Below are 57,671 nucleotides of genomic sequence, written 5' to 3' on the forward strand. Positions count from 1 at the left end.
TCGGCGAGCGCTTCGAGCAGCTGGCCGAGCAGTTGCTGGGCCCGGCGCTGCAGGCCCTGGCTGGCGGCGAGGAGGAGGGCGAATGAACGACCTCAACCTGCACGATTCGCCGTTCACTGGCCGCTCGCTGATCGAGGCCAGCGCCGGTACCGGCAAGACCTGGACCCTGACTGCGCTGTACGCCCGCCTGCTGCTGGAGCGCGAGCTGTCGGTCGGGCAGATCCTGGTGGTCACCTACACCACCGCGGCTACCGCCGAGCTGCGCGAGCGTATCCGCGCCCGTCTGGCCGAGCTGCTGGCGCTCTACGAGGGTGGCCAGAGTGGCGATGACTTCCTCAATGAGCTGCACCGCCGCCATCCCGGCGAGGCGGCACGGCGGCGCCTGCTGCTGGCCGTACATGGGTTCGACGAGGCGGCGATCTTCACCATCCACGGCTTCTGCCAGCGCGCCCTGCAGGACTCGGCCTTCGAGGCCGGCGGCGACTTCGACGCCGAGCTGACCCAGGACGACCGCGAAGTGCTCGATGCCCTGCTCGGCGACGCCTGGCGCCATGTGCTGGCCGGCGCCGACCCGGCCTGGGCGCGCTACCTGGCCAAGCAGAAAGTCACCCCCGCGACCCTGCGCCAGGCCCTGCGCAGCCACCTGGGCAAGCCGTACCTGCGCGTCGAGCCACGCGAGCGCGTGGGCGAGGCCGAGCTGCAGGCCGCCAGCGCCGCCTGGCAGGCCGCCGCCGAGCTGTGGCGCGCCGAGGGCTACGCCTGGGTCGAGGTGCTGCGCGAGCACGGCGGCCTCAGCCAGAGCACGCACAGGGCGGCCAAGCTGCCGCTGTGGTCGGCCGAGCTGGACGCCTATTTCGCCGACCCGGCGGCGCTGTTCGAGGCGCCGGACGGCCTGGCCAAGCTGGGCGCCGCCGCCCTGCTCAAGGCCACCAAGAAGGGCCATGACGCGCCACACAGCGCCGTCGCCGAGGCCCTGGATGTCCTTGGCGCGGCGCTGGAAAGCGCCCTGCCGGCCGGCAAGCAGAAGCTGATCGCCCTGCAGGTCGAGCTGCTCGACCGCCTCAACGTCGAGCTGCCGCAGCGCAAGGCGGCGCAGCGCCTGCTGGCCTTCGATGACCTGCTCAACAACCTCGACCAGGCCCTGCACAGCACGGCCGGCGAAGACCTGGCCGCGCGCCTGCGCGAGCAGTACCCGCTGGCGCTGATCGACGAGTTCCAGGACACCGACCCGATCCAGTACGCCATCTTCGACCGGGTCTACCGCGACGGTGGTGATCTTTGCTTTGTGGGTGACCCCAAGCAGGCGATCTATGCCTTCCGCGGTGCCGACCTGGCCACCTACCTGCAGGCTCGCGACGCTGCCGAGCGGCAGTACGACCTGCCCTTCAACTACCGCTCCACTCCCGCGCTGATCAAGGCGCTGAACCAGCTGTTCGCCCGCCCGCAGCCCTTTGCCGAGGAAGGACTGAGCTACCCGCCGGTCAGCGCCGGCAAGAAGTCGCGCGCCACGCTGGTGCTGCCCGAGCAGGATGGCGCCGCGCCGCTGGGCCTGGTCTGGCTGGGCTTTGATGCGCTGAACAAGGCCCGTGCCGGCGAGCTGGCGGCGCTGGACACGGCGCGGCGGATCGCCGCCCTGCTCGCCGCCAGTGCGCAAGGTGTCGCCTATTTCGAGGAAGATGGCGGCAGAAAGCCGCTGAAAGGTGGCGATATCGCCGTGCTGGTCAGCAACCACCGCGAGGCCGCCAGTGTCGCCGCCGAGCTGGCCGCGCGCGGCGTGCCCAGTGTGCGCCGTGGCCGTGACAGCGTGTGGCACAGCGAGGAGGCCGCGGAGCTGGCGGCGGTGCTGGCCGCCTATGCCGAGCCGGGCCGCGAGGGTGTGCTGCGCTATGCCCTGGCTACCCGCCTGCTGGGCCGCGACGCGGCGCAGATTGCCCGCTGCCAGGAAGTCGAGCAGGAATGGGACCGCGAGCGCGCCGCTGCCGAGCAGTACCATCAGCTGTGGCAGCAGCAGGGCTTTATGCGCGTGTTCCGCGCCTGGCTGGACCAGGAGCGGGTGGCCGAGCGCCTGCTGGCCGGCATCGATGGCGAGCGACGGCTGACCAACCTGCTGCACCTCGGCGAGCTGCTGCAGGCCGAGAGCCTGCAGCGCCCGGGGCTGGAGCCGCTGCTGGCCTGGTTCGCCGCCCAGCGCGGCAGCGAGGGCACCGGCGAGGATGCGCTGCTGCGCCTGGAAAGCGATGCCGAGCGGGTGCAGATCGTCACCATCCACACCTCCAAGGGCCTGGAATACCCGCTGGTGTTCTGCCCCTTCCTGTGGGACGGCCGCCTGCTCGGCCAGCATACGGATAGCGCCCGTTGCCACGACGAGGATGGCCAGCCGCTGCTCGACCTGGGTAGCGAGCGCCTGGACCAGCGCCTGCAGGCGGCGCGGCGCGAAAGCTTCGCCGAGAAGCTGCGCCTGACCTACGTGGCCCTGACCCGCGCCCGCGATCGCCTGTGGCTGCACTGGGGCCCGGCCGCCCTGCCCAAGCCGAAGAAGGACGGTTCGCTGCCCGACGAGGGCCTGCACAGCAGCGCCCTGGCCTGGCTGCTGCACGGCCGCGAGCTGCCCGGTGACGATGCCCTGGGCGAGCTGGCCACTCATCTGGCGGGCCAGGAAGGCCCGGCCCTGGCTGACGAACTGGATGAGCTGGCCGGCAGCAGCGCCGGCCTGATCGCCCGCCTCGCCCCGCTCACCGAGGAAGCCCGGGCCGCCGGCACGGGCCGCGCCGAGCCGCCACAGGCTCAGCAGCTGTTCGAGCGCAGCCTGCACAGCGCCTGGCGCATCGGCAGCTTCTCGGGGCTGGCCGCCGGCCTGCACATGGAGGCGCCGGACCGCGACGCCCTGGCCCTGGTCGATGCCAGCGAGCCGGGCGCCGGCTTCTTCGCCTTCCCGCGCGGCGCCCGCGCCGGCACCTGCCTGCACGCCATCCTGGAAGACTGGATGCGCGGCAAGGGCAGTCTGGAGCAGCTGGTGCCACTCGCCCTGCAGGAGCACGGTATCGATGCCGAGCTGTGGGGCGCGATCGCCATCGCCCAGCTGCAGGCGGTGCTGGACACCGACCTGGATGGCCAGGGCCTGCGTCTGTCGGCGCTGCAGGCCAATCGGCGGCTGCCCGAGCTGGGCTTCACCTTCCCGGTCGAACGGCTCGAGGTGGAGCGCCTGCGTGCGCTGCTGGCCGATCCGGCCTTTGGCCTGCCCGAACCCATGCGCCAGGCCGCCGAGCGCCTGCAGTTCGACGAGCTGAAGGGCTATCTGAAAGGCTTTATCGACCTGACCTTCGAGCACGCCGGGCGCTGGTACATCCTCGACTACAAGTCCAACTGGCTCGGCCCGACCGCCGCGCACTACGGCGCCGAGCGCCTGGAGCAGGCCATCGCCGCCGAGCACTACCACCTGCAGTACCTGATCTACCTGGTGGCGCTGCGCCGTTTCCTGCGCACGCGCCTGGCCGGCTTCGGCGACGCGCAGCTGGGCGGTGCCTGGTACCTGTTCCTGCGTGGCATGCCGCAGGCCGGCGTGTACTTCGCCCGGCCGAGCGATGCGCTGCTGGATGCGCTGGATCGGTTGTTTGCGGAGGAGGCCCGATGAGCAAGGAGAGTAGGGTGGATATCTTGCGCAGCGAATATCCACCAGGCATCCAGGTGGACAAGGCTGCGCCGTTGTCCACCCTACCTTTCGGCCCGCTGGAACGCGCCCTGCTGGCCAGCCTGCAGCGCCTGGAGCCGCAAGCGCCGGACGCCGTGCTGGCCTGCGCCGCCCTGTGCAGCGAGGCCCTGGCCGCCGGCGACGTGTGCCTGCCGCTGGCGCGGGTGGCCGGTCGCCGGCCTTGGGCGGAACACGACTTCGTCCTGCCGTCGCTGGCCGAGCTGCGCACCCTGCTGGAATCCTCTGCGCTGGTCGGTGCGCCCGGCAGCTTTGCCCCGCTGATCCTCGACGGCGAGCGCCTGTACCTGGCGCGCTACCAGGCCTACGAGCAGCGCCTGGCCGCGCGCCTGCTGGCCATGTCTGCCGAGCGCCCCGTGGTGGACGAGACGCTGCTGAGCGAGAGCCTGGCGCGCCTGTTCGCCTTCAACCAACAGCAGCCGGACTGGCAGCGCCTGGCTGCCGCTCAGGCGGTACGTCGGCGCCTGGCAGTGATCTCCGGCGGCCCCGGCACCGGCAAGACCACCACCGTGGTGCGTCTGCTCGCCGCACTCTTGGAGCAACCTGGCGGCGACAGGCTGGCCATTGGTCTGGCCGCGCCGACCGGCAAGGCTGCGGCGCGCATGGCCGAGGCGATCCGCAATGCCAAGGCCGATCTACCGCTGGCCGATGATCTCAAGGCGCTGCTGCCCGAGGAGGCGCGTACCCTGCATCGCCTGCTCGGCAGCCGCGGCGACAGCCCGGCCGTGCGCCACGACGCGGCGCGGCCGCTGGCGCTGGACGTGCTGGTGGTGGACGAGGCGTCGATGGTCGACCTGGCGCTGATGGCCAAGCTGGTCGACGCCCTACCGCAGCAGGCGCGGCTGATCCTGCTCGGCGACAAGGACCAGCTGACTGCCGTGGAAGCTGGCGCGGTATTCGCCGAGCTGTGCGAAGGGCGCGGCTTCGACGCCGCGGCCGCCGCCGAGCTGCAGCGCATCACCGGGCAGACGGTACCGGTCGAGACGCCGCGCTCTGCCCTGGGCGACGCCGTGGTGCTGCTGACTCACAGCCACCGTTTCGCCGGCGACAGCGGCATCGGCGAGCTGGCGCGCAGGATCAACGGTGGCGATGCCGCCGGCACCCTCAATCTGCTGCGTGAAGGTCGCGCCGACCTGGCCTGGCAGGCCGAGCCCAGCCAGGCCGCGCTGCTGGAGCGTCTGGAGCAGGGCTATGCGCCCTACCTCAAGGCCGCACGCCGGGGCAATACGGCTGAGGCCTTCGCCGCCTTCAACGCCTTCCGCGCGCTGACCGCGCAGCGCGAAGGCCCCTGGGGCGTCGGCGGCCTCAACGAAGCGCTGGAGGCACGGATCAAGCGCCGCTACTCGCTGGCCGAGCGTGAACGCTGGTACCCCGGCCGCGCGGTGATGGTGCGGCAGAACGACTACGCGCTGGGTCTGTTCAACGGCGATATCGGCCTGTGCCTGGCCGGCGAGCATGGCTTGCGCGTCTATTTCGAGGGTGATGATGGCTTCCGCGCCTTTGCCCCGGCGCGCCTGCCCAGTCACGACAGCGCCTTCGCCATGACCGTGCACAAGAGCCAGGGCTCGGAGTTCAGTGAGGTGCTGCTGGCCCTGCCGGAAAGTCCCAGCCCGCTGCTGACCCGCGCGCTGTTCTACACCGGCATCACCCGCGCCAAGCACAAGGTGGAGATCTGGGGCCTGCCGGCGCGCCTGGCCGAGGCGGTGAATACCAAGGCCGAGCGCGCGGCGGGGCTGGCACAGAGGCTGGCCATCGCCACTGCCGACAGGTCGGTCTCTGATCAGGAGCGGGGGCAGCTCGATCTTTTCAATTAGGAGTCGTTGATGAGCAAGGGAATGTTGTTGCGTCCTTTACTGGTGATTCTGCTCGGCTTGATCCCACCGCTGCTGGTCGCAGCTGATAAGCCGCAGCTGTACAGCGGGACGTTGGGCAAGATGGCGATAGTGGTGGAGTTGGATCTGAGTGATCCCGCACAGGTCAGCGGTCGTTACTTCTACCGGAAATATCGCCACGATCTGGCCCTGAATGGCAGCCTCGATGGCGTTCAGCTGAGCCTGGGTGAAGGTCGTGAGCGCTATGACGATACTCCTCGGCCCGAATTGCACCTGCAACCTACACCCCAGGGATGGCAGGGCGAATGGCGCGGGGAGCAAGGTAAGCGATTGCCTATCAGGCTGCGCAAAGCGCTTATCGAAGAGCCACCAGCAGGAGCCGAGCCGTTCTGGTATCGGCTCTATGAGCAGTCACCCTATGAATTTCTGCGGCTCAAGGGGATGCCGCTAAAGCCCGGCAAGCGCCAACATTTTATGGGGCATGAACTGCAGTGGTGGAGCGAGCCGGCCTCTGGTGTGGCGTTCTTCGAAGTTCTGGATGGCTACCCACAGGTGCAGCTGGATCGCATCAACCAGGCCCTGCGCGAGCGACTTTGGCAGGAAGTGATCAGTTACCACGCGTGCAAGCTGAATGCCGGCACGGACTGGTCTGAGTTCCAGCAGACAGTGACCCCGAGGTTGTTGTCAGCCGCCATTGTCAGCCTGAGCATTCTCACCAGTTACGACTGCGGTGGGGCGCATCCGGATTTCGGCGACGCTCCATTGACGCTCAATGCCCAAACAGGCGAGCCACTTGGTCTGGAAGATCTGCTTTGGGTCGGTGAAGGACCGGCTTTCCTCTACCGGGAGGCGCGCGGCCAGGAGGTAGATGGAGAGTCTGTGAGCTTCGAGGTCTTCTCGCGCTACCGTAACCAGCACCTAGCCCCCTGGCTGGTTGAGCAGTGGCGGCGAATTGCCCCGGGTGATATCCCCGCGTCTGGAGGAGAGGATGTCGAATGCAATTACGGTGACCCCTACCTGTGGGATTACCCTAGCTGGTATCTCAGCGACAAGGGCATGGTCTTCGATCCAATCTTCCCGCGCGTTGCCCGCGCCTGCGAGGGGACGGAGTGGTCGATACTGCCCTATGCATTGGTCAAGCAGCATCCTGGCCGCTTGAATCTGTCGCTGCCCGAGTAACCGGGGATTGCACGGCGCGCGTCATCGGCCTAGGATGCGCGCCTTCTTCCCTCAACCGACAGCAAAGGAGGCACATCATGCAACAGCTGATCACCCTTTGCAGGTCGCGTCTGGTCTGACTCTCCCCGCCGCCTTCGCTGCGGCGCGCTTCACCCGGCCCGGTCCTGCCACTTCCCAACCTTTTCGTTTCAACCCATAGGGATTGGACCATGGGCAATTGCATCCGCAATCTGTCCGACGGCGTCGTATTGATCGCCGCGGACGACACCTGGATCGAAGGCAAAGCGATCCAGCAACTCGAAACCACCGCGCGCCTGCCGGGCATGCACCGGGTAGCCGGCATGCCGGACCTGCACCCGGGGCGCGGCTATCCGGTCGGCGCGGCGTTCTTTGCCATCGGCCGCCTGTACCCGGCTCTGGTCGGTAACGACATCGGCTGTGGCATGGCGCTGTGGCGCACCGATCTGCCGACGGCCAAGCTGCACCTGGACAAGCTGGAGAAGCGCCTGGGCAACCTCGACCTGCCGCTCGACCAGGACTGGGCCGAGGCCATCGCCGCCTTCGGCCTGCCGCCCAGCGGCCACGAGCGCTCGCTAGGCACCATAGGCGGCGGCAACCACTTCGCCGAGCTGCAGCAACTCGACTTGAGCTATGACGATGCCGCGTTGGAGCGTCTCGGCATCGCCCGCAACCGCCTGCTCCTGCTGGTGCACAGCGGCTCGCGTGGGCTGGGCGAGGCGATCCTGCGCGAGCAGGTCGAGCTGTTCGGCCATGTCGGGCTTGAGGCGGGCGGCGCGGCCTGCGCGCACTACCTCGCCCGCCACGACGGCGCCCTGCGCTTCGCCGAGGCTAACCGCCAGCTGATCGCGCGGCGCATGCTGGAACGCCTGCGCTGCGATGGCGAGGCGCTGCTGGACGTCAACCACAACTTGGTATCGCCGGCGTGCATCGACGGTCGCGATGGCTGGCTGCACCGCAAGGGCGCCACGCCATCGGACCAGGGGGTGATGGTGATTCCTGGTTCGCGCGGTGACTTCAGCTACCTGGTCGAGCCGCTGGCCGACGAGCGTAGCCTGCTGTCCCTGGCCCACGGCGCCGGGCGCAAATGGATGCGCAGCGAGTGCAAGGAGCGTCTGGCATCGCGCTACAGCGTCGAGCAGCTGGCCCGCACGGCACTGGGCAGCCGGGTGATCTGCGCCGACCGCGCGCTGATCTACGAGGAGGCGCCGGAGGCCTACAAGGCCATCGACTCGGTGGTCGGCGCCCTGCGCGACGCCGGGCTGGTGCGGGTGCTGGCGCGGCTGAAACCGGTGCTGACCTACAAGACGCGTGGAGGTTGCTGCTGATGATCCTCCTGCAATTGTCGGCGGGGCAGGGCCCCGAGGAATGCGCGTTGGCGGTGGCCAAGGCGTTGCGTAGGCTGCTGACGGAAGCCGAGGCGGCACGGGTCGAGGTGCGTGTGCTGGACGAGGAGGCTGGCACGCAGCGCGGCACCCTGCGCTCCGTGCTGCTCGCCCTGCAGGGCGAGCGGGCCGAGACGTTGGCCGTTGCCTGGAGCGGCTCGCTGCAATGGGTCTGCTCCAGTCCCTACCGGCCAAGTCATGGGCGCAAGAACTGGTTCTTCGGCGGCGCGCTGTTTGCACCGCCGCCGGCCAGCCTGGAAGGCGAGATCCGCTTCGAGACGCTGCGCTCGTCCGGTCCCGGTGGCCAGCATGTCAACACCACCGACTCGGCGGTGCGCGCCACTCACCTGGCCAGCGGCATCAGTGTCAAGGTACAGAGCGAGCGCAGCCAGCACGCCAACAGGCGCCTGGCGCTGCTGCTGATCGCCCGGCGTCTCGCGGAGCGAGCCGAAGAGGCCGACGAGCGGTTGCGCGCTGAGCGTCGGTTGCGTCACCAACAACTGGAGCGGGGCAATCCGCGGCGCACGTTCCGCGGCGAGCGTTTCGTCGAGTAGGCAATAAAAAACGGGGCCATTCGGCCCCGTTCTTTTGTCCACGCGTTCCGGCTTACTGCCCCGGAATGTCCTTGCGCAGCTTGACCGGGTCTTCCTTGCGTCCGCGCAGTACGCGCATGCGGATGTTCAGGGCTTCCACGCCCAGCGAGAAGGCCATGGCGAAGTAGACGTAGCCTTTTGGCACGTGGACTTCGAAGGCTTCTGCGATCAGCACGGTACCGACCACCACCAGGAAGGCCAGGGCCAGCATCTTCAGCGACGGGTGCTTGTCGATGAAGTCGCTGATGGTGCCGGCGGCCAGCATCATCACCAGCACGGCGACGATGATCGCGGCGACCATCACCGGCACGTGGGAGACCATGCCGACGGCGGTGATCACCGAGTCCAGGCTGAACACGATGTCGATGATGGCGATCTGGATGATGGTGCCGATGAAGTTGCGCGCGGCGGTGTTGCCCGGCGTCTGCTCGGCTTCATCCTCGCCTTCCAGGCTGTGGAACATCTCGGTGCTGCTCTTCCACAGCAGGAACAGGCCGCCGAAGAACAGGATCAGGTCACGCCCGGAAATGCCCTGGCCAAACAGGTGGAACAGGTCATTGGTGAGCTTCATGATCCAGGTGATCGACAGCAGCAGGGCGATGCGCGTGACCATGGCCAGGGCCAGGCCGAAGAAGCGGGTGCGCGCCTGCATGTGCGGCGGCATGCGCCCGACCAGGATGGCGATCATGATGATGTTGTCGATGCCGAGGACGATTTCCAGGGCGGTCAGGGTCAAGAAGGCAACCCAGATTTCCGGGCTAGTCAGCCATTCCATTATTGGTTCCTTGCGTGTCGAAGAGTCGGTCGGCGGGCGCCGCGATGGCGCGCGATTCTAGCTGGCTTTGCGGGAAAATGCCGTCTCCCGTCGGGACTATCCGCCGAACAGCGGGAACACGCCGAGCAGCAATGCCGCCAGCAGTATGGCCAGGCAGATCAGTACCGCCCACTTGAGGGTGAAGCGCTGGTGGTCGCCGAACTCGACCTTGGCCAAACCCACCAGCAGGTAGGTGGAGGGCACCAGCGGGCTGAGCAGGTGCACCGGCTGGCCGACGATCGAGGCGCGGGCCATTTCCACCGGGCTGATGCCGTAATGGCTGGCGGCCTCGGCCAGCACCGGCAGCACGCCGAAGTAGAAGGCATCGTTGGACATGAAGAAGGTGAACGGCATGCTCACCAGCGCGGTGATCACCGCCAGGTATGGGCCCAGCGCCTCAGGAATCACCGCCAGCAGGCTTTTCGACATGGCTTCGACCATGCCGGTGCCGGACAGGATGCCGGTGAAGATGCCGGCGGCGAAGATCAGCCCGACCACCGCCAGGACGTTGCCGGCATGCGCGGCTACGCGCTCCTTCTGCTGCTGCAGGCAGGGGTAGTTGATGATCATGGCGATGCTGAAGGCGATCATGAACAGCACCGGCAGCGGCAGTAGGCCGGCGATCAGCGCCACCATCAGGGCGGCGGTGAGTGCGCCATTGACCCACAGCAATCTCGGCCGGCGCGCCTCCGGGTACTGCGAGACGCTGATCTCGGCGTGATTGTCCTGATCGTCCGGCAGGTGCAGCACGCCGAGGCGGGCGCGCTCGCGCTGGCCATAGACCCAGGCGATGCCGAACAGGGCGATGCAGCCGACCAGCATGGCCGGGATCATCGGCACGAAGATGTCCGACGGGTCGACGTGCAGGGCGCTGGCGGCGCGGGCGGTGGGGCCGCCCCAGGGGGTCATGTTCATGATGCCGCCGGCGAGGATGATCAGCCCGGCCATGATCAGCGGGCTCATGCCGAGGCGGCTGTACAGCGGCAGCATGGCGGCGACGCAGATCATGTAGGTGGTGGCGCCGTCGCCGTCGAGCGAGACGATCAGCGCCAGGGCAGCGGTGCCCATGGAGACTTTCAGCGGGTCGCCCTTGACCATGCGCAGGATGGCGCGCACGGCCGGGTCGAACAGGCCGGAGTCGATCATCAGGGCGAAGTAGAGGATGGCGAACATCAGCATCACGCCGGTCGGGGCGAGTTTGCCGATGCCTTCGAGCATCATCGGGCCGATGCCGGCGGCGAAGCCACCGATCAGGGCGAAGGTGATGGGCACGATGATCAGGGCGATCAGGGCGGACAGGCGCTTGGTCATGATCAGGTACATGAAGGTCATGACCATGGCGAAGCCGAGGAAGGTCAGCATCAGGCAGTCTCCGGACGGGCATGACCGACGCGGTGGCTGCGAGAATGCAGTGCGTGGGGAGCCCATCTTGTTGTTGTGGAAACGCCGGTCCGGGGCCGGCGGTCGACGGATGCTAGGGGCTCAAGCTTTCAGCGCGCTTTCGACGCAGTACCGTTCATGCCGCGAGGAGGATCAGCACCAGCGGCAGGCTGAGGGCGGCGAGCAGGGTCTGCAGGGTGATGATGCCGGCCATCAGGTGGCCGTCGCCGCCGAGCTGGCGGGTCAGCACATAGGCGGTGGGGGCGGTGGGCAAGGCGAAGAACAGCACCAGCACGTTGCTTTCCAGCGCCGGCAGGTGCAACGCCTTGGCTACGGCATAGGCCAGCAGTGGCATGGCCAGCAGGCGCAGGGTGCAGTTCCAGGCCAGGGCCGGCTTCTCGCCGCGCAGCTCCTGCGGCCGTAGCGCCGCCCCCACGCAGAGCAGGCCCAGCGGCAGGCTGGCGGCTGCCAGCAGGCTGAGCAGGCGGTCGCTGCCACCGGGCAGGCCGATGCCGAGCAGGTTGAACAGCATGCCGGCCAGGCAGGCGAGAATCAGCGGATTCTTCAGGATCGGCAGCAGCAGGCCGCTGAGGCTCACCGCGCGATCGGCACTCAGCGACCACACCGAGAGCACGTTCACCGCCGGCACCATCAGCGCCAGCAGCAAGGCGGCCAGCACCAGGCCGGGCTGGCCGTGCAGGCTGCCGATGGCGGCCAGGCCGAGGTAGGTGTTGAAGCGCAGGATGCCCTGGGTGAAGGCGCCGAAGCGCGCCGCTGGCCAGCCGCGCAGGCGGCGCACCAGCAACAGGGCCAGCCAGCCGCCACCGAGGCCGAGCAACACTGCCAGGGCCAGGCGCGGCAGGGCGGGGTTGTCCAGCGGTGCGCTGGCCAGGCTGCTGAACAGCAGGGCCGGGAACAGGATGAAGTAGTTGAGCCGCTCGGCGGCCGGCCAGAAGGCCTCGCCGGGGAAGTCGTGACGGCGCAGCAGGTAGCCGCCGACGATCAGGGCGAACAGCGGCCACAGCGAGTACAGGAGAACGGTCACGACGACATCCGTGCGGAAAGCATCGGGTCATCATGGGCAAGTGCGTCGGCGCGCGCTAGGGTGATGAGCAAGAGCGCGAGGAGTTCGCCATGACCGAGACCCACACCGGCGGCTGCCACTGCGGCCGCCTGCGCTACGCCTTAGCGGCGCCGCTGCAGGATATCGCCCACTGCCATTGCGCGATCTGCCGGCGCACCACCGGCGGCATCGTCACCACCTGGCTGACCCTGCCGCTGGCGAGCTTCCGCTGGACCCAGGGCAGTGCCGCCGCCTACGCCTCCTCGACCAGCTGTCTGCGCTATTTCTGCGCGCACTGCGGCTGTCACCTGGCGCTGTTCACTGCCCTCAGCCCGGATAGCCTGGACATCACCGTGGCCAGCCTCGATCACCCCGAGCAGGCGCCGGCCGACCGGCATATCTGGGTAGGCAGCCGCCTGCCCTGGCTGCAGCTGGACCCGGGGCTTCCCGAGGAGCATGAAGAGCAGCTGTAGACCTAAGGCAGAACCAGGCCGCCGCTAGCCTTGTGCAGCTCGCGCAGGTGCTGGCCGAGCTGCTTCAGGTTGCTCTCGCCGGCTTCGATCTCGGCCAGCAGCCTGGGCTCCAGCAGGTTGCGCACCTCTTTGTCGAGGTCGTCGCTGAGCTGGCGCAGCCTGAGCTGACGTTCGCTGCTGGCCGCTTCCAGTTGCTGCCACTCGGCGGGCTGCGGCAGGCCGTAGCCGGCGCTCAGCAGCTCGGCCGGGCGGCTGAGGAAGCCGCTGTTGGCGAGGATCTCGCGCAGGGTGGCGTCGGCTTCGACGAAGCGCCGGTCCTGCGGGTCGTCGCGGGCACCCAGGTAGCGCTGCTTGAGCTGTTCCTGGGCGAGCAGCAGCTGGCGGCGCAGGGCGGCCTGTTCGAGCAGCAACAGCGCGGCGCTGGCGCGCAGGTCGGCGCGCGGGAACCAGCGCGCGCGCTCGCGCGCCGGCAGGGTCAGCCAGTCTTCCACCGCCTGCTGCGGTAGGGTCAGGCGGCTACGCAGGATCTCGAACATGGCCTGGTAGCGGTCGCGGAAGGAGTCGAAGCGATAGCCCAGGCGCAGCGCCTCGCGCGGGTTGTCCAGCACACTGCGGTCGGCCAGGGCGCGGCCTTCGAGCAGGTCGAGCAGACCGTTGGGCATGATGCTGTCGAGGTCCTGCAGCTCACTGCGGCCGGTGCCGCTGCGCAGCAGCTTGAGGGTCTCCACCGCGCAGTTGTTGGAGAGGAACCAGTAGTCGCCGTCGTAGCTCCAGTGCAGTTCGGCGGAGCGCTGCACCAGGCCTTCGATCTCCTCGCGCGACAGGCGCAGCGGCACCGAGGACAGGCCGCGCAGCTCGACCTTGGTGTATTCCTCGATCACCTGTGCCAGCGGCAGGATGAACAGGCGCGACGGGTAGGCGCCGGTCAGGCCGTCCCAGCTGGACAGCTGCACGTCGCCGACGAAGGCGCGGTAGGACAGCACCAGGTGCTGGTCCAGATCCAGGCGGCAGGCCGGGCCGCGCGGCCGTCCCGGTGCGCAGACCACTAGGCGCAGCATGCTGTGGCCCCAGCGGCTGGCCCATTGCTGGTTGGGCTCGGCGAGCAGGTAGTCGACCTCGTAGACCCGCTCGGGATCAAGCCGGCCTAGCGGCTGGCGGGCGAAGTCGCGACCGGCGTTGAGGTAGGCGTAGTCGCTGCTGCACGCGGCCTGCTGCGCCGGTTGCCAGGCGAAGTGCTGGCGCAGATAGCGCTGCAGGGTGGGGCGGCGGCAGGCGTAGGTCGGGTCGAGGAGGAAGTACTCCATGTTCACCGCGACGAACTCGCGCGGGTTGCTCAGCTCGTAGCTGTCCGGCGAACGCGCCACCTGGCCGTTGTCCTGCTCGCGGGCGCCGCGCCGGCCGACCTGCTGCTGCCAGCCGGCCAGGTCGAGCAGCTGCGGGTCGTCGCTGAGGCTGAAGCGGCGGGCCTCCTGGCCGCGGCACTGGCCACGCTGGCCGACCGGGCCGTTGACCTCGCGTGCCTGGCGGCAGCGCCACTGCAGGCGGCGCTGGTCCTCCGGCCAGAGACCGGCGCGGTCGTACAGGTGGGTCAGCTCATGGATCACGGTGGCCAGCAGCTCGCGCTGCAGGGTGCCGTGGGTTCGGCCACTCGGCGCGGCGGCCTGTTGTGGATCGACCAGGCGCGGCAGCAACCCGGCATTCAGCACCAGAGCATCGCGGCGAGTGGTGCGGCCAAAGGCGGCTCGGGGCAGATCGCCTGACCAGCTCACCGTCACCTGGCGGTCGAGACGCTGGATGAAGCTTGGCGGCAGCGCCGCGCTGGCCTGGTCGAGCAGCGCCTGGCTGGCCTGGCGTTCGGCGCTGGACAGCCCGCTGGCATCCAGCTGCAGGCGTAGCCCGGCCTGGGCGCTGGCGCCGCTCAGCAGCAGGAGCGCGGCCAGCCAGCGCGCGGCACGCAGGCTCACAGGGCGAGGATAGCTTCGGCCAGCTGCTGGTCGGAGGCGTGGCGGGCTTCCGGCAGTTGTTCGCGCAGGGTGGCGAAGGCGGCTTCCAGGCGCGCGCCGCGGATATCGCCCTGGCTGGCGACGAAGCTGGCGGCATCGTCACGCGCGGCCAGCACCACCTTCATGTCACGCACCGAAGTGGTGGTGTCGGAGGTGAAGTCCAGGCTGCGGTCGAGGGCACGGACAAGGATGTTGCTGGTGGCCACCAGGGTCTGGGCCTGGGCGCCAGTGGCGAGGCAGAGGGTGGTGGCGAGGAGGAAAGGGAGTAGGCGGCTCATGGCGGTTCTAGAAAGGTTGTTTTAAGGGATACATTGGACCCGAATAGCTTCAGTTTACTCAACTCTGGCGTGGATGTTGCTGAAGCACGAGAGCAGTAACAGAGGAATTGCTTGTAGTTGAGAAATTGACCGATTGGTCATGCATGTCGATACGTACTCGCTATTGCAAGCTGAAGCGATAACTGATGCTATGCATGACCTCGCGACGAGTAGCTTTCATCCAGAAAGCTGCAATTTGTGGCGAATAACAATAATTCGAGTGCAATATCGTCGCGCGATGTCAACAACAAGCGATGCAGATGATTATTCTTGTTTGCTCCAAAATCAGCCAAGCCAGCATCCAGGCCTCTCTGGGCAAGCCGGAGTACAGCTATTACTTTCTGCTGAAAGAATTTTTGCCCGCACTCGAGCGATTCGCTCAAGTGGTGGTGCTGGATTCAGTGGCGGACGTCGATAGGCTTTACCATCACTACTCCGAAGCGGGTGAGACGGTGGTGTTCCTGAGTGTCAGCCCTCCCCATCAGACGCCGGTCGGACTGGACTGCCCTACGGTTTGCCTATTTGCTTGGGAGTTCGACTCTTTACCCGACCAGCCCTGGGACGGTGAGCCGCGTAATGACTGGCGCCATGTATTCCGCCATGTCGCTGGGGCAATTTGCACCAGCCGTGAGACGCAGCAACTGGTGGAGCGGTCGGCTCCGAGCTTTCCGGTTGCCGCTATCCCGGCGCCAGTTTGGGACCACTATGCCCATTTGATGGAAGCCGAAGGTCATTTGCCGCTGCTCGATGCGCGCTACTTTTCCTTCACCGGGTATTTAGTTGACAGCGCCATCCTGGGTCTTTCGGCCGACGGTCTGGTTCCGGAAACCAAGCATCTGGCGCCGGAAAACAATCCGTCGCACGAGGTCGTGCGTGAGGATTGCACGCCACCCCAGAAGGCACCGAATTTCTGGAACCTTTGCAAGCGCCTCTATCAGGACTGGCGCAACGAGCTGGCCTTGCCACGTGCGCCGCGTAGTTGCACCAATCCGCTGTCGCAGGACGCCGCTGATGTCGCCGATATGGCCGTCCCTGGGCAGCCAGCGGTACCGGCTGGCGTTCTGTTCACGCAAACACCGCTCAATCTGCAGGTAACTGGGGTTGTCTACACCACACTGTTGAACCCGGCGGATAGCCGCAAGAACTGGACAGAAATCCTTACGGCCTTCTGCTGGGCCTTCAAAGACGAGGCCGAGGCAACCTTGGTGGTTAAGATGACTCACTACGATTTGGAGTATTACCGGATCGTTTTGATCACCCTACTGTCGCGTCTGTCTCCATTCAAATGCAGAGTGCTGGTTGTGCATGGTTTTCTGGATGAAAGGCAGTATCAGGAGCTGATCAGGGCTACCAGCTACTACGTGAATGCTTCTTCCGGAGAGGGGCTGTGCCTGCCGCTGATGGAGTTCCTATCTGCGGGGTGCCCTGCTCTAGCACCAACTCATACTGCTATGGCCGACTATATCCGCGGCTCCCTGGCTTTTACGGTCGACTGCTCGCGAGAGCCCTTCTGCTGGCCACACGATCCTTCGGGAATCTACGTGACGCATCGCCACCGGCTGAACTGGGCCTCGCTGGTAGCGGCATTCAGGGAGAGCTTTCGGGTTGCGCGAGAGGAGCCGGAGCGCTATCGGGCGATGTCGCAGAGCGCTTATACGCAGTTACAGGGCTTTGCTTCGCAGCATCAGGTTGCTCAGCAACTGTCCGGCTTTATCCTGGCTTTGGACTCCGCTCGTGTTTCGGATAAGCGGCAAGGCACAACATGAAAATTCTCGCCTATTCGACTGTAAATGCCGAAACCATTGGCTCTAGCCTCGGCTTACCTGACTACAGCTATTACTTCGTTCTAAGAGACTTTCTGCCGGTGTTGCAGGAGTTGGCCGAAGTGGTAGTGGTGCGCGATCTGGCCGAAGTACCGAGCCTGCACGACGCGTGTGCTGCGGCCGGCGATGAGTGCGTACTGCTGTCGTTTACCCCGCCGCACAAGGCCCCCGCTGATTTGCCGTGCCAGGTCATTCCCGTGTTCGCTTGGGAGTTTTACAGCATACCCAATGAACGCTGGCAAGGTGACGACCGGCATAATTGGAGTGCCATGTTGGCTCGGCTAGGGATGGCCATTACGCACTCTGAGCTGATCGTACGCTGTGTGCGAGCCGAGCTGGGCGAGGATTACCCGATTTTTTCTATGCCATCGCCGGTATGGGACAAGTTTGCGGCTTTCCGGAGTGACAGGCGCGAGATCCCCGAGAAAGTCGTGATCAAGGTTGCTCAAGGGGTGATTGCGGATAGCTGGGACAAGGCCCTCAGCCCATATATCTCTGGGCAGGAGGCAATTGCCTGCGTGGTGCAGGCTATTCGGGAGCATGAAAGTGCTCTGCATCGGCAGCAGAAGCCCCAGGTTGCAGTTCCGGTATATCGGACCGATTCAGCAGCGGCAGTAAGCTGGCGGCACCTGCGTAAGGGACTGAAACAGGTCGTTCGGGCTGCGTGGCGCGCATTGGGGCGACGCCGCTCGGTTGCCATCGAGGGGCTGGAGCTTCGCGCCTCGGAAAGAGTAAAGCTGGAGCCCGGCAACCCTGTCGAGCCCCCACATCCCGGAGCCCAAGGTCTGGCGCCAAAAATGCCGACCTGGACCCCTGGTGAGTGCATCCTGGAACTGTCTGGCGTGGTATTTACCGCGTTGTTTAATCCCTACGATGGTCGCAAGAACTGGGCAGATATGTTGACCGCGTTCTGCTCGGCGTTCCGTTATACCGAAGACGCCACCCTGGTATTCAAGCTGGGGCATCGCGAGTACGAGTCGGCCATGCACGACATGCTGATTTGGCTGGCGCGGATGCCAAAGTTCAAATGCCGGGTCGTCTTGCTCCAGGGTTACCTTGAAGGCGAGGAGTTCGACAGCTTGATCCAGGCCAGCGCCTTCGCCGTGAACGCCTCGCATGGTGAGGGGCAATGTCTGCCCCTGATGGAGTTCCTTTCGTGTGGCAAGCCGGCCGTGGCGCCGCGTCACTCGGCGATGCTCGACTATATGGATGAGGATGTCGGTTTTGTCGTGTCGAGCTGGGAAGACGGTACGGCTTGGTCGCATGATCCGCGTTTGGCGTACCGTACATTACGCCATCAGATTAATTGGGATTCTTTACGTAGTGCTTATGTCGCGGCATATGACTGCTACCGGAAAAGTCCTGATGAATATCGGCGCCTCTCAGAAAATGCAATTCAGCGAATGCGCAGCCATTGCTCTATAGAAGTGACCAGAGAGCGGTTGGAAGCAATGTTTGATTCACTAAAGAAGAAGGGTGCGGTTTAAGATTTATATGCCCTCTCATATGTTAATTGTTACGCGCCCTTGCAGCGGTGATCGCGAATATTGGCCGGAGTCGCGTGGCTATTCAGGCCGTCCCTAATTTGCAGGAGTCGATGTGGTTAAGCGCGGAATCGGATACGGTAGCTATTTCCCCGCACTGGACGGTTTGCGTGGAGTGATGGCCATAGGGGTGGTTGTTGCGCATGTGAACTTAGCATGGTTTCCCGGTGCACCAATTATGATGGATGTGTTTTTTGTAATCTCTGGGTTTTTGATTACATTAATCCTTTTGCGAGGCATAGAAAAAACGGGTTCAGTAGCGCTCCTGGATTTTTGGAAGCGACGCTTACTGCGTCTTTACCCAGCGCTTTTGGTTGTGGTGCTGTCGAGCTTATTTGTCGCATCATTGTGCGTTGATGATCTGCTTTCAGTGGCTAAAGATGCACTTGCAACAGTTCTCTATTACTCGAACTGGACAAAGCTATATGGTTACACATATCCCGGAATGTTCGGTCATACGTGGTCGCTTTCGATTGAGGAGCAATTTTATTTGCTCTGGCCAATGCTGTTTGCATTAACATTGCGGGGAGGCCTTCGTGCTAGATGTGTATTGGTCATACTGGTTGCGCTCGCCGCTGGAGCAACGATCTGGCGATATTATTTAGTTAGTCAAGGTGCTCCGTGGTCACGTTTATATTATGCGCTTGAAACCCGAGTAGATGCTTTTGTGGTGGGCGGTGTGTTAGCGCTATTCTTTGCTAATTTACGCGAGCGAATAGAGCATTGGCTTTGGCATTATTTCCTCTGTTTTTGTTCGCTGGCGCTCTTGCTCTTGTTGGTCTTTGGGCGGCCGCGTGAGATTTACTATTTTTTCTGGCAGCAGTCATTAGTGCTGCTGCTCTCGGCGGCAGTTATTTTGCTGTTAACCTCATCTCGTGCCAGTATTCTTAAACGATTGTTCTGCGCGCGAATTTGCGTGTTTCTGGGGGAGCGTTGTTATAGTTTGTATTTATGGCACTGGCCGCTTATCTGGCTGCTTCTGGTGGAAACAACGGTAACGAAGGTCACTATACTGTTGATTGTTGTTCCGCTGACTATATTGTTGGCATCAATTACCTATACCTATATTGAGTCTCCATTTCTTTCGAAGGCTTACAATATGCGCAGGGATAAACGGGCAGTAGAGTGTTGATGGGGCCGGAAGAAGATTTCTAAGTTAAGCGAAAGCAAAGTTTATAATTTTGTCGGGGTCTAGTACTTAGGCTACTGCAGGTATATATAAGAATTTGCTTTTGGAAGGCTTGGGTGGCACCCGAATGTGGTTGGTTGTTCTGAGTTATAAAAATTCTGCAAGTGTGAAAAGAATTTTCCGGGGCGGCCGTTTAAGGAGCACTGAGAATTGTTAGACGCAGAGCTTTTTAGCCACAGAGATTCAGCTATGAAAGAAGGTTTATACGGCACTTCTATTCGGGCCGTTACCTCGCATAAAAATTACGCACGAGTCAGCTGTGTTGCTGGATCTAGGAAACTTTTTGCAATAAGGGAACGGCTGTATGCAAAACCGACGTAAATGGTGGCAACGGCTCTTCACTAATTCAGCCGATACAGCGCCGTATCAGGCTGCTGATAGATGCCAATGCTTACCTCCAGTCGATTCTCGCGACTGTGGTTTAGTCGATGCGATAATGGGAGGCTGGTTTCAGAACGCATCGGACGAGCTGTTTCGTGGCTTCCCAATATCGGCTGACGATGTGGTGTTGGATTTGGGCTGCGGTTATGGTGGCGCAACCCTTTTCAGTGCCCGCCGTGGAGCACATGTCATTTTCACCGATAGCGAAGCCGCCAAGGTTGAGGCTTTGAGAGATAGTGTTCGCGATACCCCAGCGCGAGAGGCTCAAGGAATTGTTTCGAATAGCCTGCCGCTCCCCTTAGAAGACAAAATTGCAAGCAAGATCATTGCCTTGGAGGTGTTGGAGCATGTGGACCAGCCTCTGGCGATCCTTCAGGAGTTAGTCCGCGTCGGCCGACCTGGGGCGCAGTACTTTATTTCGGTGCCCGATCAGCGCAGCGAAGAGCTACAGCGAGCCGTGGCTCCAGCGCTGCACTTCGAACCGCCTAATCATATAAACGTTTTTTCCCGCGAGGCTTTTGCTGAGCTGGTCGAATGTGCTGGTCTGATCATCGAGACGCGCGAGTACTACGGCTTCTACTGGACACTGTGGATGATGCTGTTCTGGGGCACTAAACAGGCCGAAGGGGTCGAATTTAGCGGCGCTACTCATGATCATTTGGATGGTCCTTTCCACCCGTTGTTAAACAGTTGGGCCTCTCTTTGGCACGCGACCATTAGCCTGCCAGGTGGAGACAAGCTTCGCGAAGCACTCGACCAATGCCTACCAAAAACTCAGATCATTCTGGCGCGGAAGCCGTTGGCTGATGGATAAGAGGGGCTAGTGCGTCAAGATCCAACATGGCCTATCAACATTGCTGAGTGATTTCAGGGAGCGATCTGAGATGGACTGTGCTTAGTGCTCCAGTCATACAATCAATCAGGGATTATTAATGTTCACTACTATTAAGAAGTTCTTCGGTATGCCTCTATCCGCAGTGCAAGTAGTGCCTGAAGAATCTGAGAAGGATAACGCCGAGCCTGTTCCGGCCGACTTCACGCTGCTTGATGCAAGTCTAAGCGGCTGGTTTCGTGAGGAAACTGGTGAGTTACTGGAAGGCTTCCCTGTCAGACCAGGCGATCATGTGGTGGATGTCGGCTGCGGTGAAGGTGTATTTATTGCGTTCTGTGCTCGGCTCGGTGCGGAGGTAACTTATGCAGATATTGATGAGGCCAGGGTTGACGCTGTCACCGCCAAACTACAAGGCTCGAATGCGCGTGCTATCCATCCGCTAGTCAGCGATGCAAGTCCGCTTCCGTTACCGGACAATTATGCTGACAAGGTCATTGCCATGGAGGTCATGGAGCATGTGGATAACCCGTCAGCTTTTCTTAAGGAGTTGGTCCGGGTCGGAAAACCCGGTGCACTTTTTCTTCTGAGTGTGCCCGATGCGGGTAGCGAACGAGTGCAGCAGCATCTGGCTCCCCCAGGGCATTTCGAAAAGCCCAATCATATCAACGTATTTGATCGGGAAACCTTTGAGCGACTGGTGACTGAAGCTGGTCTTGTGGTAGAGCGCAAGGCCTATTACGGCTTTTATTGGTCGATATTCTGGGCACTGTTTTGGACCTGCGACCAAGATCTATCGCCTCCATGGCACCCGTTGCTGGAAAGCTGGGCTAGGACTTGGGATATGGTGCTGAAGATGCGTGACGGACCGCGAATTAAGAGGGCGCTGGATGAGGCGCTGCCCAAGAGCCAGGCAATTATAGCAAGAAAGCCTAGTTGATGATAAGGCTAAAAGTTACTATCGAATTGGATAAATTTTTAAAAAGGAAAGCTCAAAATGACACAAAGTACATATTCAGATACTGATGATGCGCTTGTATCATCTATTGGTAACGCATTTGAGGCGTGGGTTGAATTTGAGTCATATATATTTCGTAGGATCGATCAGGATAAATCAATAGTAAGATCGAGCTTGTTGAATGTGGGGGCGGGAAGATTAGTTACAGGGGCCGAGCTTCCTTTTTTCAAGAGCTTCAGGGATTGTTACTTGGCCGAGCCCGATGACGCCAGGCGACAACAGCTTTCTACAAATCTTTTTGGGTTACCTGCCAAGATATTATCCGAAAGAATTGAGGAGTTATCCCCAAATACTCATGAGTGCGTTGACTTCGTTCTTTGCAAGTACGTGCTTCAGCACATAGAGACCGGCAAATTGGATGAGTGCTTTTTAAATTTGAAGTCAATGGTTAAGCCTGGGGGGCGTATCGGTTTATTTACTTCATTTTCATCCGAAGCTGATGATTTTTATCAGCTAATAATTGCGGATGATGATATAAATGAAGTTCCTGCGCAGCTGAGAGAGACTCTAGCAGGAGGTCATAAAATAGCTGAAGATGTTTTCAATGACCTGCTATCCAGAGCTCAAAAATTCTCATTTATTGCTACGCATCATTTCAGTATCAACTCGTTGAGAAAGTATTTCCAAGGCTGGCGTGTTTCTATAGTTTTCGGCCCATATGACGTAGCATATTTAGAAGCTGCCGCACCATGAGAGGCTTGCCCAACTATGGTCAGCGAGTTTCCCTAATGCGCAGACTCGGGAGTGTTGGGCAGGAATATATTCGTATATTTACGCTCGGAAGCTGCCGGGGCCGGAAAATGATGGGGTGCTGTATTACTGGACGCCTTGCTTTTCTGCTTGTGATTGGTTTGGTGACCTATTTTTGGTGGCCGGCTATATGGGATGGGCAGGTTGCTCTCCATACAGACTCGGGGACTCTGTTCACGCCGATGCTGTCACTTTTGTCGGCAGCATTGAATGGCGGAGATTCGTTTCTGTGGGCCAGTAAAATCTATGGTGGGCACCCGCTTTTTGCAGAGGGGCAGGCCGGAGCTGCCAGTCCGGTCAATATTCTAGTGGCTTACTTGTTCGACCCTGATTACGGAGCGGGGTTGCTGCACTATATATACATGCTTGTTGGCGGGGCGGGAGTCTATGCGTTATGCCGTGTACTGGGCATTACGCGCTGGTCTTCTGTCTTTGCTTGCCTGATTGTTATTTTTTCGGGCACCTGGTTGCACAGTGCTCACAACCTGGCTATCACCAGCTCGCTGGCCTGGGCGCCTTGGCTAATGGTCGCGGTTGAGTCCTGGCTGAAGTCGCCAAGTGTCGCCAGGGGGGGCTTTCTTGCCATTCCGGCGACACTGATGGTGTTTTCCGGCTATCCACAAATTGCCCATGGGGCGGCAATCTATATAGCCGTTTCTCTGGTTACCATTTTTCTCTCTCGTGGTGATCGGAGCGACATGGGCGCGAAGTGGAAGAAGTATCTGGTAACCGGTCTTCTGGGCGTGGTCATCGCATTCGGCTTATCGGCTATCCAACTGTTGCCGTTGGTCGAGCTGGTTGGTCAGTCGCATCGTGTTAATGGTATTACGATGCCTTTCGGCGGGTTGACACCTCTATCGGAATATCTCAAGGGAGTTTTTTATCTTCACCCGGTAGACGGTGTCCATCGGATGACGGCAAGCCTGTGTAGTTTAATAGGTGCAGCCTTGGCTGTGCTTGTAGTGTTTTTCAAGTTCCACTCGCGGGTTTGGGCGCACGTGCTCGCGGGGTTTATATTGTTTAACTTGAGTATTGAATATGCCTCGCCGATTTTTAGGCTGGTGTATGACTATCATCTTATTCCCGGGCTGCATAATTATAGGATTTTCCATCCGCTTATGGGCATCGCTGTGCTTGGCTTTGCCGTTGCCGGGGGGTATTCGCTGGACTGTTTGAAAGCAGGCACGACGGCGTCTCTGAATCGGCTGTTCATGACGAACAGAGTGCTGTTTCTGCTGGCGGGCGGTGTCTATGTTGCTGCTATGGCGCTGCTTGCAACCGTAGGCTTTGATAACAAGTTGTCGGTTTTTGCTTCAGTATGTTTCTTTCTTTTGCTTGGCATTGTCGCCGTGCTGGGCCTCTTCAAACGATGGCGACTGATACCTGCTGCGGCGGTGCTGGTTTTGACTGTTGAGGTATTGGTTGTGCGTTCGCATCCGTTTAACTTCTTTCCGCCAGAGATTACCCGCCCTCCAGAGGTAGTTGAAAGGATACGTAAAACTCCCGATTATCTTGAATACCGCACCAGGATGTCTGCCTCGGGTGGTTTAATGACTCTGATGGCCGGCAATAATCCAAGTGTGGGGGCAGCTTATACCCGGTTTGCGAAAATTCTCCCTCACTTTGTTGGCCTGGCGTGGGGAGTGCCTTCTGATGACGGTTGGCTGGCTTTGCCGATGAAGCGACGGTTACTGGTCGATGGGGTTTTATCGAAAGAGCTTGCTGGTGAAGTGGTGGAGGGGACTCGGCTATTGGATACGCTAGGTGTTCGATACATATCGTTTGACTCGGAAGTTAATGTTCCTGGCTTGAGGCTGTTTGATAAAGATACTGTAGATAATATCTTTTATTATGAGAACACGCAGGCTAAGCCAAAATTTCAAGTGTATGGCCAAGCGCTCAGCGTGGCAGACGCAGCGTCTGCGGCTGATAAGATTCATTCGACCCCTGAGGGCTGTCTGATTCTTGAGTATGGCCTGACATCAGTTGGTGGTCATGGGGGGCTTGCATGTGATGTCATTAATACGGTTGTTGCAAAGATCGATATCCACAAGGCCAGTTCAACGCACTACTCCTTGCGGGTAAACTCCGATAGAGATGCTTGGCTTTTCATCGCCGATGCGAATTACCCAGGATGGGTGGCTATCGTCAATGACGAGTCTCGGGAGGTATTTAATGCGCAAGTTCTTGGGAAGGCCGTCAGGATAAATGCGGGCCAGAATATTGTTGAAGTCAGCTATGTTCCTCGGTCGTTCTACATCGGAGCCGCTATTTCTGCGGTAACGAGTCTCTTGCTTGCTCTGTTTGCGCTCTATGGCTTTTGTCGGCGAATTAATCTGAGGCGGATCGTTTCCGCAAAAACTTATTAAGCCCTGTCGGGGCAGACTAGTAAATAGCATCAATTGCCGGATGTTTTAGGCGGTTAGCTCAGGTTGTCTGCGGCTTAGGCTCTGGTTTTCCATGTGGTAGTGGGGGAATTTATTCATGCGTATCTCAAACCGTAAACGTGTTCTGGTCACCGGTGGGGCTGGTTTTTTAGGCTCGCATCTGTGCCAGCGATTGTTGGCTGATGGCTGTGACGTTATCTGTGCCGACAATTTCTACAGCGGCACAAAGGACAATATTGCGCACCTATTGGGTAACCCGCACTTCGAGCTGCTACGCCACGATGTCACCTTCCCGCTCTATGTTGAGGTCGATGAGATCTACAATCTGGCCTGTCCGGCTTCACCCGTACATTACCAGCGTGATCCGGTGCAGACCACCAAGACCAGTGTGCATGGCGCGATCAATATGCTTGGCCTAGCCAGGCGTACGGGTGCGAAGATCCTGCAAGCGTCCACCAGTGAGGTGTATGGCGATCCGCAGGTCCACCCGCAAACCGAAGATTACTGGGGGCATGTCAATACAACAGGCATTCGCTCCTGCTACGACGAAGGCAAGCGCTGCGCCGAGACGCTGTTCTTCGATTATCAACGCCAACACGCCCTGAACATTAAGGTGGTGCGCATCTTCAACACCTATGGGCCGCGGATGCACCCCAACGATGGTCGGGTGGTGAGTAACTTCATCGTCCAGGCGCTGCGTGGCGAGGACATTACCATTTATGGGGACGGCGCCCAGACGCGCAGCTTTTGCTATGTCGACGATCTGATCGAGGGTTTCTTGCGCATGATGGCGAGCCCGACTGAAGTCACCGGGCCGATCAACATGGGCAATCCTGCCGAGTTCACCATCCGTGAGCTGGCAGAAATGGTTCTGCGCATGGTGGGCGGCAACTCGCGTCTGGTGCAGCAGCCCTTGCCGCAGGATGATCCACGCCAGCGGCAGCCGGACATCACACTGGCGCGCCATCATTTGGGCTGGGCGCCGCAGGTCAGACTGGAGCAGGGCCTAGAGAAAACAGTAGCCTATTTCCGGGAGTTTCTGAGCCTATGAACTTCGCCGATCACAACCTGATCATCGTCACCCCTGTATATGAAGACGTCGAAGCGAGTAGCCGCCTGTTCATGGAGCTGGCGGCCCAATTCAAGCGGGATGTTTTTGTGGTGGCCGTCGATGACGGTTCGGTGAAGCAGCCGCTGGAAATCTCTAGTCTTGAGAGGGCCGGCGTCGATGGGGCGATTCTGAAGCTGCGCCGCAATGTCGGCCACCAGCGGGCCATATCCATTGGGCTTGGCTTTGTGTCCGAGCATGTGCAGTCTCACCAGGCGGTGGTGGTGATGGACTCCGATGGTGAGGATCTGCCCTCCACTATCCCTACGCTCCTGGCCTCGCTTGCCTCGGATGAGGTCGACGTCGTGGTGGCGCAACGTAAGCGCCGGGTCGAGACGCTGCGCTTCAAGCTGTTCTATGCCGTTTACAAGCGCTTCTTCAAGCTGATGACCGGGCGTGCCATCAGTTTCGGAAATTTCATGGCGATCAAGACCAAGGCGGTCAAACGTCTGGTGGTTATGCAAGAACTGCCTATTCATGTGGCGGGTGCGGTGTTGGCGTCGAAACTACGTACCGGGGCGTGCTCAATTGATCGGGGGCCGCGTTATGCGGGGCAGTCGAAAATGAATTTTGTTGGTTTGGTGTTGCACGGCTTTAAGGGGCTGATGGTGTTCGCCGAGGATGTACTGGTACGGGTGGGTATTGCCTGTGCGCTGATCGCCGGTATGTCCGTTGCCGGGATTCTCGCTGCCGTCTTCCTCAAGCTAATCGGCTTCTCCACGCCTGGCTGGTTCTCGGTTGCACTGGGCATCCTCTTGCTGATGCTGCTGCAGACGGGCGCCCTGGCCTTGATGACCCTGATGCTGACGGGGGTTGTGCGAGGAGGAACTGTGACAACGCCGGTGGCCTATCACGACTTCGTCGAGCAGATCACCAAGACAACAAGGCAGCCGGTCGCAGCATGAAGCGGCATGCCTTTGAACTGCTGCGTTATGGCATCAATGGTGTGGCGGCCACCGCTGTGCATTTTGCGGTGCTGTCGTTCAACCTGAATGTACTGGGTTTCCAGTCAGCGGGAGTGGCCAACATGCTGGCCGCAGTATTTGGCATAACGGCTTCGTTTATTGGCAGCCGCTATTTTGTCTTCCCGCGCACGGGCGACACCATCATTGCACAAGCTGTGAAGTTTAGTGGACTGTATGGTGTGATTGCATTGCTGCATGGCCTGATCCTGCTTGTCTGGACGGACTGGTACGGACTTGACTACAAGCCTGGGTTTCTGATTGCAACGGTAGCTCAGATATCCATGAGATATTTCGGTAACAAATTTTTGGTATTCAAAGTATGAAGCTAGTTCGCGCCATCGTGGCGGGTGCACTGTTCGTGGCGCTGCTGCTTGTCATTTATTATGTTCATATCTCCTTCTTCAACGTGAATGTCGTATTTTATGCTGCCATTGGTGATGGAGTAGTGGCTGCATTTGTCACGGCGGCGTTGTTGTTCGGTGTTGATTATTTTCGGGTTTTCGGTGGGTTTGAAAAGACACTATTGCTGGTGATTTTTCTGCTAGGGGGATACTCATTCGCCATATCGGTGCCAGCCGTAATTGATAGATCACTTTCATTTTATATCCTTGAGAAACTACAGCAGCGGGGCGGAGCCATTAAGCAGGATAGTTTCGAGCAGGTATTCACTCAGGAATACGTCAAGGAGCATCGTCTAGTGGATGTGCGGCTGACGGAGCAGCTCGAATCCGGAACCATCGTGATCGAGAATGGTTGTGTCAAACTCACGGAGAAGGGGGGGGCAATTGCAAGTTTCGGTCGTTACTTTAGAGCTCATTGGTTGCCAAAAAAACGACTACTGATGGGGCAATATACGGATGATTTGACTGACCCGTTTCGCAAAAGTGCTGAGTCGATGGACTATATCTGTTGGTAGCCTGTAGATGAAAAGTAGACTGTATCTATTGTGGGTTGTTGCGTTATTTGCTTGTGCTTTTTTAATTGTGCCGCTTAGGCAGTTGCACGGATTAGCGCTTATTCCTGGCGATATCGGCGATGCGCGCCTGAATAATTACTTTCTGGAAAATATTTACCAATTTTTCTTCGGCGAGTCTGAGTCGCTCTGGCATCCGGGATTTTTTTCTCCTTTTCCTTATGTGTTGGGCTTTTCGGACAATTTGTTCGGCTCGGCCCCTGTTTATCTATTGGTCCGCATCTTTGTAGAGCAATCTGATACCGCTTTTCAACTCTGGTTCTTGCTGGGCTATGCTGCGAATTTTGCCGCCGCCTATTATGCATTGCGCATTATGGGCGGCAGCCCGCTGGCCTCATCGGTAGGTGCATTAATTTTTGCCTTTGCCTTACCGACGACAGCGCATGCTGGCCATGCCCAGCTGCACTATCGCTTTGGCGTGCCACTTGCCATGGCATTCTTCACTCTTTTTCTGGAGCAGAAGAAATATCGGCTCCTGGTAATTTCGGGCGGCTGGCTGGTCTGGCAATTTTACACCGGGATCTACATCGGGTTCTTTACTCTTTTGTTGCTCGCAGCCGGAGCCGGCATGCACATCATCTACTGTCGATATAGGCTTGCGCAGCCTGTAGTGCAGGCACTCCGCGAGTTTTGTACGCAGTGGCACAATCAGTCTCGTTATGAGAAGTGGCAAATATTGGTGGGTCTAGCCGGATTGCTGATTGCGCTGGTGGTGCTGTTTTATCCCTATATCCAGGTGTCTATGCTCTATGGCGCCGAACGCTCCTGGGGTGAGATAGCGATGATGCTGCCTCGGCCGCAAAGCTATTTTCTCTCCGACGGGTCCTACTTTTGGTCTTGGCCAGAAGCAGAAATCTTCAAGGATATTCCGATGCGCCATGAACATCAGATGTTCATGGGGGCAATTCCGATGTTGTTAGCTGCCATGGGGTTGCTCGTGGGCGCGCACAGGGGCAGTGTGCACGCCTCTACGGTGATGGCGGGCGTCCTGCTGGGGCTGATTATCCTGACACTGTACGCTGGAGGGTTTAGCCTTTGGTATGTCTTACACAATTTGCCGCTTGCTTCTGCTATTCGTGTAATGACTCGTCTGGATCAGGTATTACTCTTCCCGGTAGCCTATCTTGTGGTGCAGGCCATCGATTACTCTCGAGAAAAATGGCGATGGGGTAGTCGGCTCGTCGTATTAGTTGTCTTGCCGCTGATGCTTCTCGAGTCTGCGGCTACCTCCATGTATGTCAGCAATAAAAATGAATGGCGTGATCGCTTATCACTGATTGAGGCATCCGTGCCTGAGAGTGTAAGTTCCGACTCCATAATGTTCTTTGCTCAGCGCCAGGGCCCGTATTTCGCAGACGAGTTGGATGCTATGTGGGTTTCGCTGCGGTATGGTGTTAAGACACTGAATGGTTACTCCGGGTTTTCTCCACCTGGCTACACCTCGGAGTATGGGAAGGACTGTGCTGAGCTGCCAAGACGGGTGACTTCATTCATGTCGTTCGCGGACGAGAATAATGATGAGAGTGCGTACCGTGAGTTAATGAAGAAGATTGTTTCCGTTGGTTTTGAAGGTTGCGATCCGTTGTGGATGGAAAACATTCCGGGCAGTGTCTCGTTTGTGGGGCGCCAATATACCCAAGAGGAAGTTCGTAAGCTGGCTTACCGTTTCGATAGTGTGAGTAGGTCTGATGGTAAAGCTATTGTTCGCTTAAGTGTGCTTAATGCTGGTAATTTGGCTATTGCTGCCGGCTCCCGCACTAATACGCCGGTGCGTATTTCTTGGCGATTCCTAGATGCCACTGGGCGGCCTGCATCTGGTTGGGATGCACGCATGGGTTTGCCATTTGATATTCCGGCCAAGGGTGAGTTGTCGGTTAGTCTACCAATTGATTCAAGTATGGAAATCAGGGGTGGCAGCTTGCAAGTTTCTTTGGTGCAGGAAGGCATTTTCTGGGCGCACGACATTGGCGTACAGCCGCTCACGATTCCTTGGCAATAGGCCGCTCAATATAAAAATTAAGGGAACATATGAAGATTGCGGTAGCGGGTTTGGGTTATGTGGGGTTATCCAATGGTGTCCTGCTGGCGCAGCAGCATGAAGTGGTTGCGCTGGATATCGCTCCCGAGCGTGTTGCGATGCTTAACCGCAAGAAGTCGCCGATCGAAGATCGCGAGCTGGAAGACTATCTGCGCAACAAGCCTTTGAACTTCCGGGCAACGCTGGATCCCGTGGACGCTTTTCAGGGGGCCAGCTACGTAATCATTGCCACTCCAACTGATTACGATCCGGCAACAGACCAGTTCAATACGCAGACGGTAGAGGCGGTGATTCGACAGGTGATGACCATCAACCCGCAGGCGGTCATGATCATTAAGTCGACTGTGCCGGTGGGCTACACGACCAAGACGCGGCAGGCATTTGACTGCGGTAACCTGATTTTCTCCCCGGAATTCCTGCGCGAGGGCAAAGCGCTGCACGATAACCTCTTCCCGTCTCGTATTATCGTGGGCGAGCGTTCAGCGCGCGCTGAAGTCTTTGCAGGCATGTTGCGAGATGCGGCCATCAAACAGGACATCCCGCTATTGCTGACCGAGTCGACGGAGGCGGAAGCGATTAAGCTGTTCGCTAATACCTATCTGGCGATGCGTGTGTCGTTCTTCAATGAGCTGGACAGCTATGCCCTGAGCCATAGCCTCGACAGTCGGCAGATTATTGACGGGGTTGCCTTGGACCCTCGTATCGGCAGCCATTACAACAATCCCTCGTTTGGCTATGGTGGTTATTGCCTGCCCAAGGACACCAAGCAACTGCTAGCCAATTATCGGGATGTGCCACAGAACCTGATTCGCGCGATTGTTGACTCCAATCGGACGCGCAAGGATTTTATCGCGGAAGATATCTTGCGACGTAATCCAGAAGTGGTGGGCATTTACCGGCTGATTATGAAGTCGGGCTCAGATAATTTTCGGGCATCTAGCATTCAGGGAGTCATGAAGCGGATCAAGGCTCAAGGGATCAAAGTCATCATTTATGAGCCGGCTTTGCATGAGGCGGAATTTTTCCATTCACCGGTCATAACCAATCTGGCAGCTTTTAAGCATGAGGCGGACGTGATCATTAGTAACCGTATGGCGGACGAGCTGCTAGACGTAGAAAGCAAGGTCTACACGCGAGATCTTTTTGGAGAGAATTGAGTGCTGCTGCGGGTCTTGGTATGTCGTTCGCAAATGATGGACTATCCGCTGCGAAAGCGTTCTGCTTGAAAGATGCGATTCCCTCAGGTTGCGGTCAAGAACCGTTTGGTTAAAACCAATCTCTCACTATGGACCCGGCTCTTTGTCACAACGCTACCGGCCCGGACAGAACATGGATAAATCAAAGATATTACTAGCGACCGGCTTGAGCGGTTTCGTTGGTCGCCACTTGCAAACGCTGCCGATGCCTGCGTCGGGCTCTTGGCGCCTGCTTGAATCGCTACCATATGACCTGCTTGACCCCGTTTCCCTGGATGCCTGGCTGCAGACAGGCGTTCCGGATGCGGTGATTCATCTGGCGGGGCAGACCTTTGTGCCGGAGGCCTTCAAGGATCCTGCGCATACGCTGCAGGTCAACCTGCTGGGCACCCTGAACCTGCTGCAGGCCCTCAAGCGTGCCGGGTTCAACGGCACCTTTCTGTTCGTCAGTTCCGGCGATGTTTATGGCCAAGTCGCCGAGGCGGACTTGCCGATCACCGAGAGCCTGGCACCAAAACCGCGCAATCCTTATGCGGTGAGCAAGGTTGCCGCGGAGTTGCTGTGCCTGCAGTGGGGTTACGCCGAAGGCTGGCGCATGCTGATTGCCCGCCCATTCAACCATATCGGCCCTGGGCAGGCGCCAAGCTTCGTGGTGCCCGGCATGGCGCAGCAGATTGTACGCGCCGATGGGGCGCAACGAATCACCCTGGAAGTGGGGGATATCGACGTCAGCCGGGACTTCTTGGATGTACGCGATGTGATTTCTGCCTACTTCGCTCTGCTGGAACATGGACGAAGTGGTGAAATCTACAACCTGTGCTCAGGAGTAGAACGCACGATTCGCGAGTTGATCCTACAGATGGCCAGGCTGAGGGGAGTCAGCGTCGAGCTCGTTCAAGACCCTTCGCGCTTGCGCCCTGCAGATCAGCGCAGGGTGGTCGGCAGTGCAGCAAAACTACAACAAGACACTGGCTGGAAGCCCAGTATTTCAATCACGGAGACCCTGCAGAGCGTGCTCTCTGACTGGGAAGCAAGAGAAGTATAAAAATGTCTAAAGTTGCTTTGATTACCGGCCTGACCGGCCAAGATGGTGCTTATCTGGCTAAACTGCTGCTGGAAAAGGATTACGAAGTACATGGCCTGGTGGCACGGCGCAGTTCGGATACCCGCTGGCGCTTGCGCGAGCTGGGTATCGAGAACCAGATTCGCTACATTGAAGGTGATCTGGCCGATGCCTGCTCCATCCAGCGTGCTGTGATCAAGGCTAAGCCGCAGGAGGTCTATAACCTCGGCGCACAGAGCTTTGTCGGTAGCTCCTGGGATCAGCCGGTTACCACTGGCATCGTCGATGGCCTGGGCGTGACCCATCTGCTGGAGGCCATTCGCCAGTTCAGCCCGGAAACTCGCTTTTACCAGGCTTCGACCAGCGAGATGTTCGGCCTGATCCAGGCAGAGCGGCAAGACGAGAATACGCCTTTCTATCCGCGCAGCCCCTATGGGGTGGCCAAGCTGTATGGCCACTGGATAACCGTCAACTACCGCGAGAGCTTCGACTTGCATGCCTCCAGCGGTATCCTTTTCAACCACGAGTCGCCGCTGCGCGGCATCGAATTCGTCACTCGCAAGGTCACCGACGCGGTGGCGCGGATCAAGCTCGGCAAGCAGCGTGAGCTGCGCCTGGGTAACATCGACGCCAAGCGCGACTGGGGTTTTGCCGGCGACTATGTCGAGGCCATGTGGCTGATGTTGCAACAGGAGCAGGCCGACGACTACGTGGTGGCTACCGGCATCACCACCACAGTGCGGGACATGTGCCGGCTGGCCTTTGCCCACGTTGGGCTGAATTATGAAGAGCATGTGGTCATTGACCCGCAGTTCTTCCGCCCGGCCGAAGTCGAAGTGCTGTTAGGTAACCCGGCCAAGGCTGAGCGCAAACTGGGCTGGCAGCCGAAAACCAGCCTAGCCACTCTGATCGAAATGATGGTTGAAGCGGATCTTCGCCGCCTCAGCAAGGAGTAAGACACATGATCGTTCCCGTCATTTTGTCCGGTGGCGCCGGTACCCGCCTGTGGCCGGTATCGCGTGAGGACCATCCCAAGCCCTTCATGCGCCTGCCGGATGGTCAGTCTCTGTTGCTGAAAACCTACCTGCGCGCCGCCGGGCTGCTTGGCGCGGGAGGCGAGATTGTCACGGTGACTAACCGCGAGCACTATTTCGAGAGCAGGGACCACTTTGCCGCGGCCAAGCTGGCGGGTTGCCGGGCGCGCTTTCTGCTGGAACCGCAGGGGCGCAACACTGCGCCGGCGCTGGCAGTCGCCGCCCTGGCCCTGGCGGCTGAACACGGTGATGATGCGGTGTTGGTCGTGATGGCTGCGGATCACCTGATTCACGACTTGGCGGGCTTCAAGGCGGCCACCGAGCACGCGGTGCGACTGGCCGAGCAGGGTTATCTGGTGACCTACGGTGTACGCCCGACCGCTCCGGAAACCGGCTTTGGCTATATCGAGGCAGGTACTGCGCTGGATGAGCTGGGTGGTTGCCAGGTGCAGCGCTTTGTCGAGAAACCGGATAGCGTGACGGCCCAGGAGTACCTCGACAGCGGTCGCTTCCTGTGGAATTCGGGCATGTTCTGTTTCACCGCCGGTAGCCTGATCCGCGAGCTGCAGGCTCATGTTCCCGACCTGCTCGAGCAGGCGCGTGCTTGCGTTGAGCATAGCTCTTTGCAGACCAGCGCCGGCGGCTTGATGCAGGAGCTGCAGGGGAGCAGCTTTGCGGCATTGCCGGACATCTCCATCGACTATGCGGTTATGGAACGCTCCACACGGGTGGCGGTAGTTCCTGCGCAATTCGACTGGAGCGATATAGGGTCGTGGAAGACCCTGCGCGAGCTGGTGGAGGCGGATGCCGACTGCAACCGTAAGCAAGGCGATGCCCTTTTCATTGATAGCCGCAATACCTACGTACAGAGCCAGGGGCGCTTGGTTGCCACGGTCGGGGTCGACGACCTGATCGTGGTCGAAACCGCCGATGCAGTGCTGGTTGCACATGCCGACCGCGCACAGCAAGTAGGCCAGGTGGCTAAACGGCTGAAGCTGGAGAACCACCAGGCCTATCGCCTGCATCGTACGGTCGCGCGCCCCTGGGGCACATACACCGTGCTCGAGGAGGGCCCGCGCTTCAAGATCAAGCGCATCGTGGTGAAGCCTGGTGCAGCGCTGTCGCTGCAGATGCATCACCATCGCAGCGAGCACTGGATCGTCGTGCAGGGCATGGCCAAGGTGGTCAACGGCGGCGAGCCGCGCCTGATCAACAGTAACGAATCGACCTTTATTCCCGCAGGCCACAAGCACCGTCTGGAAAATCCGGGGGTGATCGATCTGGTGATGATCGAGGTGCAGAGCGGCGAGTATTTGGGCGAGGATGACATCGTTCGCTTCGAAGACCAGTATGGCAGGGTGCACTGATGGCGCTGGGTATGGCCCGCGCGGTATGGAGTTACCGCGGTTTCGTAGTGGGCAGTGTCCAGCGCGAATTCCAGACGCGCTACCGCAATTCCCTGTTCGGTGCGGCGTGGATGATCCTCAATCCGCTGTCGATGATCATCGTCTACACAGTGATCTTCTCCCAGCTGATGCAGGCCCGCCTGCCTGGTGTGGATAACGGCTTGGCCTATGGCATCTACCTGTGCGCCGGAATCCTGGCTTGGGGATTCTTCGCCGAGGTAATCGGGCGCAGCCAGTCGGTGTTTCTGGAGCACGCCAATCTCATTAAGAAGCTGAGCTTCCCCCGTATCTGCCTGCCCTTAATTGTGGTGCTAAACGCGAGCTTGAACTTCGCCATCATTTTTGCGCTGTTTCTCGGTTTCTTGCTGGTGACGCAGAACTTTCCGGGCTGGGTGGTGCTGGGGGTGGTACCTTTACTGTTGATCCAGATCGCATTCTCCATCGGTCTAGGCATACTGCTCGGCGTGCTCAACGTGTTCTTTCGCGATGTCGGGCAGTTTGTCGGTATTTTCCTGCAGTTCTGGTTCTGGCTAACGCCGATCGTCTATCCGGTGTCGATTCTGCCCGATGCTATTCGTCCGCTAATCGAAGCCAACCCCATGGTGCCGCTTATCTCCGCCTATCAGGGCATCTTCGTCCAGGGCCAATGGCCGCAGTGGTCGACGCTCTGGCCTTCCGCGCTGCTGGCCGGGGTGTTCTGTCTGTTGGCGATGCGCCTTTTCCGAAAGCGCTCCGGTGAAATGGTGGATGAACTCTGATGGGTAGCATTCAAGTTGCTCAGCTGAGCAAAGCCTACAAGCAGTATCCCAGCCGCTGGGCTCGTTTGGCCGAGTGGTTGATTCCCTTTTCCAAGCCTCGCCACCAGCTAAAGTGGGTGCTGCAGGACATCTCGTTCAACGTCTATCCCGGTGAGGCCTTGGGCATCATCGGGATCAATGGCGCGGGCAAGAGCACGCTGCTAAAGATGATTACCGGTACGACTCAGCCGAGTCGCGGACAGATCCAAATCCAGGGGCGCGTGGCGGCACTGCTTGAGCTGGGTATGGGCTTCCATCCGGATTTCAGCGGCCGGCAGAACGTATTTATGGCCGGCCAGCTGCTGGGGCTGAGCATGGAAGAGCTGCAAGCGTTGATGCCCGAGATCGAGGCTTTCGCAGAGATCGGCTCGTATATGGACCAGCCGGTTCGAACCTACTCCAGTGGTATGCAGATGCGCCTCGCATTTAGCGTGGCAACGGCGCGGCGGCCGGATGTGCTGATTGTCGATGAAGCGCTGTCTGTTGGTGACGCTTATTTCCAGCACAAGAGCTTCGATCGAATCCGCGAGTTCCGTAAGTCAGGCACCACGCTGTTGATCGTTTCGCATGACCGTCAGGCAATTCAGAATCTCTGTGATCGGGCAATCCTGCTAGCTCATGGCCGTCTTGCTCTGGAGGGGGCGCCTGAAGAGGTGATGGACTTCTACAGCGCGATGCTGGCGGAAAAGGAGCAGCTGACGATTCGCCAGGAACGTCTGGACAACGGCAAGGTTCGTACTATTTCCGGCACTGGTGAGGCCAGCTTCAGCGATGTCACCCTGCTAAATGCTCAGGGCCAGCGCGTTGAGGTGCTAGAGGTAGGTAGTCAGACCGTTCTCGAAGTTACAGTGGATATCAAGCAATCCATTCCAAGGCTGGTGCTTGGGTTTATGATCAAGGACCGCATGGGGCAGGCGATCTACGGCATTAATACTCATCGGCTGCACCGCGAACTGGAGGCTCTTTCGGCAGGTGAGCGCATCGTCTATCGCTTCGCCTTTCCTGCAAATCTGGGCAAGGGTAATTACTCGATTGCCTTGTCCCTATCTCGCTTTGACTCGCATTTGGACACCAATTACGAGTGGCGCGATTTCGCGCTGGTGTTCCATGTGATCAATATCAACAAGCCCGATTTCGTTGGTTGTGCCTCACTGGATGCTGAAGTCAGCATTCAGCGTCAGCTACAGCCCGCCTGAGTTCTACTGCCGCGAGATTTCCATGCGTTTTCTTATTGAATGCACCTACGTCTATGAACATCCCCAGGACAATTCGGGGATCCAGCGAGTGGTGCGCAATATCGTCAATAACCTAGGTGAGTTGGCTGGCGATGCGGAGTGCGTGCCGGTTATCCTGAAAAACGACAAAGTATTCCGCGTGAGGCAGCTCAGCCCTGGTCCTGATGGCCGCTGGTTGAGCCGTTCTCAGGCCTGGTTATCATTGACTCATGATCGTCTGGGCCGGCTGCGCCAAAGAGTTTGGCTCGCATATGCGCGGCGCGAGCGTCAATGGCCACTGCATCACTCACCCACGTTGCGCTTCTTGGCGCGCTTGGCTTGCAGGGGCCTTAGTTTCTCCCTGGCGGTACCGCAGAAAATGCTGGCGCGGGTGTCCTTGAATTATGTGGACAAGACCCGGGCGGTGGAAATGACATGCCAAGCCGGCGACGTGCTGGTGCTGTTGGACTCTTCCTGGCACGCCGATTTTTTCCCGGTGGCCGAGCGTCTGCAGCGAGAAGGCGTGGGTATTGTTTCGGTCATATACGACCTGATTCCGTTGACCCACCCGCAGTTTTGCGATGAAGGCCTGGTGCGTGTCTTCGAGCAATGGTTCGACTGGATCGCCCGCACGGCCGATGGTTTCATCGCCATCTCCCAGACCATCAGCGATCAGGTGCGCAGCGAGGTGCAATGGCGCCTGGGGCGCGACATGGCCGCGCAACGCTGGTTCGACCATTTCCATCTGGGCAGCGAGTTGGATAGGGCTCATCCGGGAGCGGTAGTGCGCCACGAGGTGCGGCGCATGTGCAAGTCGCACCCGGTTTACCTGATGGTCAGTACCATTGAACCGCGCAAGAATCATGCATATCTGCTTAATGCCTTCGAGCGCCTTTGGGATGAGGGTGCTGATGTGGCGCTATGTTTTGTCGGCAAGATCGGTTGGAAGACCGAAAAGCTGATTGAGCGAGTTAGGCAGCATGCTGAGCTGAACAAACGTCTGTTCATGTTCAACGATCTCAGTGATCGAGAGCTTGAGTATTGCTATAGCCACTCGCGAGCTTTGGTCTTCCCGTCGTATGTCGAGGGCTTCGGTCTTCCACTGGTGGAGGCGATGCAGCGCGGCTTGCCCGCCATGGCCAGCGACATCCCGGTATTCCGTGAGATTGGTGGCGACTCCATGGCTTATTTTGGCCTGTCCGAGCCCGAGTCGCTGTGCCGTCTGGTCCGGCATTTCGAGGAGAGCGGCAAATTTCCCGCTCAGGCTTGTCTGAGTCAGTGGTCATGGTTGTCCTGGAAGGACTCGGCTGCGCAGTTGGTTGCGCGTGTGCGTCGTCACACTGGTGTACCTCGAAGTATTGAGCGGACTGCAGAATCCGATGTCCGTATCGATCGCCTTTAACGCCTCGATCCTGCGCGCGCCGCGTACCGGTATTGGCCAGTACCTGGTCGAGCTGATACGCGCTCTAGCGGTGGATTCCGAGTTCGAGCCGCTGCTGTTTAACGGCTGGAGTTGGCGTGAGCAGTTGCCGGCCGCAGCGTTGCCCGGTTATTCCCGCTTGAGTGCTCTGGTAAAGCGCGGAGTGCCGAATGCATATGCTCTGCGCCGAGTAATCGAGCAGCGGCGTTTCAGTCGCAGGGCAGGATGCGCGGATCTTTATCACGAGCCCAGCCTATGGCCTTTCGAGTTCGACGGACCGATGGTCATGACCGTCCACGATCTGACCCATGTGCGTTTCCCACAGACGCAGCCCGCAGATCGTCTAGCGGCGATCGAGCAGCACGTAGTCCGCGGACTACAGCGGGCACGGCGCATTCTGGTGGATTCGCAGTTTGTTGCTGACGAGATTTGTGCTTATTACGGTCTGCCGATCGAGCGCTTGGCGGTAGCGCCGCTGGGCTGTGCGGCGCGGTTCTACCCCCGTTCGCCCGAACAACTGGCTGCGCGGATGGCGGCGTTGGGTCTGCAGTCGGGGCAGTATCTGTTGTGCGTGGGTACTTTGGAGCCACGGAAGAACCTACAGTTGGCTTTGAGGGCCTACCAGCGCTTGCCTGCTTCATTACGTGAGCGCTTTCCATTGATTTTGGCTGGAATGCCTGGCTGGCGCACCGAACAGTTGGCAGAGCCTTTGCGGCGTGCAGTCGCCAGCGGGCAGGTTCGCTTGCTGGGTTATCAAGATGACGACTGCCTGGCCGAGCTGTTTGCTGGTGCCCGTCTATTGCTGTTTCCCTCACTTTATGAAGGTTTTGGCCTGCCGGTATTGGAAGCGATGGCCAGTGGTACTCCGGTAATTCTTAGCCGAGGTTCTGCGCTGCCTGAAGTGGCTGGAGACGCTGGGTTGTACATTGATCCGCTGGACGAGATGGACTGCGCTTCCGCAATCGAATTGCTCATTGAGGATGCTGCGCAATGGACGAGGCAACGCGTTGCCGGTCTGGAGCGCGCTCAGGATTTCTCATGGGCACGTTGCGCACGCATTACCTCCATGGTCTACCGGGAGGCACTGGCTAACTGATGCGCGTACTTCACTTGTTCAAAACCTATTTCCCCGATTCCATGGGTGGCATTGAGCAGGTGATTTTTCAGCTCTGCCAAAGCGGTATCTCCCATGGCATCCACAGCGAGGTTCTAACTCTTAGCCAGAATCCGCAACCTAGCGAGGTAATGGTCGCTGATCATCGAGTGCATCGCGCTAAATTGAATCTCCAGATCGCCTCGACTGGCCTCTCTTACAGTGTGCTGGGGCGCTTCCGTGCCCTGGCCGAACAAGTGGACCTTATTCACTACCACTTTCCCTGGCCATTCATGGATCTCATCCACTTTATTGCGGGCATTGAGAAGCCAGTGGTGGTCTCTTACCACTCAGACATTGTTCGGCAGAAGCATCTAATGCGGTTGTATGCTCCTTTAATGCGCCGTTTCCTCGATCGTGCAGATCGTCTCGTTGCCGCCTCGCCCAACTATGTGGAAACCAGTGAGGTTCTACGTCGATATGGACAGAAAACTACCGTTATCCCCTATGGTCTGGACAAACAAGGCTACTCGCAGGTCAGCCCCGAACGTTTAGATCATTGGCGAGAGCGTTGTGGTAAACGCTTCTTTCTGTTTGTCGGAGTGATGCGCTATTACAAAGGACTGCACATCCTTTTGGAGGCTGCTCAGGGGAGCCAGTACCCAATCGTCATTGTGGGCACAGGGCCTCTTGAAACTGAGCTCAAGAGTCAGGCTCTTCGGCTGGGTTTGAGTAACGTGCAGTTTTTGGGGCGTCTCGGTGACGAGGACAAAGTCGCCCTGCTACAGCTTTGCGCCGCCTTCGTTTTTCCTTCGCATCTGCGCTCCGAGGCCTTCGGTATTTCGCTCTTGGAAGCAGCTATGTATGGCAAGCCTATGATTTCTAGCGAGATTGGCACCGGAACTAGTTACATCAACATTCACGGTGAGACTGGTCTCGTCGTCCCCCCTGGCGATCCTTCGGCTTTCCGTGCTGCGATGGACAAGTTGTGGAGCTCTCCTGAAAGCTGTGCTCGGATGGGGCGGCAGGCCGAAATGCGTTACGAGAAGCTGTTTACTTCCGCACTCATGGGGCGGCAGATGGCCGATCTTTATCGGCAAGTCGTTACTGAAACTAGGTTGGCGAAATAAAAAACCCGGCGCTAGGCCGGGTTTTTTATGCTCTGGAGAAGGCTGTCTTACTCGACCGCCTTCACCATGTCTTCGATGACCTTCTTCGCGTCGCCGAACACCATCATGGTCTTGTCCATGTAGAACAGTTCGTTGTCCAGGCCGGCGTAGCCGCTGGCCATGGAGCGCTTGTTGACGATGATGGTCTTGGCCTTGTAGGCCTCGAGGATCGGCATGCCGGCGATCGGCGACTTCGGATCGTTCTTCGCCGCCGGGTTGACCACGTCGTTGGCGCCGAGCACCAGCACCACGTCGGTCTGGCCGAACTCGGAGTTGATGTCCTCCATCTCGAACACCTGCTCGTAAGGCACTTCGGCCTCGGCCAGCAGCACGTTCATGTGGCCCGGCATACGGCCGGCTACCGGGTGGATCGCGTACTTCACGGTCACGCCGCGGTGGGTCAGCTTCTCGGCCAGTTCCATCAGCGCGTGCTGGGCACGGGCTACCGCCAGGCCGTAGCCGGGGACGATGACCACGGTGTCGGCGTTGGTCAGCAGGAAGGCGGCGTCGTCGGAGGAGCCCGACTTCACGTTGCGCTCCTGCTGGGCACCGGCCGGGCCGCCGGCATCAGCGTCGGCACCGAAGCCGCCGAGGATGACGTTGAAGAACGAGCGGTTCATCGCCTTGCACATGATGTAGGACAGGATGGCGCCCGAGGAGCCCACCAGCGAACCGGCGACGATCAGCATCGAGTTGTTCAGCGAGAAGCCGATACCGGCCGCCGCCCAGCCCGAGTAGCTGTTGAGCATGGACACCACCACCGGCATGTCGGCACCGCCGATCGGGATGATGATCAGCACGCCGATGACGAAGGCCAGGGCCACCACGATGGCGAAAGCGGTGATGTTGCCGGTGAAGGTGAAGTACAGGCCCAGGCCCAGGATCGCCAGGCCGATGACCAGGTTGACCATGTGCTGGCCCTTGAACACCACCGGGGCACCCTGGAACAGACGGAACTTGTACTTGCCCGACAGCTTGCCGAAGGCGATCACCGAACCGGAGAAGGTGATGGCACCGATGGCCGCGCCGAGGAACAGTTCCAGGCGGTTGCCCGAGGGAATGGCGTCACCCAGGTTGGCGACGATGCCCAGCGACTGCGGTTCAACGACCGCGGCAATGGCGATGAACACGGCAGCCAGGCCGATCATGCTGTGCATGAAGGCGACCAGTTCCGGCATCTTGGTCATCTCGACACGCTTGGCCATGATGGAGCCGGCGGTACCGCCGACCAGCAGGCCGACCAGCACGTAGCCCAGGCCCTTGGCAGCGCCGCCCTCGGCCATTTCCGCGCCGAGCTTGAACACCAGGAAGATGGTGGTGACCACGGCGATGGCCATGCCGATCATGCCAAAGGCGTTGCCCTGGCGCGACGAAGTCGGGTGGGAAAGGCCTTTCAGCGCCTGGATGAAGCAGACGGAAGCGACCAGGTACAGCAGGGTGATCAGGTTCATGCTCATCTTATTTGCCCTCCGCCTTGGCCTTGGGCGCCTTCTTCTTGAACATTTCCAGCATGCGGCGGGTGACCAGGAAGCCACCGAACACGTTGACGGCGGCCAGGGCCACGGCCAGGGTGCCCATGGCCTTGCCCAGCGGGGTTACGGTCAGGGCGGCGGCCAGCATGGCGCCGACGATGACGATCGCGGAGATCGCGTTGGTCACGGCCATCAGCGGGGTGTGCAGGGCCGGGGTGACGTTCCATACCACGTGGTAGCCCACGTAGATGGCCAGCACGAAGATGATCAGGTTGTAGATGCTGGGGGAAATCAGTTCCATGTCTCTACTCCTTAGCCGTTGGTGCGCACGACGTTGCCATCGCGGCACATCAGGCACGCGGCGACGATGTCGTCTTCCAGGTTGAGGTGGAAATGGCCTTCCTTGTCGATGACGAGCTTGAGGAAGTCCAGCAGGTTGCGCGCGTACAGCGCCGAGGCATCCGCCGGCACCAGGGCCGCCAGGTTGCTGTAGCCGACGATGGTGACGCCGTGCTTGACGACGACCTGATCGACTTCGGTCAGCGGGCAGTTGCCGCCCTGGGCAGCGGCCAGGTCGATGACCACCGAGCCCGGCTTCATCTCTTCCACGGTTGCTTCGTGCAGCAGGGTCGGCGCCTTGCGGCCCGGAATCAGCGCGGTAGTGATGACGATGTCGGCCTGCTTGGCGCGCTCGTGCACGGCACCAGCCTGACGCTGCATCCACGACGCTGGCATCGGCCGGGCATAGCCGCCAACGCCCTGGGCGCACTCGCGCTCTTCGTCGGTCTCGAACGGCACATCGACGAACTTGGCGCCGAGCGACTCGATCTGTTCCTTAACGGCAGGACGCACGTCGGAGGCCTCGATCACCGCACCCAGACGCTTGGCGGTGGCGATGGCCTGCAGACCGGCCACGCCGGCACCGAGGATCAGCACGCGAGCGGCTTTCACGGTACCGGCCGCGGTCATCAGCATCGGCATGAAGCGCGGGTAGTGGTTGGCACCCAGCATCACGGCCTTGTAGCCGGCGATGTTGGCCTGCGAGCTCAGCACGTCCAGGCTCTGCGCTCGGGAGGTACGCGGGGCGGCCTCCAGGGCGAAGGCGGTAATGCCACGGGCGGCCATGCGCGCGATGGTCTCGTTGCAGAACGGGTTGAGCATGCCAACCAGTACCGCGCCGGACTTCATCAGCGCCAGTTCGGCGTCGTCAGGGGCCACGACCTTGAGCACCAGATCGGCACCAAACACGGTAGCGGCATCGCCAATATTGGCGCCGACGACTTCATAAACGTGGTCGGGCAGGCTGGCTTTCACGCCGGCACCGCTCTGCACAGTCACCTGATGGCCCTGGGCGATCAGCTTCTTGATGGTTTCGGGAGTTGCGGCAACGCGCGTCTCCCCGGCGTGGGTCTCGAGAGGAACACCGATGTGCACTGAGAAATCTCCTGCGTGATCGTTTTGGTGAACCAGCGCACTACGTGTGGCACGCGGGTGTGTGGGATCAGCACAAAGCCGCACCGGAAGAGGGCGGGCGCGGCATTTTGCAGGCGATTGCGAAGGCCTTCAAGAAATTCTGAAGCGGTACTGATTGATAACTACAAGTCATGGTGTGACTTGTAGTTCCTGTATTGGTTCGCAAAGTGCCGATATTGCTGGTGCGCGCCGCGATTTGCGGCAGATAGCGGCGCAGAGCGGCATTCGGCGCGTGAATGGCCGTTCGTCGATTTGCCCGGATGGGCGGGGTGGCCTGCGGCAGGCGGCAGAAAATGTCGTAGAGGCGACGCTATGTAGTCGCCGGCGCATCAGACTACGCTGGGGCGCCGGCCGGGTGGCGGCCGCGATGCAGCCGCGGCGGGGTCAGGATGCCAGCGCCTTGCGCGGGCGGATGCAGGTGGGGCCGGCACGGTGCTCTACCGCCTGCTGGACGTCCGCACGCAGGCCGAGCAGGAAGCCGAGTTCGGCGACCACGAACAGCGGGCCGACCACCAGCCCCATCAGGTCATCGACGAAGGCCGGCTTGCGCCCCTCGTAGTAGTGGCCGATGAACTGGATGATCCAGCCCACCACGAACAGGCTGAGGCCGGCGCTCAGCCAGAGCAAGGTGGTCTGCTGTGCCAGCGCCGCGCCGGCCCACAGGCTCAGGGCCAGCAGCGCGCCCATGATGACGCCGAAGCGCAGGTCCAGGCGCAGATAGAACAGGGTGGCGGCCAGTGCCGTGAGCAGCGCTGGCGAGGCCCACAGGCCGGCCAGTTCCCAGCTGGGGCGTGACAGCAGGACGGCGACGGCCACGACTATCATCGGGATGCCGATGAAGTGGCTGAAGATGTTGCGGCGGTCGCGGTGGTATTCGGCGTACTGGCCGAGATGGTCGACGAGGGTTTTCATTGTTATAGGTCCTCAGCAAGGCAGGGTGATGGCATGATCGCGTCAGCCCCCGTTGCACGACTGTCAGCTAGCCGACAATGACCATGACCGAGATTCGCCCCCTGCTGGAAAGCGGCCAGTGGTTCAGCCACCTGCCTCCTGCCCTGCGCGATGCGCTGCTGGGCGAGGCGCGCCTGCTGCAGCTGGAGCCGGGGCAGCGCCTGTTCCGCCGTGGCGAACCACCCTGCGGGCTGTACGCCGTGCTCGAGGGCATGATGCGCGTCGGCGCGGTCAGTCGTGACGGCAAGGAGGCGCTGCTGACCCTGGTCGAGCCGCCCTACTGGTTTGGCGAGATCTCCCTGTTCGATGGCCAGCCGCGCACCCACGATGCCTATGCCGAGGGCCCGGCGCGCCTGCTGCAGGTCCCCCAGGCTGCCTTGCAGACCCTGCTCGCGCGCGAGCCCGGCTACTGGCGTGACTTCGCCCTGCTGATGAGCCAGAAGCTGCGCCTGGCGTTCATCGCCCTGGAAGAGATGAGCCTGCTCCCGGCTGCACCCCGTCTGGCCCGGCGGCTGCTGATGATGGCCGAGGGCTATGGCGAGACCGGCCCGCGCCGGGTGCTGCACCTGGCCCAGGAGCAGCTGGCGCTGATGCTCGGCCTGTCACGACAGACCACCAACCAGATCCTCAAGGACCTGGAGGCGCGGGGTGCGCTACGTCTCACCTACGGCGAAATCGAGATCACCGATCTCGGGACTTTGCGCCAGGCCGCAGGCGTGGCCTGAGGCTTGGGCTAAGCTAAAAGCAGGCGTTTTGCCAGCAATCCCTTCTCCGTTTTAAGGTTCCAGGTCGTCCCGATGCAGTCCGCTTTTTGCCGGCTTCTGTCCCTGCTGTGTCTGTGCCTGCTCAGCGGTGTCGTGCGGGCCGAGTTGCCGCTGCTCGATCTGCGCCGTGCCGATGTCGATACGGTACCGGCCGTGCGCCTGCTGGAGGATGCCTCGGGCCAGCTGTCGCTGTACCAGGCGCGTGGCCGCCTGCTGAGCGAGGGCACGGAGCTGCGCGGCGTGCCTTCGCTGGGCTGGAGCGAGAGTGCCTGGTGGCTGGGCTTGAAGCTGCAGGGGCGCGCCGGCGAGCGCTACTACCTGTGGCTGGATCACACCTTTCTGGACGACGTGCAGCTGTGGGTCTTCGTCGGCGACCAGCTGCAGCTCTACCGCCAGGTCGGCGACCGTCTGCCCTTTTCCCGGCGCGAAGAGCCGGTGCGGGCCTTCATGTTGCCGCTGCCGACGCTGGGCAGTGCACCGCAGGAACTGTACCTGCGGGTGTCCAGCAGCTCGTCCATCGGCCTGCCGCTCAAGCTCATACCTGCCGAGCAGAAGGACCGTCTGCTGGCCAGCAGCTGGCTGAGCAACGGCCTGATCGTCGGTGCGCTGCTGGTGATGGCGCTGTTCCACCTGCTCAAGTTCGCCACCTTGCCGGATCGCCGCCTCGGCTATTACTGCGCCACCATCTTCAGCGTTGCCTGGTACAACGCCTCGATCAACGACCTGACCAACCTGCTGCTGTGGCGCCACCTACCCTGGGTGGCGCCGTTCGAGACCAACCTGTTCGGTGTGCTCACCCTGGTCTGCAGCACCCTGTTCATCAGTGCCTCGCTACGCCTGGATCAGGGCCTGCCGCGCCTGCTGCGTCACCTGCTGATCGCCGCGCACGCTGCCGCCCTGGTCTGGGTCGAGGTCAGCGGCGGGCGCCATGGCTCGGCCGAGGCGGTCAACCTGATGATGCTGCTGACCGGCCTGTTCCAGCTCAGCCTGACCCTGTTCGCACTGCACCTGCGACGGCCCTATGCCGGCTGGTTCGCGCTGTTCTGGAGCGCCGCCATCCTGCTCATGCTGATGCTCGCGTTGAGCCGTGCCGGGGTGATGCCGCGCAATCTCTGGCTCGATCTGCTGCATGCCTGGCTGCCGGTGATCTCGGTGTTCCTCTTCGGCATGCTCAATGGCCGCCAGCTGGACGATGTGCGCCAGGCGCTGCTGGCCTCGCGCGAGCAGGCCATCGTCAATCTGGAGCAGTATCGCGGGCTGTTCCGCAACGCCGCCGAGGGCATCTTCCGCTGCAACCGCCAGGGCCTGTTGCTGGAGACCAACCCCAGTTTCCTGCGCCTGCTCGGCCGCCCCGAGTCCGCTGCCGAGCTGCTCCAGGCCCAGCCGATCCAGGGCCTGCTGGCGGCCGGTGACTGGCAGCGCCTGTGCGGCCAGTTGAGCGACGCGCAGCCTACCGCCAGTGGCGAGGTGCAGCTGCAGACCGCCGATGGCCAGAGCCGCTGGGTGCACCTGTCGCTGCACGAGCAGCGCAGCCAGCACTGTATCGAGGGCATAGTCGTCGACCTCAGCGAGCGGCGTGCCCTGGAGCAGCGCCTGGCCCGCCAGGCGGCGCACGACTCGCTCACCGGGCTGGTCAACCGTCGCGAGCTGGAGCGCCTGTTGCAGGGCAGCCTGGAGGGCAGTGGCCGGCGTTTCAGCCACCTGCTGTTCCTCGATCTGGACCAGTTCAAGCAGGTCAACGATCTCTGCGGTCACTCGGCCGGCGACCAGCTGCTGCGCCAGCTGGCCAGCCACCTGCTCGGCAGCCTGCCGAGCCAGGCCGAACTGGCACGCATCGGCGGCGACGAGTTCGCCGTGCTGCTCGCCGGCTGTGAGCGCCACGAGGCGCTGGCGCAGGCGGAACGGCTGCGCCAGGCGGTCGAGGAGTTCATCTTCAGTTACGGCGGGCGGCCATTCCGCCTGTGCGTCAGCATCGGTGTGCTGGAGCTGGAGTCCGGCGTGCGCGACTGGGAGGAGGCGCTGAACTGGGCGGACAACGCCAGCAGCATGGCCAAGGCCCAGGGACGCAACCGCGTGCACCTGTTCAACCCGGCCGATGGCGCGCTGGTCGAGCACCAGCGCCAGCTGCAGTGGATCGCGCGTTTGCGCGAGGCCATCGAGCAGCAGCACTTCGAGCTGTTCTACCAGCCGGTGCGGCCGTTGCAGGTGAGCGAGGAGGGCCTCCACTACGAGGTCCTGCTGCGCTACCGCGATCCACAGTCCGGCGAGTGGGTGGCGCCCGGGCAGTTCTTTGCCGCCGCCGAACGCTACGGCTTCCTCGGCCAGATCGACCGCTGGGTGCTGCGCCGTTACTGCGAATGGCTGGCCGCCAACCCGCGTCATCAGATGGAGCTGGGCCAGGTCAACATCAACCTCAGCGCTCCGTCGCTGCTCGACCCGGAGTTCCATGACCTGCTCGACGAGCTGCTGGACACCCATCGCCTGCCGGCTACTCGCCTGTGCCTGGAGATCACCGAGATGGTTGCCCTGGCCGAGCTGGGCAGCTCCGCCGGTTGGATCGAGCGCCTGCGCCGGCGTGGCCTGCGGGTGGCGCTGGATGATTTCGGCAGCGGTTTTGCCTCCTATGCCTACCTGCGCCACCTGCCGCTGGACCTGCTGAAGATCGACGGCACCTTCGTACGCGGCATCGAGCGTGACCCGATCAACCGCGCCATGGTCGGTTCCATGGTGCAGATCGCTCGCCAGCTGGGCCTGCGCACGGTCGCCGAGTTTGTCGAAAGCGCAGCGGCGCAGGACTGCCTGCGCGAGCTGGGGATCGACTACGCCCAGGGCTATTTCATCGGCCGTCCGCACCCGCTGGCGGAACTGGCCGATGCACTGGCCGCGGAGCCGTTGCTGCCGCGCTAGACGTCAACCGTCGTGGCGGCCCAGCAGGTGTTCGGGAATCCGCCCGAGGAAATCCTGGCGCAGGCCGAGCATGCGCGCCGGTCGGCTTTCCAGCAGGCTGTCCAGTGGCTGGTTGCTTGGCAGTGCCAGCAGCTGGGCCACCAGGTTGAGCACCAGTGCCTCGCGGGAAAAGACCCCGCTGCCCAGGGCGTAGTACGCCGCGATCAGCTCGCGCAGGCCGAATGGCAGGCGCCAGCGGATGCGCAACGCCGAGCCGAAGCCGGCCGCACGCCGACGCAGGGCCTGCTCGATGTCGTCGTTGCCCAGCTCGCCGCCGGCTTCCTGCCAGTCCTGCAGGCTGCGCAGCAGGGCCAGTTCGCCGATGTTGTGCAGCAGTCCTGCCGTGTAGCACAGCTCATGATCCAGGCGCAGTTGGGCGGCCAGCCAGTGGGCCAGCTCGGCGCTGCGCTGCGCCTGTTCGCCCACCTGGCTGGCCAGCTCGGCCAGGCGTGGGTCCTGCAGCCGTGCATTGCGCTGGACGGCCATGCCCAGCACCAGGTTGAGCGCGCGGGCCACGCCGATGCGCTGCAGGGCCTGGGTGAGCGTCTGGCAGATGCCGCCACGCTGCTCGGCAGCGCTGTTGGCTGCGGCGATCAGGCGGGCGGTGATCTGCGGGTCGCGGGCGAATTCGCGTGCCAGCTGGCCCAGGTCGGTGTCGTAGGCCTGCAGGCTGCTGCTTACGGCGCCGCGGATGTCGGCCAGTAGCGGCGCGCCCTGGCCTTCTTCGCGCACATCGTCGAGGTACTGGCCGAGATCACTCACCAGCAGCGCCGCCGGTGCGGCCAGGCTCTCGTTGCAGGCCGCCGGCAGCAGGCCGTCGAGGCGCTGGCGCAGCTGCTCGGCATTGAACGGCTTGGCCAGGTAGGCGGCAGGTGCCAGCGGCAGCACCGCACGTACGCTGGCGGCATCTACCCGGCTGCTGATCAGCACGCAGGGCAGCGCCGGAATGCGCGGGTGGCGGCGCAGCTGACGGAGCAGCTCGATGCCGTCCAGCCCTGGCAGCTCGCCGTCTGCGATGACCAGGTCGGGCAGCTTGCGCCGGCAGCGGGCCAGCGCGGCTTCGCCATCCGTGAAGCGCTGGATATGCGCATCCGGGCGTGCCGCCAGTACCAGTTGTGCCAGGAGGTCGGCGGTCCAGGGGTCGGCCTCGGCAATCAGAACATCGGGTACGGCAGCCGCGGCAAACATGAGGAACTCGATAGTGGCAAAATAATGGCGTAAAAGCGCGGGGCGCGCATTCTACGTATTCGCCGAAGCCAAGCCAGCCATGTCCGACGAAATACCGCCGTCTATTGTCCGGCAGGCAGGGCCGGTCGCCAGCCGCTGAGGTTCAGTTACCGCTGGCGAGCTGGCGATCCAGCAGGCGGCGGCTGGCATTCAGCACTTCTTCCTGGCGCTGCGGCGTGGCGAGCATGCGCGCCACCAGCAGCGCACCGACACACTGGGCGAGGATTGCCCAGGCCAGCTGCGGGTCGCCGAGGACCTCGCCCCAGGCCTGCTGCAGGCGCACCAGCCAGTGCTCGGCGGTCTCGCGTACGGCGAGGTCGGCGCGGGCGATTTCCGCGCCCAGGGTGGGCAGGGCGCAGCCGCTGTCGGGCTGCTCGACGTGCTGCATGTTGAGGTAGATGTCCAGGCAACGCTGCAGCTTGTCGGCAGCGCAGCCGGCGGCGCCCAGCAGTGCCACGCTATGGCTTAGCTCGCGCTCGACGATGGCGGCGAACAGCGCGTCCTTGGAGGCGAAATGACCATAGAAGGCGCCGCCGGTAAGGCCGATGGCCTTCATCAGGCCATCCACCCCGGTTGCGGAAAAGCCGCCGCGCTTGGCCAGCGCGCCGCTGCTGGCGAGCAGCTTGTCGCGGGTCTGCGCCTTGTGTTCGGCGGAATAGCGCATGACGGAACTCCTGCTTGACGAATGCCGGAAGCGTAACATAACGTCCGTTAACTAAACGATCGTTTATCAAATGAGGTGAGCGGCATGAGCGACAAGAAAGTGGTGCTGGTTATCGGCGCCGGCGACGCCACCGGCGGGGCCATCGCCAAGCGCTTCGCCCGCGAGGGCTATGTGGCTTGCGTGACCCGGCGCAGCGCCGACAAGCTGCAGCCGCTGGTCGACGAGATCCGTGCCGCCGGAGGCGAGGCCCACGGCTTCGCCTCCGACGCACGCAAGGAGGAGGAGGTCGCCGCGCTGGTCGAGGGCATCGAGCGCGACATCGGCCCGATCGAGGCCTTCGTCTTCAACATCGGCGCCAACGTGCCGTGCAGCATCCTCGAGGAAACCGCGCGCAAGTACTTCAAGATCTGGGAGATGGCCTGCTTCTCCGCCTTCCTCACCGCCCAGGCGGTGGCGCGGCGCATGGTCACCCGCGGCCGTGGCACCATCCTCTTCACCGGCGCTACCGCCGGCCTGCGCGGCGCCGCCCACTTCGCCGCCTTCGCCGGCGCCAAGCACGGCGTGCGCGCCCTGGCGCAGAGCATGGCGCGCGAGCTTGGGCCGCGGAACATCCATGTCGCCCACGTGGTGGTGGACGGCGCCATCGACACCGCCTTCATCCGCGACACCTTCCCCGATATCTACGCACGCAAGGACCAGGACGGTATCCTCGATCCAGAGCATATTGCCGACAACTACTGGTTCCTGCACACCCAGCCGCGCGATGCCTGGACCTTCGAGCTGGATCTGCGCCCCTGGATGGAAAAATGGTGAACGGCGGGCGGCGCGGCGCTAAGGCGTCGTTGGCGAGGTGCTCATTGGCGGCACAGCCAACTGCGCTTTCTCCCCGCCCCGCCGCCTAGCCTGAGCGCCTTTCGCTCAGCCCCGCTTCCAGGCCGATAACAACAAGCACAAAAGAGAGACACTCCATGAGCAAGACCGTCGAGTTCTACTTCGATTTCGGCAGCCCCACCACCTACCTGGCCTGGACCCAGCTGCCCAGGCTCTGCGCCGAGGAAGGCGCGACCCTGGTGTACAAGCCGATGCTGCTCGGCGGAGTGTTCCAGGCCACCGGCAACGCCTCGCCGGTGACCATTCCGGCCAAGGGCCGCTTCATGCTGCAGGACCTGGCGCGCTATGCCCGGCGCTACCAGGTACCGATGCAGTTCAATCCGCATTTCCCGATCAACACCCTGCCGCTGATGCGCGCGGCGGTGGCCGTACAGCAGCGCCTGCCGGAGCGTTTCGAGGCTTTCCTCCAGCTGATCTTCGAGGCCATGTGGGTGCAGGCGCGCAATCTCGGCGACCCGGCCGTGCTGGGCGAGGTGCTGGCCGCCGGTGGTTTCGACCCTCAGCAGCTGCTGGGGCTGATCTCCGAGCAGGCGATCAAGGACGCGCTCAAGGCCAACACCGACGAGGCGATCAAGCGCGGCGTGTTCGGGGCGCCGAGCATGTTCGTCGGCAACGAGCTGTTCTTCGGCCAGGACCGCCTGGACTTCGTGCGCGAGGCGCTGCAGGCGGGGTGAGATCTTTTCTCTCCCCCGTCCCAGCCCGCGAAGCGCTGCAGGCCTTAGCGCTGGTGTAGCTCGGATGCAATCCGGGGGCGGTGTTGCCTGCTTCCCGGATGGCATCCTGGCTACAGCAAGCGGCAGACAAAAAAAGACCCGCCGAAGGGCGGGTCATGAGGGAGACGCCTGACCTGGTGAGCCACAGGCGAATCGGGCATCGCCCCGGCAGGGGCGACACGCAGGATCGAGGCTCCCGCTGCGCGGGAGCCATAACGCTTAGGCCAGTTCGTCGAAGCACTCGGCGACGATGGCGATGCCTTTTTCCAGCTGGGCATCTGGGATGGTGACCGGCATGAGGAAACGGATCACGTTGTAGTAGGTGCCGCAGGACAGCAGGATCAGGCCCTTCTCGCGCGCACGGGCAACGATCTTGCCGACCAGCTCGGCGGCCGGCTTGTTGTGGTCGCCGCCCTCGAACAGCTCGATGGCAACCATCGAGCCCAGGCCGCGCACGTCACCGATCACCTTGTGCTTGGCGGCGATGGCATTCAGGCCGGCCTTGAGCTTCTCGCCCACGGCCTGCGAACGCTCCAGCAGCTTCTCCTCGTCGAACACCTTCATCACGGCCAGGGCCGCGGCGCAGGCGATCGGGCTACCGGCATAGGTGCCGCCCAGGCCGCCCGGAGCGATGCTGTCCATGATCTCGGCCTTGCCGCACACGCCGGAGATCGGGAAGCCGCCGCCAACCGATTTGGCGAAGGTGGTCAGGTCCGGCACGATGCCCAGCTGCTCGGTGGCGAAGAAGGTGCCGGTACGGCCAGCACCGGTCTGCACTTCGTCGGCGATCAGCAGGATGCCGTGCTGGTCGCACAGGGCGCGCAGGCGCTGCATGAACGGCTTGGAGTTGACGTAGAAGCCACCCTCGCCCTGCACCGGCTCGATGATGATGGCGGCGATGTCCTGCGGCTGGGCGTCGTTCTTGAAGATGCGCTCGATGCTGGCGATCGACTCGTCTTCGCTGATGCCGTGCAGCGGGCAGGGTGCCAGGGCGCGGAACACGCCGCCCGGCATCAGGCCCATGCCGGCGGAGTACGGAACCACTTTGCCGGTCAGGCTCAGGGTCATCATGGTGCGGCCGTGGTAGGCGCCGGTGAAGGCGATCACGCCGGCGCGGCCGGTGGCGGCACGGGCGATCTTCACGGCGTTCTCGACGGCTTCGGAGCCGGAGGTGACCAGCAGGGTCTTCTTGGCGAAGTCGCCCGGTACGCGCTTGGCGATCTCTTCACACAGGGCGATGTAGGGCTCGTAGGCCAGCACCTGGAAGCAGGTGTGGGTCAGCTTGGTCAGCTGTTCCTGCACGGCGGCGATCACCTTCGGATGCAGGTGGCCGGTGTTCAGCACGGCGATACCGCCAGCGAAGTCGATGTACTCGCGGCCGTCGACGTCCCACACGGTGGCGTTCTCGGCGCGCTCGGCGACGATCGGGTGGATCTGGCTGACACCACGGGCCACGGCGGCCTGGCGACGTTGCAGGAGGGATTCGTTCTTGCTCATTGTGGTCCTCATAAGCCGCAGTTCACGGCTCGTTCCAAGGATGATGACGGGGCGGGCGACGCTGCAGCTAACGATGATCGAACTGCCGTCTACTCGCTGGCCGTCGGCTGGGTTAGCCGGTGCCACCACCGGAAACGCCGACGCCGGGTGACCACGACTCCTGCCTGTCACCCGACACCCACGGATTCGTTACCCGGGCGGCTTATACGCCGCCGAGGCACATGTATTTGATTTCGAGGTAGTCCTCGATGCCGTACTTGGAGCCTTCGCGACCCAGGCCGGAGGCTTTCACGCCGCCGAACGGCGCCACTTCGGTGGAAATCAGGCCGGTGTTGATGCCGACCATGCCGTACTCCAGGGCCTCGGCCACGCGGAACACGCGGCCCAGGTCGCGGGCGTAGAAGTAGGAAGCCAGGCCGAACTCGGTATCGTTGGCCAGGCGGATCACCTCGGCCTCGTCCTTGAAGCGGAACACCGGGGCCAACGGGCCGAAGGTTTCTTCCTTGGCCACGGCGGCGTTGTTCGGCACGTCGACCAGGATGGTCGGCTCGAAGAAGCTGCCGCCCAGGGCGTGCGGCTTGCCGCCGACGGCCAGCTTGGCGCCTTTGCCCAGAGCGTCGGCGATGTGCTCCTCGACCTTGGCCACAGCCTTGGTGTCGATCAGCGGGCCGGTGGTGGTGCCTTCTTCCAGGCCGTTGCCGATCTTCAGCTTGGCCACGGCGGCCTTGAGCTTGTCGACGAAGGCGTCGTACACGCCGTCCTGCACGTACAGACGGTTGGCGCAGACGCAGGTCTGGCCGTTGTTGCGGTACTTGGAGATCAGCGCGCCTTCCACGGCGGCATCCAGGTCGGCGTCGTCGAAGACGATGAACGGCGCGTTGCCGCCCAGCTCCAGAGACACCTTCTTGATGTCGTGGGCGCATTCGGCCATCAGCTGGCGACCGATCTCGGTGGAGCCGGTGAAGGTCAGCTTGCGCACGATCGGGTTGCTGGTCAGCTCGCCGCCGACTTCGCCGGCGCTACCGGTGACCACGCTGAACACACCGGCGGGGATGCCGGCACGCTGCGCCAGTTCGGCCAGGGCCAGGGCGGAATACGGGGTCTGCGAGGCCGGCTTGAGCACCATGGTGCAGCCGGCCGCCAGCGCCGGGCCGGCCTTGCGGGTGATCATCGCCGCCGGGAAGTTCCACGGGGTGATGGCCGCGGTCACGCCGATCGGCTGCTTGATCACGATGATGCGCTTGTCCGGCTGGTGGCCGGGGATGGTGTCGCCATAGATGCGCTTGGCTTCCTCGGCGAACCACTCGATGAAGGAGGCGGCATAGGCGATTTCGCCCTTGGCTTCGGCCAGCGGCTTGCCCTGCTCCAGGGTCATCAGGCGGCCCAGGTCGTCCTGGTTGGCCATGATCAGCTCGAACCATTTGCGCAGCTTGCCTGCACGCTCCTTGGCGGTCAGCGCACGCCAGGCCGGCAGGGCGCGCTCGGCGGCTTCGATGGCGCGGCGGGTTTCGGCGCGACCCATCTTCGGCACGCTGCCGAGGATCTCGCCCGTGGCCGGGTTGTTCACGGCGATGGTCTGGCCGCTGTCGGCGTCCAGCCACTGGCCGTCGATGAAGGCCTGTTGGCGGAACAGCTGGGCGTCTTTCAGTTGCATGGCGTTCTCCTGTACGCGCCACCACGGAGGCAAGGCAGTAAGGGCATAAAGGTAGCCCGCCAAGAGGCGGGCAGGCGTTTGAAATGTCAAACGAATGCTAGGGCCAGCGCCGACAAAGGGCAATAGCCTTGTTCGATAAAACCAACAAAATAACCAAAAAGTATGAGGCCCCGGCCGTGCCGTCCATTTTGTTCGACTGCATCGCGGCGAGCGAGGCAGGCCGCGGATTGCGGGCGCGAGAGGGATGCCGGGCACAGGTGTGGCGGGTGTTCGATATAAAGAACGCGCGTGCCAGTTCGCACTGTAGTGCCGTTCGCCACGCGCTACAGATCAGTCGCGTAGCGAATCCCGGTACTGGCTGGGACTCTGCCCGGTCCAGCGCTTGAAGGCGCGGCTGAAGCTGCTGCTGTCGGCGAAGCCGAGCAGGTAGGCCACTTCGCCGATGGCGCAGTCGGCCTCGGCCAGGTGCTGCAGGGCCAGGTCGCGACGGGTGTCGGCCAGCACCTGCTCGTAGCTGCTGCCTTCCTCGCTGAGGTGGCGCTGCAGGCTGCGCAGGCTCAGGTGCAGGCCATGGGCCAGCGCCTCGGCGGAGGGCTCGCCATTCGGCAGGCACTGTTCCAGGGCGCGGCGCAGGCGGCGCGCCACGGTGTCCGGCTGCAGCGCCTCCAGGCGTTTGCGCAGCACCGCCTCGTTATGCGCGGCCAGCTCCGGGTTGCCGTCGGGGAGCGGCTGGTCGAGGTCGGCACGGGCGAAGCACAGCATGTCTTCGGCGGCGGCGAAGTGCACCGGCGCGCGAAACACCGCCTGCCAGGGCCGCGCGTCGACCGGCGGTGGCCGGCGCAGGTGCACGGCCAGCGGCGCATAGTCGCGACCCAGGCGATTGCGGCAGGTGCGCACATAGATCGCAGCGAAGGCGTCGATGGCCTCGGGCGCCGGTGCCGGCGCCCCCGGCGGCAGGCGGAAATGCAGTTCGCAGACCTCGCCCGCCTCGCGCAGCTCCAGCACCAGAGCATCGCTGACCACCCGGTGGTAGCGCACGATGCGTTCGAACACTTCGCGCAGGCTGCCACTGGCCATGACCGCCAGCCCCAGGGCGTGGAAGGTGGTGGGCGCGACGTGACGGGAGGTGTGCAGGCCCAGGGTCGGGTCGCTGCTGGCGTCGACCGCCAGCTGCCACAGGTGGGTGGTGGCGTGCAGCGGATAGCGCGCGTTGGGGTCGTCCATCAGCGCCGGGTCGAGGCCGGCGGCCTGGCACAGGGCGGTGCTGTCCAGGCCGAGGGCATCGAGCTGGCGACGCAGGGCGCGGGTCCAGCTGGCCAGGGTGGAGGCTTCAGTCATGCAGGTTGGCATTCTCGGTCAACAGGTTGGCGTGGTCGGTCGAGCGGCCAGGTGCCTGCAGCGGCACCCTAGCCTGGCCTGAATCACAACCACGATGCGCGACGCCCCGCCCGGTGCCGCCACAAGAGGATGCGTGCATGACCCCGACTCCTGCAACCCACCAGCAACGCTCGGCGCATATCCGCGCCGTGGTGATGACCCGTGGCGACGAGCTGCGCCGGCGCTACCCGATCCTGCAGCACCAAGACGCCCTCGGCGCCGGCATCCTCGTCTTCGCCCTGGCTGGCATGCTCGGCAGCGCCTGGCTGTATGCCGAGGGTGCGATCGCCTGGTGGGCCTGCCTGCTGGCCAACGCCTTCTTCGCCTCGCTGACCCACGAGCTGGAGCACGACCTGATCCACTCCATGTACTTCCGCAAGCAGCGCGTGCCGCACAACCTGATGATGGCGCTGGTGTGGCTGGCGCGGCCGAGCACGATCAACCCGTGGATCCGCCGTCACCTGCACCTGAACCACCACAAGGTGTCCGGCACCGAGACCGACCTCGAGGAGCGCGCCATCACCAACGGCGAGCCCTGGGGCTTCGCCCGCCTGCTGATGGTCGGCGACAACCTGATGTCCTCGCTGATCCGCTTCCTGCGGGCGCCGACCTGGGAGCGCCGCAAGATGATCGTCAGCCGTACCCTGGTCGGCTATGCGCCGCTGGGCCTGCTCAACTGGGGCACCTGGTATGTGTTCCTCGGCTTCCACCTGATCGACTTCGTGGCCTCCGTCGCCGGTGCGCCTATCACCTGGTCGGCCACCACGCTGGTGGTGATGGATGGCGTGACCTTTGCCGTGGTGGTGCTGGTCGGCCCCAACGTGCTGCGCACCTTCTGCCTGCACTTCGTCAGTTCCAACATGCACTACTACGGCGACGTCGAGCTGGGCAACGTGATCCAGCAGACCCAGGTGCTCAACCCCTGGTGGCTGTGGCCGCTGCAGGCGTTCTGCTTCAACTTCGGCAGCACCCACGGCATCCACCACTTCGTGGTCAAGGAGCCGTTCTACATCCGCCAGCTGACCGCGCCGGTGGCGCACAAGGTGATGCGCGAGATGGGCGTGCGCTTCAACGACTTCGGCACCTTCGCCCGTGCCAACCGCTGGCGGGCGCAAGAGAAGCCGACCAGCGCCACGACCCAGCAGGTCGCCTGAGCCCCGCTGTTAGTCCCCTCTCCCATTCATGGGAGAGGGCCAGGGAGAGGGTCGCTCTCCTATTGCCGCTCCCGGAATTGCCCATGAACACCCTGATCGTCCACGCCCACCCCGAGCCGCAGTCCTTCTGCACCGCCATGAAGGACCTGGCCGTCGCCACCCTGGAGGGTGCCGGCCATGCCGTGCAGGTCTCCGACCTCTATGCGATGAACTGGAATCCAGTGGCCAGCGCCGCCGACTTTCAGGCTCGCAGCAATCCCGATTACCTGGTCTACGCCCTGGAACAGCGCGAGGCGGTCAAGGCTGGCGTTATCGCCGCGGACATTGCCGCCGAGCTGGACAAGCTGCTGTGGGCGGACCTGCTGATCCTCAACTTTCCGCTGTTCTGGTGTTCGCTGCCGGCCATGCTCAAGGGCTGGATCGACCGCGTGCTGGTCTCCGGTACCTGCTACGGCGGCCTGCGCTTCTACGACCGCGGCGGCCTGGCCGGCAAGCGTGCGCTGCTCAGCTTCAGCCTCGGCGGCCAGCAGCACATGTTCGAGGACGAAGATGCCGTGCACGGCGACTGGGAGCCCATGCTGCGCCCGCTGCAGCGCGGCACCCTGGCCTATGTCGGCATGCAGGTGCTGCCGCCGTTCGCTGCTTACCACGTGCCCTATGTCAGCCCCGAGGCGCGTGGCGTGATCCTTGATCAGTACCGCGACTACTTGCTGCGACTGGAAAGTGTC

The 57,671-nt window shown here is 61.8% G+C and carries 49 protein-coding genes (2 of these 49 cut by a window edge); 34 read left to right on the forward strand and 15 right to left on the reverse strand.

The window, feature by feature from the left end; translation table 11 throughout:
- The 6 genes from recC to prfH all read left to right on the forward strand — a co-directional run.
- A protein-coding gene (recC, locus tag PA6_RS10645) for an exodeoxyribonuclease V subunit gamma (RefSeq protein ID WP_021700923.1) crosses the window boundary here: on the forward strand, positions 1-86 show its 3' portion. The gene continues 3,175 nt to the left of window position 1, outside the view; the window shows 86 of its 3,261 coding nt (coding positions 3,176-3,261); its start codon lies beyond the left edge, outside the window; the stop codon is at positions 84-86.
- Positions 83-3,631 (forward strand): exodeoxyribonuclease V subunit beta, encoded by a 3,549-nt coding sequence (recB, locus tag PA6_RS10650; protein ID WP_021700924.1) that lies wholly within the window; start codon positions 83-85, stop codon positions 3,629-3,631. Before recC ends, recB begins: the two co-directional genes overlap by 4 nt.
- A gap of 71 nt (positions 3,632-3,702) precedes the next feature.
- Positions 3,703-5,520: an exodeoxyribonuclease V subunit alpha gene (gene recD / locus PA6_RS10655; RefSeq protein WP_043216557.1), complete on the forward strand. Its 1,818-nt coding sequence runs from the start codon at positions 3,703-3,705 to the stop codon at positions 5,518-5,520.
- A 9-nt stretch (positions 5,521-5,529) separates the two neighbouring features.
- Entirely contained in the window at positions 5,530-6,717 is a 1,188-nt protein-coding gene (locus PA6_RS10660) for a hypothetical protein (RefSeq protein WP_021700926.1), read from the forward strand.
- A 209-nt stretch (positions 6,718-6,926) separates the two neighbouring features.
- Positions 6,927-8,063, forward strand: coding sequence for an RNA ligase RtcB family protein (locus tag PA6_RS10665; RefSeq protein WP_021700927.1), 1,137 nt, complete (start codon positions 6,927-6,929; stop codon positions 8,061-8,063).
- A complete protein-coding gene (gene prfH, locus PA6_RS10670; protein ID WP_021700928.1) occupies positions 8,063-8,674 on the forward strand; it encodes a peptide chain release factor H in 612 nt (203 codons plus the stop codon). Before PA6_RS10665 ends, prfH begins: the two co-directional genes overlap by 1 nt.
- 52 nt (positions 8,675-8,726) lie before the next feature.
- On the opposite strand, the gene PA6_RS10675 is transcribed toward prfH, so the two are convergent.
- The 3 genes from PA6_RS10675 to PA6_RS10685 all read right to left on the reverse strand — a co-directional run bounded on the left by PA6_RS10675 (position 8,727) and on the right by PA6_RS10685 (position 11,952).
- Positions 8,727-9,488, reverse strand: a complete 762-nt coding sequence (locus tag PA6_RS10675) for a TerC family protein (protein ID WP_021700929.1) — start codon at positions 9,486-9,488, stop codon at positions 8,727-8,729.
- Positions 9,489-9,584: 96 nt separating this feature from the next.
- Positions 9,585-10,889, reverse strand: coding sequence for a CitMHS family transporter (locus PA6_RS10680; protein ID WP_021700930.1), 1,305 nt, complete (start codon positions 10,887-10,889; stop codon positions 9,585-9,587).
- A gap of 154 nt (positions 10,890-11,043) precedes the next feature.
- A complete protein-coding gene (locus tag PA6_RS10685) occupies positions 11,044-11,952 on the reverse strand; it encodes an AEC family transporter (RefSeq protein ID WP_021700931.1) in 909 nt (302 codons plus the stop codon).
- An 89-nt stretch (positions 11,953-12,041) separates the two neighbouring features.
- Here PA6_RS10685 and PA6_RS10690 point away from each other — a divergent pair, with 89 nt between their 5' ends.
- Positions 12,042-12,443, forward strand: coding sequence for a GFA family protein (locus tag PA6_RS10690; RefSeq protein ID WP_021700932.1), 402 nt, complete (start codon positions 12,042-12,044; stop codon positions 12,441-12,443).
- Between the two features lie 2 nt (positions 12,444-12,445).
- On the opposite strand, the gene PA6_RS10695 is transcribed toward PA6_RS10690, so the two are convergent.
- Complete coding sequence (locus PA6_RS10695; RefSeq protein WP_021700933.1) at positions 12,446-14,407, reverse strand: DUF7844 domain-containing protein; 1,962 nt, start codon at positions 14,405-14,407, stop codon at positions 12,446-12,448.
- Positions 14,404-14,724: a DUF2388 domain-containing protein gene (locus tag PA6_RS10700; RefSeq protein ID WP_021700934.1), complete on the reverse strand. Its 321-nt coding sequence runs from the start codon at positions 14,722-14,724 to the stop codon at positions 14,404-14,406. Before PA6_RS10700 ends, PA6_RS10695 begins: the two co-directional genes overlap by 4 nt.
- Positions 14,725-15,017: 293 nt before the next feature.
- Here PA6_RS10700 and PA6_RS10705 point away from each other — a divergent pair, with 293 nt between their 5' ends.
- The 21 genes from PA6_RS10705 to PA6_RS10795 all read left to right on the forward strand — a co-directional run bounded on the left by PA6_RS10705 (position 15,018) and on the right by PA6_RS10795 (position 40,121).
- Positions 15,018-16,529: a glycosyltransferase gene (locus PA6_RS10705; RefSeq protein WP_021700935.1), complete on the forward strand. Its 1,512-nt coding sequence runs from the start codon at positions 15,018-15,020 to the stop codon at positions 16,527-16,529.
- Positions 16,526-18,073 (forward strand): glycosyltransferase family protein, encoded by a 1,548-nt coding sequence (locus PA6_RS10710; protein ID WP_021700936.1) that lies wholly within the window; start codon positions 16,526-16,528, stop codon positions 18,071-18,073. The genes PA6_RS10705 and PA6_RS10710 overlap by 4 nt, the downstream gene beginning before the upstream one ends.
- Positions 18,074-18,185: 112 nt before the next feature.
- Positions 18,186-19,262, forward strand: coding sequence for an acyltransferase family protein (locus tag PA6_RS22790; RefSeq protein ID WP_081693972.1), 1,077 nt, complete (start codon positions 18,186-18,188; stop codon positions 19,260-19,262).
- A gap of 361 nt (positions 19,263-19,623) precedes the next feature.
- The gene (locus PA6_RS10715) at positions 19,624-20,514 is read left to right on the forward strand and encodes a class I SAM-dependent methyltransferase (RefSeq protein ID WP_043216538.1); all 891 of its coding nucleotides are present in this window, start codon (positions 19,624-19,626) and stop codon (positions 20,512-20,514) included.
- 118 nt (positions 20,515-20,632) lie between these two features.
- Positions 20,633-21,469, forward strand: coding sequence for a class I SAM-dependent methyltransferase (locus PA6_RS22795; RefSeq protein ID WP_021700938.1), 837 nt, complete (start codon positions 20,633-20,635; stop codon positions 21,467-21,469).
- Between the two features lie 57 nt (positions 21,470-21,526).
- Positions 21,527-22,240, forward strand: a complete 714-nt coding sequence (locus PA6_RS22800) for a methyltransferase domain-containing protein (protein WP_021700939.1) — start codon at positions 21,527-21,529, stop codon at positions 22,238-22,240.
- Between the two features lie 35 nt (positions 22,241-22,275).
- Positions 22,276-24,666 (forward strand): YfhO family protein, encoded by a 2,391-nt coding sequence (locus PA6_RS10725; protein ID WP_162149677.1) that lies wholly within the window; start codon positions 22,276-22,278, stop codon positions 24,664-24,666.
- A 115-nt stretch (positions 24,667-24,781) separates the two neighbouring features.
- Positions 24,782-25,735: a UDP-glucuronic acid decarboxylase family protein gene (locus PA6_RS10730; protein ID WP_021700941.1), complete on the forward strand. Its 954-nt coding sequence runs from the start codon at positions 24,782-24,784 to the stop codon at positions 25,733-25,735.
- Positions 25,732-26,697, forward strand: a complete 966-nt coding sequence (locus PA6_RS10735) for a glycosyltransferase (protein WP_021700942.1) — start codon at positions 25,732-25,734, stop codon at positions 26,695-26,697. The genes PA6_RS10730 and PA6_RS10735 overlap by 4 nt, the downstream gene beginning before the upstream one ends.
- Positions 26,694-27,080, forward strand: coding sequence for a GtrA family protein (locus tag PA6_RS10740; RefSeq protein ID WP_021700943.1), 387 nt, complete (start codon positions 26,694-26,696; stop codon positions 27,078-27,080). The genes PA6_RS10735 and PA6_RS10740 overlap by 4 nt, the downstream gene beginning before the upstream one ends.
- Positions 27,077-27,673, forward strand: a complete 597-nt coding sequence (locus PA6_RS10745) for a hypothetical protein (protein WP_021700944.1) — start codon at positions 27,077-27,079, stop codon at positions 27,671-27,673. Before PA6_RS10740 ends, PA6_RS10745 begins: the two co-directional genes overlap by 4 nt.
- 7 nt (positions 27,674-27,680) lie before the next feature.
- Positions 27,681-29,729 (forward strand): hypothetical protein, encoded by a 2,049-nt coding sequence (locus PA6_RS10750; protein ID WP_021700945.1) that lies wholly within the window; start codon positions 27,681-27,683, stop codon positions 29,727-29,729.
- 29 nt (positions 29,730-29,758) lie between these two features.
- Positions 29,759-30,925, forward strand: coding sequence for a nucleotide sugar dehydrogenase (locus PA6_RS10755; protein WP_021700946.1), 1,167 nt, complete (start codon positions 29,759-29,761; stop codon positions 30,923-30,925).
- A 172-nt stretch (positions 30,926-31,097) separates the two neighbouring features.
- On the forward strand, positions 31,098-32,009 hold the full coding sequence (locus tag PA6_RS10760) for a GDP-mannose 4,6-dehydratase (protein WP_021700947.1): 912 nt from the start codon (positions 31,098-31,100) through the stop codon (positions 32,007-32,009).
- 2 nt (positions 32,010-32,011) lie between these two features.
- Positions 32,012-32,983: a GDP-mannose 4,6-dehydratase gene (gmd, locus tag PA6_RS10765; protein WP_021700948.1), complete on the forward strand. Its 972-nt coding sequence runs from the start codon at positions 32,012-32,014 to the stop codon at positions 32,981-32,983.
- Between the two features lie 5 nt (positions 32,984-32,988).
- The gene (locus PA6_RS10770) at positions 32,989-34,428 is read left to right on the forward strand and encodes a mannose-1-phosphate guanylyltransferase/mannose-6-phosphate isomerase (protein ID WP_021700949.1); all 1,440 of its coding nucleotides are present in this window, start codon (positions 32,989-32,991) and stop codon (positions 34,426-34,428) included.
- The gene (locus PA6_RS10775) at positions 34,428-35,225 is read left to right on the forward strand and encodes an ABC transporter permease (protein ID WP_021700950.1); all 798 of its coding nucleotides are present in this window, start codon (positions 34,428-34,430) and stop codon (positions 35,223-35,225) included. Before PA6_RS10770 ends, PA6_RS10775 begins: the two co-directional genes overlap by 1 nt.
- Positions 35,225-36,460, forward strand: coding sequence for an ABC transporter ATP-binding protein (locus PA6_RS10780; protein WP_021700951.1), 1,236 nt, complete (start codon positions 35,225-35,227; stop codon positions 36,458-36,460). The genes PA6_RS10775 and PA6_RS10780 overlap by 1 nt, the downstream gene beginning before the upstream one ends.
- Before the next feature lie 22 nt (positions 36,461-36,482).
- A complete protein-coding gene (locus PA6_RS10785) occupies positions 36,483-37,880 on the forward strand; it encodes a glycosyltransferase family 4 protein (protein ID WP_021700952.1) in 1,398 nt (465 codons plus the stop codon).
- Positions 37,858-38,994: a glycosyltransferase family 4 protein gene (locus PA6_RS10790; protein ID WP_021700953.1), complete on the forward strand. Its 1,137-nt coding sequence runs from the start codon at positions 37,858-37,860 to the stop codon at positions 38,992-38,994. Before PA6_RS10785 ends, PA6_RS10790 begins: the two co-directional genes overlap by 23 nt.
- Positions 38,994-40,121 carry a glycosyltransferase family 4 protein gene (locus PA6_RS10795; RefSeq protein WP_021700954.1) on the forward strand — a complete coding sequence of 376 codons (1,128 nt, stop codon included), beginning with the start codon at positions 38,994-38,996 and terminating at the stop codon, positions 40,119-40,121. Before PA6_RS10790 ends, PA6_RS10795 begins: the two co-directional genes overlap by 1 nt.
- A 47-nt stretch (positions 40,122-40,168) precedes the next feature.
- On the opposite strand, the gene PA6_RS10800 is transcribed toward PA6_RS10795, so the two are convergent.
- From PA6_RS10800 to PA6_RS10815, 4 genes are all read right to left on the reverse strand, one after another.
- Positions 40,169-41,617: an NAD(P)(+) transhydrogenase (Re/Si-specific) subunit beta gene (locus PA6_RS10800; protein WP_021700955.1), complete on the reverse strand. Its 1,449-nt coding sequence runs from the start codon at positions 41,615-41,617 to the stop codon at positions 40,169-40,171.
- A gap of 1 nt (position 41,618) precedes the next feature.
- A complete protein-coding gene (locus PA6_RS10805) occupies positions 41,619-41,933 on the reverse strand; it encodes an NAD(P) transhydrogenase subunit alpha (protein WP_021700956.1) in 315 nt (104 codons plus the stop codon).
- An 11-nt stretch (positions 41,934-41,944) separates the two neighbouring features.
- Positions 41,945-43,066: a Re/Si-specific NAD(P)(+) transhydrogenase subunit alpha gene (locus PA6_RS10810; RefSeq protein ID WP_021700957.1), complete on the reverse strand. Its 1,122-nt coding sequence runs from the start codon at positions 43,064-43,066 to the stop codon at positions 41,945-41,947.
- A 423-nt stretch (positions 43,067-43,489) separates the two neighbouring features.
- Entirely contained in the window at positions 43,490-44,017 is a 528-nt protein-coding gene (locus tag PA6_RS10815) for an Mpo1 family 2-hydroxy fatty acid dioxygenase (RefSeq protein ID WP_021700958.1), read from the reverse strand.
- A gap of 77 nt (positions 44,018-44,094) precedes the next feature.
- Here PA6_RS10815 and PA6_RS10820 point away from each other — a divergent pair, with 77 nt between their 5' ends.
- Together PA6_RS10820 and PA6_RS10825 are read left to right on the forward strand one after the other, a co-directional pair.
- A complete protein-coding gene (locus tag PA6_RS10820) occupies positions 44,095-44,781 on the forward strand; it encodes a Crp/Fnr family transcriptional regulator (protein WP_021700959.1) in 687 nt (228 codons plus the stop codon).
- 72 nt (positions 44,782-44,853) lie between these two features.
- Positions 44,854-47,727 (forward strand): EAL domain-containing protein, encoded by a 2,874-nt coding sequence (locus PA6_RS10825; RefSeq protein ID WP_021700960.1) that lies wholly within the window; start codon positions 44,854-44,856, stop codon positions 47,725-47,727.
- Positions 47,728-47,730: 3 nt separating this feature from the next.
- Here the strand turns inward: PA6_RS10825 and PA6_RS10830 are convergent, their stop codons facing one another.
- Positions 47,731-48,954, reverse strand: coding sequence for an HDOD domain-containing protein (locus tag PA6_RS10830; RefSeq protein ID WP_021700961.1), 1,224 nt, complete (start codon positions 48,952-48,954; stop codon positions 47,731-47,733).
- A gap of 142 nt (positions 48,955-49,096) precedes the next feature.
- Complete coding sequence (locus PA6_RS10835) at positions 49,097-49,657, reverse strand: TetR/AcrR family transcriptional regulator (RefSeq protein WP_021700962.1); 561 nt, start codon at positions 49,655-49,657, stop codon at positions 49,097-49,099.
- A gap of 84 nt (positions 49,658-49,741) precedes the next feature.
- Between PA6_RS10835 and PA6_RS10840 the strand changes: the two genes are divergently transcribed.
- On the forward strand, positions 49,742-50,470 hold the full coding sequence (locus tag PA6_RS10840) for an SDR family oxidoreductase (protein ID WP_021700963.1): 729 nt from the start codon (positions 49,742-49,744) through the stop codon (positions 50,468-50,470).
- 155 nt (positions 50,471-50,625) lie between these two features.
- On the forward strand, positions 50,626-51,222 hold the full coding sequence (locus PA6_RS10845) for a 2-hydroxychromene-2-carboxylate isomerase (protein WP_021700964.1): 597 nt from the start codon (positions 50,626-50,628) through the stop codon (positions 51,220-51,222).
- 258 nt (positions 51,223-51,480) lie between these two features.
- On the opposite strand, the gene gabT is transcribed toward PA6_RS10845, so the two are convergent.
- The 4 genes from gabT to PA6_RS23395 form a co-directional block, all read right to left on the reverse strand.
- Entirely contained in the window at positions 51,481-52,758 is a 1,278-nt protein-coding gene (gabT, locus tag PA6_RS10850; protein ID WP_021700965.1) for a 4-aminobutyrate--2-oxoglutarate transaminase, read from the reverse strand.
- A gap of 202 nt (positions 52,759-52,960) precedes the next feature.
- Positions 52,961-54,412, reverse strand: a complete 1,452-nt coding sequence (gene gabD, locus PA6_RS10855; RefSeq protein ID WP_021700966.1) for an NADP-dependent succinate-semialdehyde dehydrogenase — start codon at positions 54,410-54,412, stop codon at positions 52,961-52,963.
- Between the two features lie 330 nt (positions 54,413-54,742).
- Positions 54,743-55,750, reverse strand: a complete 1,008-nt coding sequence (locus tag PA6_RS10860; RefSeq protein ID WP_021700967.1) for an AraC family transcriptional regulator — start codon at positions 55,748-55,750, stop codon at positions 54,743-54,745.
- Positions 55,743-55,889 (reverse strand): hypothetical protein, encoded by a 147-nt coding sequence (locus PA6_RS23395; RefSeq protein ID WP_155948008.1) that lies wholly within the window; start codon positions 55,887-55,889, stop codon positions 55,743-55,745. The genes PA6_RS10860 and PA6_RS23395 overlap by 8 nt, the downstream gene beginning before the upstream one ends.
- Here PA6_RS23395 and PA6_RS10865 point away from each other — a divergent pair.
- The gene (locus tag PA6_RS10865; RefSeq protein ID WP_021700968.1) at positions 55,888-56,943 is read left to right on the forward strand and encodes a fatty acid desaturase; all 1,056 of its coding nucleotides are present in this window, start codon (positions 55,888-55,890) and stop codon (positions 56,941-56,943) included. The two genes, PA6_RS23395 and PA6_RS10865, sit on opposite strands and share 2 nt — an antisense overlap.
- An 83-nt stretch (positions 56,944-57,026) precedes the next feature.
- Positions 57,027-57,671, forward strand: the 5' portion of a protein-coding gene (locus PA6_RS10870) for an NAD(P)H-dependent oxidoreductase (RefSeq protein WP_021700969.1). 75 nt of this gene lie beyond the right edge of the window; the window shows 645 of its 720 coding nt (coding positions 1-645); it begins with the start codon at positions 57,027-57,029; its stop codon lies off the right edge, out of view.

The organism is Aquipseudomonas alcaligenes NBRC 14159 (genome assembly GCF_000467105.1).
Lineage (GTDB): Bacteria > Pseudomonadota > Gammaproteobacteria > Pseudomonadales > Pseudomonadaceae > Aquipseudomonas > Aquipseudomonas alcaligenes.

Excerpts from the sequence above, each read along its gene's own strand:
- recB (WP_021700924.1), top strand. The coding sequence starts at position 83 with ATGAACGACCTCAACCTGCACGATTCGCCGTTCACTGGCCGCTCGCTG.
- PA6_RS10660 (WP_021700926.1), top strand. The coding sequence starts at position 5,530 with ATGAGCAAGGGAATGTTGTTGCGTCCTTTACTGGTGATTCTGCTCGGC.
- PA6_RS10665 (WP_021700927.1), top strand. The coding sequence starts at position 6,927 with ATGGGCAATTGCATCCGCAATCTGTCCGACGGCGTCGTATTGATCGCC.
- prfH (WP_021700928.1), top strand. The coding sequence starts at position 8,063 with ATGATCCTCCTGCAATTGTCGGCGGGGCAGGGCCCCGAGGAATGCGCG.
- PA6_RS10675 (WP_021700929.1), bottom strand. The coding sequence starts at position 9,488 with ATGGAATGGCTGACTAGCCCGGAAATCTGGGTTGCCTTCTTGACCCTG.
- PA6_RS10680 (WP_021700930.1), bottom strand. The coding sequence starts at position 10,889 with ATGCTGACCTTCCTCGGCTTCGCCATGGTCATGACCTTCATGTACCTG.
- PA6_RS10690 (WP_021700932.1), top strand. The coding sequence starts at position 12,042 with ATGACCGAGACCCACACCGGCGGCTGCCACTGCGGCCGCCTGCGCTAC.
- PA6_RS10700 (WP_021700934.1), bottom strand. The coding sequence starts at position 14,724 with ATGAGCCGCCTACTCCCTTTCCTCCTCGCCACCACCCTCTGCCTCGCC.
- PA6_RS10705 (WP_021700935.1), top strand. The coding sequence starts at position 15,018 with ATGCAGATGATTATTCTTGTTTGCTCCAAAATCAGCCAAGCCAGCATC.
- PA6_RS10710 (WP_021700936.1), top strand. The coding sequence starts at position 16,526 with ATGAAAATTCTCGCCTATTCGACTGTAAATGCCGAAACCATTGGCTCT.
- PA6_RS10715 (WP_043216538.1), top strand. The coding sequence starts at position 19,624 with ATGCAAAACCGACGTAAATGGTGGCAACGGCTCTTCACTAATTCAGCC.
- PA6_RS22795 (WP_021700938.1), top strand. The coding sequence starts at position 20,633 with ATGTTCACTACTATTAAGAAGTTCTTCGGTATGCCTCTATCCGCAGTG.
- PA6_RS22800 (WP_021700939.1), top strand. The coding sequence starts at position 21,527 with ATGACACAAAGTACATATTCAGATACTGATGATGCGCTTGTATCATCT.
- PA6_RS10725 (WP_162149677.1), top strand. The coding sequence starts at position 22,276 with ATGCGCAGACTCGGGAGTGTTGGGCAGGAATATATTCGTATATTTACG.
- PA6_RS10730 (WP_021700941.1), top strand. The coding sequence starts at position 24,782 with ATGCGTATCTCAAACCGTAAACGTGTTCTGGTCACCGGTGGGGCTGGT.
- PA6_RS10735 (WP_021700942.1), top strand. The coding sequence starts at position 25,732 with ATGAACTTCGCCGATCACAACCTGATCATCGTCACCCCTGTATATGAA.
- PA6_RS10740 (WP_021700943.1), top strand. The coding sequence starts at position 26,694 with ATGAAGCGGCATGCCTTTGAACTGCTGCGTTATGGCATCAATGGTGTG.
- PA6_RS10745 (WP_021700944.1), top strand. The coding sequence starts at position 27,077 with ATGAAGCTAGTTCGCGCCATCGTGGCGGGTGCACTGTTCGTGGCGCTG.
- PA6_RS10750 (WP_021700945.1), top strand. The coding sequence starts at position 27,681 with ATGAAAAGTAGACTGTATCTATTGTGGGTTGTTGCGTTATTTGCTTGT.
- PA6_RS10755 (WP_021700946.1), top strand. The coding sequence starts at position 29,759 with ATGAAGATTGCGGTAGCGGGTTTGGGTTATGTGGGGTTATCCAATGGT.
- PA6_RS10760 (WP_021700947.1), top strand. The coding sequence starts at position 31,098 with ATGGATAAATCAAAGATATTACTAGCGACCGGCTTGAGCGGTTTCGTT.
- gmd (WP_021700948.1), top strand. The coding sequence starts at position 32,012 with ATGTCTAAAGTTGCTTTGATTACCGGCCTGACCGGCCAAGATGGTGCT.
- PA6_RS10770 (WP_021700949.1), top strand. The coding sequence starts at position 32,989 with ATGATCGTTCCCGTCATTTTGTCCGGTGGCGCCGGTACCCGCCTGTGG.
- PA6_RS10775 (WP_021700950.1), top strand. The coding sequence starts at position 34,428 with ATGGCGCTGGGTATGGCCCGCGCGGTATGGAGTTACCGCGGTTTCGTA.
- PA6_RS10780 (WP_021700951.1), top strand. The coding sequence starts at position 35,225 with ATGGGTAGCATTCAAGTTGCTCAGCTGAGCAAAGCCTACAAGCAGTAT.
- PA6_RS10785 (WP_021700952.1), top strand. The coding sequence starts at position 36,483 with ATGCGTTTTCTTATTGAATGCACCTACGTCTATGAACATCCCCAGGAC.
- PA6_RS10790 (WP_021700953.1), top strand. The coding sequence starts at position 37,858 with ATGTCCGTATCGATCGCCTTTAACGCCTCGATCCTGCGCGCGCCGCGT.
- PA6_RS10795 (WP_021700954.1), top strand. The coding sequence starts at position 38,994 with ATGCGCGTACTTCACTTGTTCAAAACCTATTTCCCCGATTCCATGGGT.
- PA6_RS10800 (WP_021700955.1), bottom strand. The coding sequence starts at position 41,617 with ATGAGCATGAACCTGATCACCCTGCTGTACCTGGTCGCTTCCGTCTGC.
- PA6_RS10805 (WP_021700956.1), bottom strand. The coding sequence starts at position 41,933 with ATGGAACTGATTTCCCCCAGCATCTACAACCTGATCATCTTCGTGCTG.
- PA6_RS10815 (WP_021700958.1), bottom strand. The coding sequence starts at position 44,017 with ATGAAAACCCTCGTCGACCATCTCGGCCAGTACGCCGAATACCACCGC.
- PA6_RS10820 (WP_021700959.1), top strand. The coding sequence starts at position 44,095 with ATGACCATGACCGAGATTCGCCCCCTGCTGGAAAGCGGCCAGTGGTTC.
- PA6_RS10825 (WP_021700960.1), top strand. The coding sequence starts at position 44,854 with ATGCAGTCCGCTTTTTGCCGGCTTCTGTCCCTGCTGTGTCTGTGCCTG.
- PA6_RS10830 (WP_021700961.1), bottom strand. The coding sequence starts at position 48,954 with ATGTTTGCCGCGGCTGCCGTACCCGATGTTCTGATTGCCGAGGCCGAC.
- PA6_RS10835 (WP_021700962.1), bottom strand. The coding sequence starts at position 49,657 with ATGCGCTATTCCGCCGAACACAAGGCGCAGACCCGCGACAAGCTGCTC.
- PA6_RS10840 (WP_021700963.1), top strand. The coding sequence starts at position 49,742 with ATGAGCGACAAGAAAGTGGTGCTGGTTATCGGCGCCGGCGACGCCACC.
- PA6_RS10845 (WP_021700964.1), top strand. The coding sequence starts at position 50,626 with ATGAGCAAGACCGTCGAGTTCTACTTCGATTTCGGCAGCCCCACCACC.
- gabT (WP_021700965.1), bottom strand. The coding sequence starts at position 52,758 with ATGAGCAAGAACGAATCCCTCCTGCAACGTCGCCAGGCCGCCGTGGCC.
- gabD (WP_021700966.1), bottom strand. The coding sequence starts at position 54,412 with ATGCAACTGAAAGACGCCCAGCTGTTCCGCCAACAGGCCTTCATCGAC.
- PA6_RS10860 (WP_021700967.1), bottom strand. The coding sequence starts at position 55,750 with ATGACTGAAGCCTCCACCCTGGCCAGCTGGACCCGCGCCCTGCGTCGC.
- PA6_RS10865 (WP_021700968.1), top strand. The coding sequence starts at position 55,888 with ATGACCCCGACTCCTGCAACCCACCAGCAACGCTCGGCGCATATCCGC.
- PA6_RS23395 (WP_155948008.1), bottom strand. The coding sequence starts at position 55,889 with ATGCACGCATCCTCTTGTGGCGGCACCGGGCGGGGCGTCGCGCATCGT.